General features: G+C 41.8%; 56 protein-coding genes, 1 tRNA gene and 1 riboswitch (2 of these 58 only partly in view). Of the genes, 38 read left to right on the top strand and 19 right to left on the bottom strand.

Annotated elements, in window-relative coordinates; genetic code table 11:
* Together ACNURT_RS19680 and ACNURT_RS19685 are read right to left on the bottom strand one after the other, a co-directional pair.
* A protein-coding gene (locus ACNURT_RS19680; RefSeq protein ID WP_419699175.1) for an efflux RND transporter periplasmic adaptor subunit crosses the window boundary here: on the bottom strand, nt 1–844 show its 5' portion. Its footprint begins 341 nt before the window's first position; the window shows 844 of its 1,185 coding nt (coding positions 1–844); it begins with the start codon at nt 842–844; its stop codon lies off the left edge, out of view.
* A gap of 117 nt (nt 845–961) precedes the next feature.
* On the bottom strand, nt 962–2,314 hold the full coding sequence (locus ACNURT_RS19685; RefSeq protein ID WP_419699176.1) for a TolC family protein: 1,353 nt from the start codon (nt 2,312–2,314) through the stop codon (nt 962–964).
* A gap of 367 nt (nt 2,315–2,681) precedes the next feature.
* Between ACNURT_RS19685 and spt the strand changes: the two genes are divergently transcribed.
* From spt to ACNURT_RS19750, 13 genes are all read left to right on the top strand, one after another.
* Complete coding sequence (gene spt, locus ACNURT_RS19690; RefSeq protein WP_419699177.1) at nt 2,682–3,893, top strand: serine palmitoyltransferase; 1,212 nt, start codon at nt 2,682–2,684, stop codon at nt 3,891–3,893.
* A 105-nt stretch (nt 3,894–3,998) separates the two neighbouring features.
* Entirely contained in the window at nt 3,999–5,117 is a 1,119-nt protein-coding gene (locus ACNURT_RS19695; protein WP_419699178.1) for a hypothetical protein, read from the top strand.
* A complete protein-coding gene (locus ACNURT_RS19700; protein WP_419699179.1) occupies nt 5,114–6,100 on the top strand; it encodes an NAD-dependent epimerase/dehydratase family protein in 987 nt (328 codons plus the stop codon). The genes ACNURT_RS19695 and ACNURT_RS19700 overlap by 4 nt, the downstream gene beginning before the upstream one ends.
* A gap of 232 nt (nt 6,101–6,332) precedes the next feature.
* Nucleotides 6,333–7,649, top strand: coding sequence for an inositol-3-phosphate synthase (locus tag ACNURT_RS19705; RefSeq protein ID WP_419699180.1), 1,317 nt, complete (start codon nt 6,333–6,335; stop codon nt 7,647–7,649).
* A 651-nt stretch (nt 7,650–8,300) separates the two neighbouring features.
* On the top strand, nt 8,301–10,862 hold the full coding sequence (locus ACNURT_RS19710; protein ID WP_419699181.1) for a DUF5686 family protein: 2,562 nt from the start codon (nt 8,301–8,303) through the stop codon (nt 10,860–10,862).
* 29 nt (nt 10,863–10,891) lie between these two features.
* Nucleotides 10,892–11,608: a CDP-alcohol phosphatidyltransferase family protein gene (locus ACNURT_RS19715; RefSeq protein ID WP_370998877.1), complete on the top strand. Its 717-nt coding sequence runs from the start codon at nt 10,892–10,894 to the stop codon at nt 11,606–11,608.
* Between the two features lie 252 nt (nt 11,609–11,860).
* Complete coding sequence (locus ACNURT_RS19720; protein ID WP_419699182.1) at nt 11,861–12,487, top strand: sterol desaturase family protein; 627 nt, start codon at nt 11,861–11,863, stop codon at nt 12,485–12,487.
* A 2-nt stretch (nt 12,488–12,489) separates the two neighbouring features.
* Entirely contained in the window at nt 12,490–13,428 is a 939-nt protein-coding gene (locus ACNURT_RS19725) for a phosphatase PAP2 family protein (RefSeq protein ID WP_419699183.1), read from the top strand.
* Between the two features lie 216 nt (nt 13,429–13,644).
* Nucleotides 13,645–14,433, top strand: a complete 789-nt coding sequence (locus ACNURT_RS19730) for a hypothetical protein (RefSeq protein ID WP_419699184.1) — start codon at nt 13,645–13,647, stop codon at nt 14,431–14,433.
* Nucleotides 14,434–14,602: 169 nt separating this feature from the next.
* On the top strand, nt 14,603–15,169 hold the full coding sequence (locus ACNURT_RS19735; protein ID WP_419699185.1) for a CAP domain-containing protein: 567 nt from the start codon (nt 14,603–14,605) through the stop codon (nt 15,167–15,169).
* A 122-nt stretch (nt 15,170–15,291) separates the two neighbouring features.
* Nucleotides 15,292–15,564 carry a hypothetical protein gene (locus ACNURT_RS19740; protein ID WP_370998886.1) on the top strand — a complete coding sequence of 91 codons (273 nt, stop codon included), beginning with the start codon at nt 15,292–15,294 and terminating at the stop codon, nt 15,562–15,564.
* Complete coding sequence (locus ACNURT_RS19745) at nt 15,561–16,322, top strand: MBL fold metallo-hydrolase (protein WP_419699186.1); 762 nt, start codon at nt 15,561–15,563, stop codon at nt 16,320–16,322. Before ACNURT_RS19740 ends, ACNURT_RS19745 begins: the two co-directional genes overlap by 4 nt.
* Before the next feature lie 146 nt (nt 16,323–16,468).
* A complete protein-coding gene (locus tag ACNURT_RS19750; RefSeq protein WP_419699187.1) occupies nt 16,469–16,891 on the top strand; it encodes a BLUF domain-containing protein in 423 nt (140 codons plus the stop codon).
* Between the two features lie 175 nt (nt 16,892–17,066).
* On the opposite strand, the gene ACNURT_RS19755 is transcribed toward ACNURT_RS19750, so the two are convergent.
* Nucleotides 17,067–17,483, bottom strand: coding sequence for a hypothetical protein (locus ACNURT_RS19755; protein ID WP_419699188.1), 417 nt, complete (start codon nt 17,481–17,483; stop codon nt 17,067–17,069).
* Nucleotides 17,484–17,700: 217 nt separating this feature from the next.
* Between ACNURT_RS19755 and ACNURT_RS19760 the strand changes: the two genes are divergently transcribed.
* The 8 genes from ACNURT_RS19760 to ACNURT_RS19795 all read left to right on the top strand — a co-directional run bounded on the left by ACNURT_RS19760 (nt 17,701) and on the right by ACNURT_RS19795 (nt 26,612).
* Nucleotides 17,701–19,281, top strand: coding sequence for a GDSL-type esterase/lipase family protein (locus ACNURT_RS19760; RefSeq protein ID WP_419699189.1), 1,581 nt, complete (start codon nt 17,701–17,703; stop codon nt 19,279–19,281).
* Nucleotides 19,282–19,383: 102 nt separating this feature from the next.
* Nucleotides 19,384–20,652, top strand: a complete 1,269-nt coding sequence (locus ACNURT_RS19765) for an ectonucleotide pyrophosphatase/phosphodiesterase (protein WP_419699190.1) — start codon at nt 19,384–19,386, stop codon at nt 20,650–20,652.
* Nucleotides 20,653–20,669: 17 nt separating this feature from the next.
* Nucleotides 20,670–21,515: a helix-turn-helix domain-containing protein gene (locus ACNURT_RS19770; RefSeq protein WP_419699191.1), complete on the top strand. Its 846-nt coding sequence runs from the start codon at nt 20,670–20,672 to the stop codon at nt 21,513–21,515.
* A 181-nt stretch (nt 21,516–21,696) separates the two neighbouring features.
* Entirely contained in the window at nt 21,697–22,239 is a 543-nt protein-coding gene (locus ACNURT_RS19775) for a YbhB/YbcL family Raf kinase inhibitor-like protein (RefSeq protein ID WP_419699192.1), read from the top strand.
* A gap of 303 nt (nt 22,240–22,542) precedes the next feature.
* Nucleotides 22,543–24,168 carry an amidase gene (locus tag ACNURT_RS19780; protein ID WP_419699193.1) on the top strand — a complete coding sequence of 542 codons (1,626 nt, stop codon included), beginning with the start codon at nt 22,543–22,545 and terminating at the stop codon, nt 24,166–24,168.
* A gap of 10 nt (nt 24,169–24,178) precedes the next feature.
* A complete protein-coding gene (locus ACNURT_RS19785; RefSeq protein WP_419699194.1) occupies nt 24,179–24,583 on the top strand; it encodes a helix-turn-helix domain-containing protein in 405 nt (134 codons plus the stop codon).
* A 186-nt stretch (nt 24,584–24,769) separates the two neighbouring features.
* A complete protein-coding gene (locus ACNURT_RS19790) occupies nt 24,770–25,528 on the top strand; it encodes an SDR family NAD(P)-dependent oxidoreductase (RefSeq protein WP_419699195.1) in 759 nt (252 codons plus the stop codon).
* A gap of 157 nt (nt 25,529–25,685) precedes the next feature.
* Nucleotides 25,686–26,612: a DUF72 domain-containing protein gene (locus tag ACNURT_RS19795; protein WP_419699196.1), complete on the top strand. Its 927-nt coding sequence runs from the start codon at nt 25,686–25,688 to the stop codon at nt 26,610–26,612.
* Here the strand turns inward: ACNURT_RS19795 and ACNURT_RS19800 are convergent.
* The 6 genes from ACNURT_RS19800 to ACNURT_RS19825 form a co-directional block, all read right to left on the bottom strand.
* Nucleotides 26,609–27,247 carry a DUF1345 domain-containing protein gene (locus ACNURT_RS19800; protein WP_419699197.1) on the bottom strand — a complete coding sequence of 213 codons (639 nt, stop codon included), beginning with the start codon at nt 27,245–27,247 and terminating at the stop codon, nt 26,609–26,611. The two genes, ACNURT_RS19795 and ACNURT_RS19800, sit on opposite strands and share 4 nt — an antisense overlap.
* Before the next feature lie 173 nt (nt 27,248–27,420).
* Nucleotides 27,421–27,624 carry a YwbE family protein gene (locus ACNURT_RS19805; protein WP_370998901.1) on the bottom strand — a complete coding sequence of 68 codons (204 nt, stop codon included), beginning with the start codon at nt 27,622–27,624 and terminating at the stop codon, nt 27,421–27,423.
* A 46-nt stretch (nt 27,625–27,670) separates the two neighbouring features.
* Nucleotides 27,671–29,005: an argininosuccinate lyase gene (argH, locus tag ACNURT_RS19810; protein ID WP_419699198.1), complete on the bottom strand. Its 1,335-nt coding sequence runs from the start codon at nt 29,003–29,005 to the stop codon at nt 27,671–27,673.
* Between the two features lie 264 nt (nt 29,006–29,269).
* A riboswitch (SAM riboswitch) is annotated at nt 29,270–29,378 on the top strand.
* 142 nt (nt 29,379–29,520) lie between these two features.
* On the bottom strand, nt 29,521–30,873 hold the full coding sequence (locus tag ACNURT_RS19815) for a DUF3943 domain-containing protein (RefSeq protein WP_419699199.1): 1,353 nt from the start codon (nt 30,871–30,873) through the stop codon (nt 29,521–29,523).
* 309 nt (nt 30,874–31,182) lie between these two features.
* Nucleotides 31,183–32,031 (bottom strand): transglutaminase-like domain-containing protein, encoded by an 849-nt coding sequence (locus ACNURT_RS19820; protein ID WP_419699200.1) that lies wholly within the window; start codon nt 32,029–32,031, stop codon nt 31,183–31,185.
* A 98-nt stretch (nt 32,032–32,129) separates the two neighbouring features.
* On the bottom strand, nt 32,130–32,870 hold the full coding sequence (locus tag ACNURT_RS19825) for a peptidase (protein WP_370998905.1): 741 nt from the start codon (nt 32,868–32,870) through the stop codon (nt 32,130–32,132).
* A 394-nt stretch (nt 32,871–33,264) separates the two neighbouring features.
* Between ACNURT_RS19825 and ACNURT_RS19830 the strand changes: the two genes are divergently transcribed.
* Nucleotides 33,265–34,356 carry an acyltransferase family protein gene (locus tag ACNURT_RS19830; protein WP_419699201.1) on the top strand — a complete coding sequence of 364 codons (1,092 nt, stop codon included), beginning with the start codon at nt 33,265–33,267 and terminating at the stop codon, nt 34,354–34,356.
* Between the two features lie 19 nt (nt 34,357–34,375).
* Here ACNURT_RS19830 and ACNURT_RS19835 read toward each other — a convergent pair whose 3' ends face one another.
* From ACNURT_RS19835 to ACNURT_RS19860, 6 genes are all read right to left on the bottom strand, one after another.
* Nucleotides 34,376–35,665 (bottom strand): ArnT family glycosyltransferase, encoded by a 1,290-nt coding sequence (locus tag ACNURT_RS19835; protein ID WP_419699202.1) that lies wholly within the window; start codon nt 35,663–35,665, stop codon nt 34,376–34,378.
* 449 nt (nt 35,666–36,114) lie between these two features.
* A complete protein-coding gene (locus ACNURT_RS19840; protein ID WP_370998908.1) occupies nt 36,115–37,047 on the bottom strand; it encodes a bestrophin family protein in 933 nt (310 codons plus the stop codon).
* Nucleotides 37,048–37,071: 24 nt separating this feature from the next.
* Nucleotides 37,072–37,551, bottom strand: a complete 480-nt coding sequence (locus tag ACNURT_RS19845; protein ID WP_419699203.1) for a hypothetical protein — start codon at nt 37,549–37,551, stop codon at nt 37,072–37,074.
* 104 nt (nt 37,552–37,655) lie between these two features.
* Entirely contained in the window at nt 37,656–39,023 is a 1,368-nt protein-coding gene (locus ACNURT_RS19850; protein ID WP_419699204.1) for an ATP-binding protein, read from the bottom strand.
* Nucleotides 39,007–39,708 (bottom strand): response regulator transcription factor, encoded by a 702-nt coding sequence (locus tag ACNURT_RS19855; protein WP_370998911.1) that lies wholly within the window; start codon nt 39,706–39,708, stop codon nt 39,007–39,009. The genes ACNURT_RS19850 and ACNURT_RS19855 overlap by 17 nt, the downstream gene beginning before the upstream one ends.
* Before the next feature lie 43 nt (nt 39,709–39,751).
* On the bottom strand, nt 39,752–40,435 hold the full coding sequence (locus tag ACNURT_RS19860; protein WP_419699205.1) for a YdcF family protein: 684 nt from the start codon (nt 40,433–40,435) through the stop codon (nt 39,752–39,754).
* A 331-nt stretch (nt 40,436–40,766) separates the two neighbouring features.
* Here ACNURT_RS19860 and ACNURT_RS19865 point away from each other — a divergent pair, with 331 nt between their 5' ends.
* The 9 genes from ACNURT_RS19865 to ACNURT_RS19905 all read left to right on the top strand — a co-directional run bounded on the left by ACNURT_RS19865 (nt 40,767) and on the right by ACNURT_RS19905 (nt 50,132).
* Nucleotides 40,767–40,988: a YtxH domain-containing protein gene (locus ACNURT_RS19865; protein ID WP_419699206.1), complete on the top strand. Its 222-nt coding sequence runs from the start codon at nt 40,767–40,769 to the stop codon at nt 40,986–40,988.
* A gap of 455 nt (nt 40,989–41,443) precedes the next feature.
* Nucleotides 41,444–44,122: a family 78 glycoside hydrolase catalytic domain gene (locus ACNURT_RS19870; protein WP_419699207.1), complete on the top strand. Its 2,679-nt coding sequence runs from the start codon at nt 41,444–41,446 to the stop codon at nt 44,120–44,122.
* A 131-nt stretch (nt 44,123–44,253) separates the two neighbouring features.
* On the top strand, nt 44,254–44,904 hold the full coding sequence (locus ACNURT_RS19875) for an START domain-containing protein (RefSeq protein ID WP_419699208.1): 651 nt from the start codon (nt 44,254–44,256) through the stop codon (nt 44,902–44,904).
* Between the two features lie 363 nt (nt 44,905–45,267).
* The gene (locus ACNURT_RS19880) at nt 45,268–46,011 is read left to right on the top strand and encodes a (Fe-S)-binding protein (RefSeq protein WP_419699209.1); all 744 of its coding nucleotides are present in this window, start codon (nt 45,268–45,270) and stop codon (nt 46,009–46,011) included.
* Complete coding sequence (locus tag ACNURT_RS19885; RefSeq protein WP_419699210.1) at nt 46,004–47,389, top strand: lactate utilization protein B; 1,386 nt, start codon at nt 46,004–46,006, stop codon at nt 47,387–47,389. The genes ACNURT_RS19880 and ACNURT_RS19885 overlap by 8 nt, the downstream gene beginning before the upstream one ends.
* Nucleotides 47,386–47,979, top strand: a complete 594-nt coding sequence (locus tag ACNURT_RS19890; protein WP_419699211.1) for a LutC/YkgG family protein — start codon at nt 47,386–47,388, stop codon at nt 47,977–47,979. The genes ACNURT_RS19885 and ACNURT_RS19890 overlap by 4 nt, the downstream gene beginning before the upstream one ends.
* A 173-nt stretch (nt 47,980–48,152) precedes the next feature.
* Nucleotides 48,153–48,899: an SDR family oxidoreductase gene (locus ACNURT_RS19895; protein ID WP_419699212.1), complete on the top strand. Its 747-nt coding sequence runs from the start codon at nt 48,153–48,155 to the stop codon at nt 48,897–48,899.
* 145 nt (nt 48,900–49,044) lie between these two features.
* On the top strand, nt 49,045–49,653 hold the full coding sequence (locus tag ACNURT_RS19900; RefSeq protein WP_419699213.1) for a TetR/AcrR family transcriptional regulator: 609 nt from the start codon (nt 49,045–49,047) through the stop codon (nt 49,651–49,653).
* A gap of 80 nt (nt 49,654–49,733) precedes the next feature.
* Nucleotides 49,734–50,132, top strand: coding sequence for a response regulator (locus ACNURT_RS19905; RefSeq protein WP_419699214.1), 399 nt, complete (start codon nt 49,734–49,736; stop codon nt 50,130–50,132).
* Nucleotides 50,133–50,147: 15 nt separating this feature from the next.
* Here the strand turns inward: ACNURT_RS19905 and ACNURT_RS19910 are convergent, their stop codons facing one another.
* Nucleotides 50,148–50,903, bottom strand: coding sequence for a hypothetical protein (locus tag ACNURT_RS19910; protein ID WP_419699215.1), 756 nt, complete (start codon nt 50,901–50,903; stop codon nt 50,148–50,150).
* 186 nt (nt 50,904–51,089) lie between these two features.
* Here ACNURT_RS19910 and ACNURT_RS19915 point away from each other — a divergent pair, with 186 nt between their 5' ends.
* The 6 genes from ACNURT_RS19915 to ACNURT_RS19940 all read left to right on the top strand — a co-directional run bounded on the left by ACNURT_RS19915 (nt 51,090) and on the right by ACNURT_RS19940 (nt 54,130).
* Complete coding sequence (locus ACNURT_RS19915; RefSeq protein ID WP_419699216.1) at nt 51,090–51,902, top strand: oxidoreductase; 813 nt, start codon at nt 51,090–51,092, stop codon at nt 51,900–51,902.
* A 19-nt stretch (nt 51,903–51,921) separates the two neighbouring features.
* A complete protein-coding gene (locus ACNURT_RS19920) occupies nt 51,922–52,725 on the top strand; it encodes a helix-turn-helix domain-containing protein (RefSeq protein WP_419699217.1) in 804 nt (267 codons plus the stop codon).
* Nucleotides 52,726–52,806: 81 nt separating this feature from the next.
* Nucleotides 52,807–53,016: a hypothetical protein gene (locus ACNURT_RS19925; RefSeq protein WP_419699218.1), complete on the top strand. Its 210-nt coding sequence runs from the start codon at nt 52,807–52,809 to the stop codon at nt 53,014–53,016.
* The gene (locus ACNURT_RS19930) at nt 53,016–53,456 is read left to right on the top strand and encodes a hypothetical protein (protein ID WP_419699219.1); all 441 of its coding nucleotides are present in this window, start codon (nt 53,016–53,018) and stop codon (nt 53,454–53,456) included. The genes ACNURT_RS19925 and ACNURT_RS19930 overlap by 1 nt, the downstream gene beginning before the upstream one ends.
* A 62-nt stretch (nt 53,457–53,518) precedes the next feature.
* Nucleotides 53,519–53,914 (top strand): hypothetical protein, encoded by a 396-nt coding sequence (locus ACNURT_RS19935; protein ID WP_419699220.1) that lies wholly within the window; start codon nt 53,519–53,521, stop codon nt 53,912–53,914.
* Between the two features lie 144 nt (nt 53,915–54,058).
* Nucleotides 54,059–54,130 (top strand) — tRNA-Arg (locus ACNURT_RS19940).
* Nucleotides 54,131–54,176: 46 nt separating this feature from the next.
* On the opposite strand, the gene ACNURT_RS19945 is transcribed toward ACNURT_RS19940, so the two are convergent.
* Entirely contained in the window at nt 54,177–54,395 is a 219-nt protein-coding gene (locus ACNURT_RS19945; RefSeq protein ID WP_419699221.1) for a hypothetical protein, read from the bottom strand.
* Between the two features lie 355 nt (nt 54,396–54,750).
* On the opposite strand from ACNURT_RS19945, the gene ACNURT_RS19950 reads away from it, so the two are divergent.
* Nucleotides 54,751–56,181 (top strand): MATE family efflux transporter, encoded by a 1,431-nt coding sequence (locus ACNURT_RS19950; RefSeq protein WP_419699222.1) that lies wholly within the window; start codon nt 54,751–54,753, stop codon nt 56,179–56,181.
* A 190-nt stretch (nt 56,182–56,371) separates the two neighbouring features.
* On the opposite strand, the gene ACNURT_RS19955 is transcribed toward ACNURT_RS19950, so the two are convergent.
* Both ACNURT_RS19955 and ychF read right to left on the bottom strand, forming a co-directional pair.
* Nucleotides 56,372–56,827: a nuclear transport factor 2 family protein gene (locus ACNURT_RS19955; RefSeq protein ID WP_419699223.1), complete on the bottom strand. Its 456-nt coding sequence runs from the start codon at nt 56,825–56,827 to the stop codon at nt 56,372–56,374.
* Nucleotides 56,828–56,863: 36 nt separating this feature from the next.
* On the bottom strand, nt 56,864–57,671 hold the 3' portion of the coding sequence (ychF, locus tag ACNURT_RS19960; protein WP_370998929.1) for a redox-regulated ATPase YchF. 296 nt of this gene lie beyond the right edge of the window; only the last 808 of its 1,104 coding nucleotides appear in the window; its start codon lies beyond the right edge, outside the window; it ends in the stop codon at nt 56,864–56,866.

The raw sequence follows: 57,671 nt of genomic DNA on the forward strand, positions 1-57,671 counted from the left end.
AGCTCATCCCATCTTTCAATACACCATCCTCATTCGGGAACTGAACCCTTACTTTAATAGTACCTGTTTGGTTATTTACCCCCCGGTCAATAGCTAAAACTTTACCTGGTTTATTGTAGGTGGTTACCCCGTCTGACAGTTGGAGCTTAAAAGTAGTGTCATTGCTTGCCTGTTGCAATTTATAAAAACGTTGAATGTCCTGCTCATTCACCACCACGTCAACCCCCATCGGATGTTCGGCCGATATGGTATTCAATAAAGTAGTGCCTGCTGTTACCTGCGTACCCAGCCTTACTTGTGATATACCGATACGACCGGTAAATGGCGCAGTAATAGTAGCATAAGAGAGATCGGTACGTGCCGATGCCAATGCCGCCTTAGCTACCGCTACGTTGGCTTTGCCGGTTTCATAAGCAGCCGCGGCCTGGTCAACAGTCTGACGCGCGATCGCGTCATTCTTCAACAGCATATTATAACGGTCGATATCTTTTTGAGCTTTAACCAGGTTGGCCTGCGCGCTCAATACGTTGGCTTCAGCCTGTTGATAAGCGGCCACATATTTACGTTTATCAATTTCATATAATACCTTTCCCTTTTGCACCACATCGCCTTCCTTAAAAAATATGCCGGTTACAAAACCGGGTACCTGGCTCCTGAGCTCAGTAGTATTGATAGAAACAACCGTACCCTGGTACTGATCGTAATAAATGGCCTCGGCTTTTTTAGCTTCGACTAAGTTTACAGGAGTTGGCGGCAGCGGCGCATTTTGTGCACTTTTACCTTTGCAAGAAGCTAATGCCAATAAGGCCGCAGGGGCTAACCAGTATATATATCTGTTTTTCATCGTAGTGATTATTCGATCGTAGTGATTATTCGTTGGTTGTTTGTTTCTTTAGCGGTACTCATGAGTGCCGCGCAGTTATTCGTTTATTTAAGCAAGTCAGGTGCTTTGCTGTTTAAATTATTGATTAGTATCTACGCCAAGCGTTCCCAAAGCCTTTTGAAGATCTATTTTGCTTGATAACAATTGGAACAGCGCGTTATAATAGTTTAACTCGGCTGTACGCAGATCTGACTGGGAAACTATAACATCTAAATAAGTTTTAACACCTTCCCTGTATTGCAGGCTTACCACTTTATATACATCCTTAGCCAGGTCAACGTTTTGCCTGATCAACTGGTAACTGGTGTAATTACTCTTGTAACTGGCCAATGCCTGTACATATTCGGTATTGATGGTATTTTTGCTGTTTTCCAGATCCAGATCAACACGCTCAACCTGCAGCTTGGCCTTACTCAAATTTTGTAAACGCCTGGTTCCCTGAAAAATGGGAATACTTAGCGTAAGCCCTGCATAACCTGTTGGATATGCCTTATCATACAGATCCGAAAAATCATGACTAAAATAAGCCCTGTTATAACTGCCTACTGCGGATAAGGAGGGTAAAAACCCATACCTGTAATAATTCACATTAATATTTTGCAATACTTTGCTGGTTTGCAACAAACGGTATTCGATACGGTTATTGAAATCAAGTTGCTGGTTGGTATCAATAACGGCGGCCTGCTCATACCGTGACGAATCATAGGCCAGATCCAGATTTTTTGATCCGTCTATCCCCATGATCTGTTTTAAATAAGCCGTTTTACTTTTAATAGCTTCTTCGGTTTGTTTGCGTGTAGCCAGTGAATTGTTTAGCGATATGGAAGCTTGCTTATAATCTGTTTTGTCAGACACGCCTGCCTGATACCTGTTATAGGCATCTTTCAGGCTTCTTTGCAAACGGGTGATGTCCTCGTTGGTGATATTCAGCTGTTTTTGAGAAAGCAGCACATCAAAAAATGCTTTGCTCACATCAGATACTACGTTGATCTGACTGCTGAGTGTGTTCTGTTTATAGTACTGACGGGAATATTTGGCTGTTTTAGCGGCCAGTAACACATCGTTATTATAAATAACCTGGCTTGCCTGCAACCCCAGTGTAGACAAATTACGGATGCCCGAGCTTGATGGGAAGTTAGCCCCTGATGCCCCGGCCTGCGGAGTTCCTTTAAAATAGTAGTTATATATACCTGATCCTGTGATCTGCGGCAGCCAGGCAGAAAGCCCTATCCTGATATCTTTTTCATTGATCTGCTCATCAATAGAAGCCTGGCGTACGGCGGGTTGGTTCCGGAGCGCGAACTCAACACACTGCTTTAATGAAACAGGACCGTTAATACTATCGGCAACAGTTTGTGACCAGGTTGGTGAATGTAAAATTAATGTTAAGACAATTGTAATGAAAAATACTAAATACTTATTTTTTTTCATAAGGTGGCTATGGGTGACGTTAATTATCAGCCAAAATAACAAAAAATCAATCTCATAGTTTTTGCCGATATATACAGGGGAAGTGCGAATATGTGATTAATATTACTAAATTAAAATCAGGAACAAAAATTTTACGTAAAATTTATAAAAACATGCCAAAATCATACGTTTTTGAGCTTTTTACAAAAAAATGAAAAATTGTGGTGCGAAATAAATAAAAAAATTAATTAATTTGCCGTGATATAATTTGGAATGCTTCTTGTTATTTTAATATCAGAATAAGCATTTTTTTAAAAAATTACATTTACCATATAGGTTATATGCTTATTCATGGTATTTTTACACAAAATTTAAGCAGGGTTAATACATGGTTAAAAAACTACATGGGAAAATCGCCGAGTTCCAGGTTGCAAATATGCTCCGGGAGAAGGGATTGTATCCTTATTTCAGGCCTATTGAGTCTGCTCAGGACACTGAAGTAATAATAGATAACAAAAGGGTGTTAATGTTTGGTTCCAACTCCTACTTAGGGCTAACCAATCACCCAAAGATTAAAGAAGCTTCAAAGAAGGCAATTGACAAATACGGTACAGGCTGTGCCGGTTCACGGTTTTTGAATGGTACACTTGATATTCATATTGAGTTAGAGAACAGGCTTGCCAGCTATGTTGGCAAAGAAGCTACCGTTTTGCTCAGCACCGGTTACCAGGTTAACCTGGGTGTGCTTTCATGCATTACAGGCCGTAATGATTATCTTATATTAGATGAATATGATCATGCTTCTATCATTGACGGCAGCAGGCTATCATTTTCAAAAGTGATCAAATACGCCCATAATGATATGGACGATCTTCAGCGTAAACTGAGCATTCTTCCAGAAGAGGCTGTAAAAGTTATTGCTGTTGATGGTATATTCAGCATGGAGGGCGATATTGTTAAATTGCCGGAGATAGTTAAACTGGCCGACGAATTTGGTGCCAACATTATGGTTGACGACGCGCACAGTTTGGGTGTTATCGGCCATAAAGGTGCAGGTACCGCGTCGCACTTTAACCTTACCGATGATGTTGACCTGATCATGGGTACATTCAGCAAATCGCTGGCATCATTAGGTGGTTTTATTGCTGCTGATAAGGATACGATTGATTATATCAAGCACCGCGCCCGTTCATTAATGTTCAGCGCAAGTATGCCTCCTGGCTCAGTAGCCAGCGTAATTGCAGCTTTGGATATTATCGAATCTGAACCGGAAAGAATCCAGAAACTTTGGGATAATACCAACTACGCGCAAAAACTGCTGTTGGAAGAAGGTTTTGACCTCGGTCCTACCGAAAGCCCGATATTACCTATCTATGTACGTGATAACGAAAAAACCTTCCTCGTAACCAAATATCTGCAAGCTGCAGGCGTATTTGTTAACCCGGTGGTTTCGCCAGCCGTACCTTCAGATTCATCATTACTGCGTTTTTCATTGATGGCTACCCATACCTTTGCTCAAATTGACGAAGCGGTTGAAAAACTTTCAAAAGCGTTTAAAGAAGTTGGTGTATCTGCAGCTTCTGTTAAAGAAAATATCTAAATAAGCTTAAAAGCAGAAAGCCAAAAGCGGAAAGTTAAAAAGAGCAGCCAGATTTCAGGCTTTCTGCTTTAAACTTTCCGCTTTTTGGTTTAAACAGCACCACTCATGATAAAAATTGTAACTGTTAGTTCTAAAAAAGAATTAGCTTCATTTATTGATTTTCCGCATGATTTGTATCAGGACGACCCTAATTACGTTCCGGAATTGTTCATAGCTCAGCGTGATCTGTTAACTATACACCCCTTTCATAAGCACAACACCGTACAAACCTTTTTGGCTTATGATGGCGACAAAATTGTTGGTCGTATTGCAGCTATACTCAATAATGCACATAACAAGTTCAATAGCACCAATGATGGTTTTTTTGGCTTTTTTGATTGCATTAATGATAAAGAGGTAGCAACAACACTTTTTAATACGGTTACCGATTGGCTTAAACAAAAAGGTGTAACCGAAAAATTGATAGGCCCTGTTAATTTTTCAACCAACGAACCATGCGGCTTATTAATAGAAGGTTTTGACAGTCCTCCGTTTTTAATGCAAACCTATAATGCCCCCTATTATGCCGATCTGATAGACGGCTTTGGCTTTATAAAGAATGTTGACCTTATTGCCTGGCATTGGGACGATAAAAGTTACGACGATAAATCAGTTCGCTTATTAACAGCATTGGAAGAGCGGTTAAAGCGCAACAATATCGTTATCCGTACCATCAACCTCAAAAAATTTAAAGAGGAATCTATCAAACTACGCGAAGTTTATAACTCCGCCTGGGATCATAACGAAGGGTTTGTTCCCTTAACCGATGACGAGTTTGACTACCTGGCCAAAGATCTGAAGTTAATACTTGATAAAGATTTTGTACTGGTTGCAGAACAGGAAGGCAAAATTGTTGCCTTTGGTTTGGCCCTGCCCAATTACAATGAAATATTTAAGAAAATTAAACGGGGCAAATTATTGCCAACGGGCATTTTCAAATTACTTTTTGGCCGGAAAAAAATACAAAGTTTGCGTATATACGCATTAGGAGTTATTGATGGATACCGCAAAATGGGTATTGAAGCCTGCTTGTACGGCACTATAATAAAAGAATACAAACGTAAAGGCATGAAACAGGCAGAAGCCGGCTGGACCCTGGAACATAACGATATGGTGAACCGCGCCATAGAAGCCATAAACGGCAACCCATATAAAAAATACAGGCTCTACGAAAAGGCCATATGAAACAACGGGTTTTAATAACCGGCGCCAGCGGCTTTGTTGGGTATCATTTAATTGAAGAGGCTTTAGGTCAGGGTCTGGAAGTTTTTGCGGCAGTACGCAAAAGCAGTAACATCGATCATCTAAAGCAATTTGATATCAATTATGTGCAACTTGATTATAAAGATCTGCCAACATTAAAACAACAGCTTACAGATATTAAGCCGGACTACATCATTCATGCGGCAGGTGTGACTTCTGCCCGCTCGCAGGCCGAATATGATACCATAAACGCCACTTATACCTACAACCTGGCAACAGCGGCGGCTAACGCCTGTCCAAATTTACAAAAGTTTGTGTTGATAGGTAGTTTAGCTGCAATAGGCCCGCTTAAAACTTTAACTGGTGTCATAACCGAAGCAACCCCTCCTGCTCCGGTAACCGCATATGGTCGCAGTAAACTGCTGGCCGAACAGCGGTTAAGAACAGTTGAAAATTTAAATTATACTATACTGCGCCCCACCGCCGTTTACGGTCCAAGGGATACCGGCATATTTATTTTTTTTAAACAGGTAGTAAAAGGCATTGAGCCTTACATTGGCAGTGCCCAACAAAAATTGAGCTTTATATATGTAAAAGATGTGGCCAAAGCGGCCCTGAAGGCATTATACGGCGGCAACCATCAAACCTATAACCTGAGCGACGGAAACTTTTACAGTAAGTACGAGTTAGGCAATCTGACCAAAGAAATATTGGGTATAACTACCTTTAAATTTCATTTGCCTGTAAATTTTGTAAAAATAATAGCCGCTGTATCAGAAAAAGTAAGTTCTTTGAGAAATAAAGCCGCCGTTGTGAATATTGAAAAGATAGATGAGCTTATGGCGGTAAACTGGTATTGCGACAACGAAAGTGCAAAAGCAGACCTGGGTTTTTATCCGGTATATAACCTAAAAACGGGTTTAGTCGAAACACTAACCTGGTATAAGGCCAATAAATGGCTCTGATCCAAAATTAAATAATGGTAATAAAAATGAAAAATTCGTTTCCCTTCTTTTATAACTTAAACGTTTAAGTTATTTTTGGACGCGGAATAAGCAAATGAGGAATTTATGCTTTTCGGCATTACTTAAACGTTTAAGCAATGCCGAAAAGCGCAAAAACCAAGAAAATAAAGAAAAAAAGGGCATAAGGCCCATAACGTGCTAACCCAATAATTAACAATAAAAGTAAATAAAAATGAAAATTTCACCCGCCGAAGGCAAACTGGGTATCCTTATCCCAGGTTTAGGAGCTGTGGCAACTACACTGATTGCCGGTGTTGAGGCCGTAAAAAAAGGTATCTCACAACCCATAGGCTCGCTTACCCAGATGGGGCATATCCGCTTAGGTAAAAGAACGGAGAACCGTAACCCTAAAATTAAAGATTTTGTACCATTGGCCAATTTGGGAGATGTTGTTTTTGGCGGATGGGACGTTTATGAAGATAACGTATACGAGGCGGCCGCCAATGCAAAAGTGCTGGAAACGGGATTGTTAAACTCAGTAAAAGCGGAGCTGGAATCCATTAAACCGATGAAAGCCGCGTTTGATAAAAACTACGCTAAAAACCTGAACGGTACACACGTAAAACAAGGTACCCGTTACGAGCTTGCCCAGCAGGTTATGGAAGATATTAAAAACTTTAAAGAGCAAAACGGATTGGACAGGGTTGTTTTGGTTTGGTGCGGATCAACCGAGATCTACTATGAAGCATCGGCCATTCACCAAACATTGGCTGCTTTTGAGCAGGCTTTGCTTGATGATGATAAATTAATAGCGCCAAGTATGATATACGCTTACGCGGCTTTAAAATTAGGTGTACCGTTTGCCAATGGCGCCCCCAACCTAACTGTTGATATCCCTGCACTGATCGAGCTTTCAAAAGAAACCCAAACCCCAATTGCCGGTAAAGATTTCAAAACAGGTCAAACCTTGATGAAAACCATCCTGGCTCCAGGCCTGGCCGCGCGTTCATTAGGTGTACACGGCTGGTTCTCTACCAATATATTAGGTAACCGTGACGGCCTGGTTCTTGACGATCCGGACAATTTTAAAACCAAGGAAGTATCAAAGTTAGGTGTACTGGAAGATATTTTTAAGCCCGAAGAAAACAAGGAGCTTTATGGGGAGATCTATCACAAGATCCGGATCAACTATTATCCACCTCACGGTGATAACAAAGAAAGCTGGGATAACATTGATATTTTTGGCTGGCTGGGTTACAAAATGCAGATCAAGATCAACTTTCTTTGCCGCGATTCTATTCTGGCTGCCCCTATCGCGCTTGACCTCGCTTTATTCTGTGATCTGGCCAAACGTGCTAATATGAGCGGGATCCAGGAATGGCTGTCATTTTACCTGAAATCGCCACAAACAGCCGAAGGCCTGCGTCCAGAGAATGATATATTTAAACAGCTCATTAAGTTAGAAAATACCTTACGTTACATGATGGGCGAAGATCTGATCACTCATCTTGGTTTAGATTATTATGAAGAGGCTTACGCCGAGGCATAATAACAGCTAACAAATCTTTTAAAACCAGTTGTTTTACAGACTAACCTGTATACAACTGGTTATTTTTTTGCTTATAATTGTTCCTGATTAGCTAATCCTTCACCTATTAAGGTTTAAAGCCTCATTATTGATTGTGTAAAATCTTTGTTATCATCTGGTTAAACATTATTGCATTTGATAACACCCGATGCCTACCAGTTCCAAAAGCAATCTAAGATTCAATACTTTACGTAAAAAATAAAACAAACAACCTATAAAAGGCCTATAATATATAAGACAGAGTGCCGTTCTCAGTGTAATATAATTTAACGGTAATATTTAACAGATAAACGTGGTTTAAACGCTTTCTATGGGGAATATTTGACTTTTTGACCACATTAGTCTGTAATAAATTTTTCTACCTTTGAAGCGCAATTACAAGCTAACGGGATAGCTATGCCAATGCAAATAAGCGTTGGATTAACTATTCTGCCGTGCCGATAGATAAGGGAGATAAGAAATATCAGTTTAATTGATATGATGATAAGGATTTGTGCTTTATTATAATAATAATTGACTATCCTTATTCAAAATAGTTTGGATAGTTAAAACGGATAATAAAGGATAAAGGATTAAACAAAGAGTTTGTATTTGCATAATTGCATAAAGTACATGGATTTTAAAAATTTTTATAAAAGTTTATTTTTTTTAATACTCTTTTTTTCTGCTTCCTCATTATTTGCGCAAACCACCGTTATAACGGGTACGGTTACTGATGCCAGCAACAGACAAACCCTTCCTTATGTTGTTGTATCATTCCCGGGTACTTCTACTGGCGTTGCTACCGATAATAATGGTAAATACCGACTTTCGACCACAAACGCTACACTCAAACAAATAAAAATTTCTTTTTTGGGTTATAAAGACGCTTTTTTACCTGTTGAACCAGGTAAAGAGCAGGTAATTAACGTAAAGCTTTTCCCTTCGGCCAAGCAATTGAATGAAGTGGTTGTAAAATCCGGAAAGAAACCTAAATATCGTAATAAAGACAATCCCGCGGTTGAACTGATACGCCAGGTTATCGAAAACAAACCTAAAAACCGCCCCGAAGCTTATGATTATGTAGAATACCGCGAATATGATAAAATGATGTTCGGGTTTATCAACGTATCGGCAGCGTTTTCAGACAGGAAATTTTTTAGAAAATATAAGTTCATCATCGATAACCGCGACAGTACCATTTTACCTGGAAAATCGATATTGCCGGTTTATCTGGACGAAAAACTATCACAAAACTACTATCGCAAAAACCCCGAAAAGAAACGCGAAGTTGTGTTAGGGCAGCGCGGTGTAAACTTTGGCCCTGCAGTTGATAATGAAGGTGTTAAACAATATTTTAAACACCTTTATAATAACGTGGATATTTATGACAATGATATATTTTTGATCACCAGTCAATTTTTAAGCCCGATATCCAACAATTCTCCCAACTATTACAAATTCTTTATTACCGATACCATTACCGACGCCAAGAATCAAAAATTGGTTGAACTGAGCTTTACACCTCGTAATAGTAACGACGTGCTTTTTGAAGGCATGATATACATTACCCTTGATGGTAACTATGCTGTTCAAAAAGCGGTATTGAAGATCAACAAACACATCAATATCAACTTTATACGCTCTATGGAGGTTGATCTTGACTTTGAACAGAACCCCGATAACCGTTATCACCTGAGCCGCAGTAATACCATAGCCGAGTTTGGGGCCACCAAAAAGGAGGGTAAAAGTGGGCTGTTGGGTATGCGTACCATCACCTACAAAAACTATATAGTTAACCATCCCCGACCGGATACCGCCTATACCAAGCAATCGGAAGAATCGCAAGACGAGGCTAAAACCCGGCCTGCATCATTCTGGGAGAAGAATCGCCTGGATACTCTTACCACTGCTGAATCAAAAGTATACAAGAATGTAGATAGTTTAAGGAATATGCCATCGTACAAGCGCACAGTGGATATCGCGACACTATTGCTTGCCGGTTATAAAGGGTTTGGCAAATTTGAAATTGGCCCGGCTAACACATTCTATAGCTTTAACCCGGTGGAAGGTCTGCGCTTGAGACTTGGCGGTCGTACCACACCAGAGCTAAGCAAACGCTATTATTTTGAAACGTATGCCGCGTATGGTTTTAAAGACGAGAAATGGAAATACTTTTTAAGTGCTACTTACTCACTTAATAATAAATCCATTTATAAATTCCCTCAAAACTATATCAGGGCCAGTTATCAAAAAGACACTAAAATACCGGGTGCAAATCTTCAATTTGTGCAGGAGGATAACTTCTTGCTATCATTTAAACGTGGCACAAATGACAAGTACCTGTATAATGATTATTACAGGTTAGATTACGTACATGAGCTGGAGAATCACTTATCGTTCGCCGCTGGATTTAAAAACTGGAAACAGGCACCTGCCGGATCGCTATATTTTAATAATGTGGTAAACGGGCAGCCGAATGTGATAAACGCTTTAACCACCACCGAGCTTACAGGAACTATCCGCTGGGCGCCGCATGAGGAATTTTACCAGGGTAAAATTTACCGTATACCTATTCCTAACCCGTACCCTACCCTTGAATTGGATTATACCACTGGCGTTAAAGGTTTATTTAATGGCGAGTATAACTATCAAAAACTTGATTTCAGGGTCGACAAACGTTTATACCTGTCGCAATTAGGATATTCGGACCTAAGTATTTCTGCTGGCAAAATATTTGGTCAGGTACCATTTCCATTGTTAACTATTCACCAGGCCAACCAAACGTATGCCTATGACATCGACTCCTATAACCTGATGAACTTTTTGGAGTTTGCCAGTGATAAGTACGCGAGTTTCAGGATAGACCATCACTTTGGCGGTTTCTTTTTCAATAAAATACCTTTGTTAAAGAGATTAAAATGGCGCGAAACATTTTCGGCAAAAATATTATACGGTGGTTTAAGTGATAAAAACAATCCATCCATTCATCCGTCATTATATCAATTGCCTGTTGATGCCAATGGTTTACCGATTACCTATGCACTGGGTAAAACACCTTATGTGGAGGGTAGTGTTGGTGTTGAAAATATATTTAAATTTATACGGGTTGATTACGTGAGGCGATTTAATTATTTAGACCATCCGGATGTACCGCGTGATGGTATCCGTGTACGTGTTAAATTTGATTTTTAATTTTGTATAGCAAAATAATTACAAAGAAAATGGAACAGCAAACATCCATAAGAACAAACCTACAGTTAGGTATTTACAAGGTTATTGATCCCTTTGTAAAAATTCTTATCAAGGTTGGGTTAACCCCCAACGCGGTTACTTCAATTGGTTTTGTGTTAAATGTAGGTGTGGCTGCCATATTTATATTAGGCGCCGAAGAAGGTAACCGGGGCGACCTGAGTTATGTAGGCTGGGCCGGTGGTTTAATATTGTTTGCTGGCCTGTTTGATATGCTCGATGGACAAGTAGCCCGTTTAGGCAACATGAAATCAACCTTTGGCGCTTTGTATGACTCTGTACTTGACCGTTACAGCGAGCTGATCATGTTCCTTGGCATCTGTTATTACCTGGTTGCCCATCATTATTTTGTAAGCTCGATAGCTGCCTTCATTGCGCTGATAGGTTCCATGATGGTTAGTTATGTAAGGGCTCGTGCCGAAGGTTTAGGCGTAGAAGTAAAAGGTGGGTTAATGCAAAGACCCGAGCGTGTAGTAACCATTGGTTTATGTGCCGCTTTAAGTGGTATAGTGGCGCAGTATATTGGCGGTAACTATAAATTGTTTATACCCGGCATTAAGTTTCACGTGTTTGAAACCATATCCATATTCACCATTCCATTGGTAATATTGGCGGTGCTTACTAATATTACCGCGTTTAACAGACTAAGAGAAGCTAAAAGAGCTTTAATTGAAGCAGAAAGGAAGTAACCAATTATTGAGTTACTGAATTATCGAATTACTGAATTAAAACTAAGTTGGCAATTAGGTTAGTTGAAATCAAAAGAGATCACTAATTCAATAATTAAAATATCATATCTTCGTAACCTTTAAATAAAGGTGTTTACATAATAGTAAATCTTTATTAAAATTGAACAGGGTTAAGTTGTGCTAACTTATATATTATTATTAAAAGACAATAACAGGCAGAGAAATCGTTAAAATTTTAAAACCTGATATGCTATGAAGAAAAATTATGTCTCCAATTCTCAGGAGTCTGTGAGAATGTTTAAAAGCGACTTTTTAGAAGGTTTATCAAAGGTACACTACACCGTACCCCTGTATATTTTTGTACCCGTTATTCTGGCATGTACCTACGAAGCTTTTTTTGAGGCTGGCATAAACTTTTTACTGTACACCGGCTTGTTTTTAGCAGGCTTATTTATCTGGACCATTGTTGAATACATTATGCACCGTTTTGTTTTCCATTATCAGCCAAACGAAAACTGGAAGTGGGCACAACGGTTACATTTTATTATGCATGGCGTACACCATGATTACCCCAGCGATGCCAAACGTTTGGTATTGCCGCCATCATTAAGCATTCCACTGGCTACCGGGTTTTACTTTTTGTTTAAAGCTTTGTTGCCGGTAAATTACATATTTGGCTTTTTCCCGGGTTTTATATTAGGCTACCTGTTTTATGATATATCGCATTATGCTATGCATCATTTTAACTTCAAAAGCGGTCTTTTCAAAAAAATAAAACAACACCACATGCTGCATCATTACCAGGATCCAGAAAAGGGTTATGGTGTGAGCTCACCGCTTTGGGATAAAATATTCCGTTCAGGTTTTTTAAAGAAATAGGTGTGGATAGTACCGGGCAAAACAGTGTAGCCGTAAATGGTAAATCAGTACTGGTTGTTACACTTCTTTCAATAGCATATCTTATTATCTCCTACTTCCTTATTGGCTATAACTCATCAGAGCTGGTACTCGTAGCCATATTTAATTCACTATTTTACCTGTCAGGAGTTACCCGTAAGTTCATATTAGGCTTCAGTATATTCATTGTATACTGGATCATATTTGATTACATGAAGGCTTTTCCAAACTACCATTATACATCCGTTCATATTGCCGATCTGTATAATTTTGAAAAGCACATTTTCGGGATACATGACCATGGCAAACTGTTAACCCCCAATGAATATTTGCGCATTCACGGCACTACGTTTATAGACGTGGTAGCCGGTTTATTTTATCTCTGCTGGATACCCGTGCCATTGGGTTTTGCCGCATTTTTATTCTTCAAAAATAAACGGCAGTTTTTGTATTTCTCCCTCACCTTTGTATTGGTGAATCTGCTTGGATTCGTTATCTATTACACTTATCCTGCTGCACCGCCATGGTATGTTCAATATTACGGTTTTCATTTTACACCGCTAACTGCGGGTAATGTTGCCGGTTTGGCTAAGTTCGATGCTTATTTTCATGCGGGTATCTTCAAATCTATCTATACCAAAGGTTCCAATGTTTTCGCGGCTATGCCATCGCTTCACTCCTCCTACCCGGTTATTGTATTGTACTATGGTATAAAAAACCGGTACAAAGTGGCCAGCATCTTTTTTGCCATTGTAATGCTGGGTATTTGGTTTACCGCTGTGTATGCAAGTCATCATTATGTATTGGATGTATTGGCGGGTATTACTACAGCTGTATTGGGCATATCCCTGTTTAACCTGTTGATGGCCAAAGTAAAATGGATGCAAACCTCCATTGATAAATACGAGCAGGTTATTCTGTAAATCATTGTACTATTTACTATACCATCTCTGATTTGCCATAAGACAATCCTTGTTGCCTGGTGATATCCAGGTTTAAACTGTATTACAAAAATATCTTTTGGGTATAAAAAATTGCAAATCGCTTAATATCATCAGTATTTAGATTAACAAACAGTAAACAGGCACACTATTTGACAGGTTATTATTCAAATAAACTGTTGATACGATAATCCTTACATGAAGAAACTGATTACCTGCCTTTTTATACTCCTCGCCGGATTAGAATTATCAGCGCAAGCGCATGACCTGGATAGCCTGAAACAAAAATTACAGGTTACCAAAGATTCGCTAAAAGGTCCTATATATGTGGAGATCGCGAACCAGTATTTGTTAAAAAACGATACGATCACCAGCAGGCGGTTCAGGTATTATAACCAGCTAGAAGCGTTAAACTATACCATGCTGGCCCTCCACAATTTCTCAAACATTTCAGACACGCTGGGTTTACGCACCTGCTATAATAATCTGGCAAAAATTTATCGTCAGCAATACAGGTATATTCAGGCCAAGTGGTTCATTTTGCAGTCAAACGCCATATCCCGTCAGAAAAAAGATGTACCCAATATTATTACTTCGTTAATTGAACTTTCGGCGATAAAGGCCGATATGAAAGATTATAAATGGGCCATGCGCGATCTGAATGAGGCCCTGACATTATCGGTTAAAAACAAAGATCCCCAGAAAGAATCGGCGGTACAGGTTGGTTATGCCGGGCTATTTCGCCAGATGAAAGATTTTGATAAGGCAGCTTTGGCTATTAAGCGGCATGAGGAGATTGATGACAGTATACACCAGGCTGAAATTGACCGCTTGGCACGCGTCAATACCCAGGACTCCCTCCGGATCAAAAAACAAGACTCTATCATCGTCAAAAAAAAAGTACTCGCCTCCAGCAAGAAAGCGCCTACCTCAAGCAAAAAGAAGCCCTCCAAAACAGGCTCCGTCAAACGCATAGCCTCATTATAGTATTGGTAATAGCGCTTGCTCTGATCGCTATTGCCGTTATCGTTTATTCAATACGCAGCAAACGCGTTAAATGGCAATTGCGCATAAGAAAACCACGATCATAACGTTGCATATATCGCCGGGATATTTTAATTAAACCCGCTGCCGGGAAAATTGTCATACAGATGATATGAGGAAACTGATCATTAAAACTATTTTTACTTTTGCAGCCTTGCTTACATTTTATACCGCTTATGGCCAAAGCAGGCAATTTAAAAATGAGTTTTTATACCGTATAAACTTAACCAGGCAAAAAGGCTGTAACTGCGGCGTGAAATATTACCCTCCTGCCCCGCCGCTAACCTGGAATGATGACTTACAGGATGCTGCTGAGGGCCACGCTAAAGATATGGCCAGGCAAAATTATTTTGATCATAACAGCAGGGATGGCCGCAGCATGGAGGATCGCATAGTTGCCGCCGGCTACAAATTCAAGGGATACAAAAGTTTTGCTATTGGCGAAAATATAGCTGCCGGGCAACAAAGCATTGCCGAAGTGATGGACGGTTGGTTTAAGAGTGAAGGTCATTGCAAAAACCTGATGAATCCCGATTTTAAAGAAGTAGGTGTTGCCATGTACCGGAATTACTGGGTACAGGATTTTGGCGGCCGCGAATCCTTTTCGCCCGAACAGCAGAAGCTCATTAAATCGGGCAAATACCGCATGGTGCGGCAGCCCTCAACCGGTCATGATTAGGTCGATACGTGAATATGTAAGTTACAGATACCGGCTTTTAGCCTGGCAATCCCAAAGTCAGTTTTTCAAAATTCCCAGGATTCAAAGCGCATTTACACTTAGTTTTGTTAATTTTGGAATTAATGCTACCCGCTACCAACCATACGCTTGAAAAACTGGAAATGCTGCTCAAATCGGCTGGGTACAAGGTGCGGTATGAAAAAGGCAATTTTAAAACAGGCTCCTGCTTGTTACTCAACAGCCGTATGGTAATTGTTAACCGTTTCTCGAACCTGGAAAGTAAAATATTAGCCATTGTTGAATTGCTTCGGGAACTTGAGGTAGATTACAAACTGCTTGATGAAAAACAGGTTGCATTTTTGCAGGAGATCAAACAAACTAAATTGCAGCTGTGACCATAACATTTTTAGGAACCGGAACTTCACAGGGTGTCCCTGTTATTGCCTGCGGCTGTGAGGTATGTACATCAACCGATGCTCGTGATAACAGGTTAAGGACTTCCATTTTAATAGAAACTGAAGATAAAACTATCGTAGTTGATTCGGGCCCCGATTTCAGATACCAAATGTTGCGGGCAGGAGTAAAACATCTGGATGCCATTGTGTTTACTCACGAACATAAAGATCATATTGCCGGCATGGATGATATCAGGGCATTTAACTACAAGCAAAACAGCCCGATTGATATTTACGCAGATCAAAGAGTACAAAAAGCCCTGGTACGTGAGTTTCCGTATGTTTTTGACGGAACGGGATACCCCGGTATTCCACAGGTAGTAGTGCACCCTATCAACCTGCTTCCATTTTCAATTGGTAACAATATTTTTACACCTATTGAGGTGCTCCACTATAAGCTGCCTATACTGGGTTTTAGGGTAAATGATTTCACTTATATTACGGATGCCAAAACCGTACCGGAAAGTGAAAAAGAAAAAATAAAAGGAACAAAAACACTGGTGATCAATGCGCTGCAAAAACAAAGCCATATATCACATTTTACGCTTGAAGAAGCTATAAATTTTGCCAATGAGGTTGGTGCCGACATGACTTATCTTACGCATATCAGCCATCGTTTAGGTACTCATTTCGACGTATCCAAAGAATTACCAGGGAATATTGAGCTGGCTTACGATGGTCTGAAACTCATTATTTAACTCCTCAGGGTAACACCGCTGGTGTTTAAGAATTTACAATAAATAAACAGGAAATAAGACAATTTTCGCACAAAAAAAAACAATATTTGTAAGCATCCGTTTGGGTACATAATGTGTACTTGATACGGATAGCAAGCCCCTATTAAATGGAATATATTGTTTACGTAAGCACAGCCCAAAGGCTGATGAGCGAAGAAGAACTTTTAGATTTGTTGAGAGTTGCTCGTGCTAAAAATAAAAAAAATAAGATCACGGGTATGCTGCTCTATTGTCAGGGTACATTCATGCAGGTTCTGGAAGGTGAAAAAAGTTCTGTTGAGCTCATTTACCAAACCATTGAACTGGATGCAAGGCACAAAAACATCATTAAACTTGCTTCCGGAACTACTAAAAAAAGAAACTTTCCAGACTGGTCAATGGCTTTTGCCTCTGTAAATTCAGAAACCCTGCAGGAAATTGAAGGCTTTCTTAGCTTACCCGATCTAAACTTACCCAATAACGCTGAGCATATCACCATTAATATGCTTAAAACCTTTGTTGATAGTAACAGATTATATATTTCTTTTTAACCTCCAGTTTTATAATAATTACTGTTTTTGCGATACTTAGTAACGATAGAACAATAGTTATTAACTAATGTTTTAAACAGACAGTATTTTTTTAATTATAATTTAACAAAAACTACCTGCAAATTTATAATTAGTTATTTAATTTATCAAAACTTAATAAAATTTACAAATAAGATTATAGCTTAATAAAGCTCACCCTCTCTATTGCACCTTTATATTTGTTTAAGTACCCTGTATTATGCGTATTAATTTTACCCTTTATGGTAATAAACCTTTTATTGATCCGGGTAAATGTGCCATTGTTATATTGAAATAATCCCTCTCGTGTTCCGGTTAGGTACAATGGGCACTCCTGGCTAAAATCAACCCATAACGCTTTATTTAAGGAATGATCTGCAAAAAGACTATCATTTAATAATGCCGATTGCTCAACACCCTCCACATATTTCCCGGTAACTTCTACATACTGACCGTTATAACTTTTAAGATGATTTACCAATTCAGTAAACTCAATTTTTTTAAAAGTTATCCCATCGTTACAATTACTCTCAAAAATCTTGGGCTGTTTGCTGCATGACAGCAGCAATAACATAATTATGGCAGGAAAGAACAGCTTGCTTATTTTACCGGGTACCATAACATCAAAAAAATCAGTTTTATGAATATAACGAAAACATTTTCAGTATAGTAGTCATATCCGTTAAGTATCCTGATTATTACACAATAAACAGGAGAATTATTCATCTGTGCTAAATGCTTTTATAATATTGTAATTAGCGTTACATTTAGCTATCAATTATACCAATTATATGAAGCTGAAATTAATGATTATAGGGCTGTTTATTTTTATAACAACAGCACAAGCACAGCAAAAAATTATCCAGTTGTACCAAGGCGCGGCTCCAGGTTCCGAAAACTGGAATTGGACTGAAGGCGAAAGTGAAAATAAGTTATTTAATGTAAAGTTGGTTTACAATGTGGTGCATCCTTCTCTGGAGGCATTTTTACCCGATCCGGCGATTGCCACAGGCACGGCTGTTATTATTTGTCCCGGCGGTGGTTTCGAGGTATTATCTATCAACAGTGAAGGTAACGATGTTGCCAAATGGCTTAATCAGCATGGTGTAGCCGCCTTTGTATTAAAATACCGGTTAACGCAAAGTTTTACAGACGACCCAATGAAAGAGCTCGCCACAAACATGGCTAAAAAAGGTTTTGAACAAAAAATAAGTAAAATAATCCCTTTATGTATTGCTGATGCCAGACAAGCCATTACTTATGTGCGGGAGCATGCTGTGGAATATGGCTTGTCACCATCGCGTATAGGTATTATGGGTTTCTCGGCAGGAGGAACTTTAGCCGCGGCATCTGCTTATAAATATACGCCTGCCAATAAACCCGATTTTGTAGCGCCAATTTACCCTTATTTTCCACCGGCATTGCAATCCCCCATCCCGGATGATGCACCACCCTTGTTCCTGACCGCGGCTACAGACGATAACCTGAACCTCGCTCCGCATAGTGTCGACTTATATTCCAAATGGCTTGCTTCAAAACATAGCGCCGAATTGCATTTGTATGCCAAAGGGAGCCATGGTTTTGGTATGCGAAAACAAAACATTCCCACAGATACCTGGATTGAACGTTTTAACGACTGGCTGGGTCTTAAAGGCTTTTTAAAACCGATAGATCCAAAAGCCAAATCACCACAGGAAAAACAAGAACAAGCAGAAGCCAATCGCAAAAAATATGATGAACAGTTTCATAAAGACTGGGCCAACATTAAACGCTATGCGGCCGATAACGCAAAAGTAATTGCACAGGGGACTAACCCTAAAAGTGTTGTTTACATGGGCGACTCAATCACTGATTTCTGGATCAGGAGTGACTCTGCATTTTTTGCCGGTAAGCCATATTATGACCGGGGCATCAGCGGGCAAACCACTACCCAGATGCTGGTGCGTTTTCGTGATGATGTAATCAACCTAAAACCCGGTGTGGTAGTGATACTGGCAGGCATCAATGATATTGCAGAAAATAATGGCCCTATAAAGCTGGAAGATGTTTTTGGCAATATACAATCCATGGCGCTGTTGGCTAAAGCGGCTGGTATTAAGGTAGTTCTATCGTCGGTATTGCCGGCATTTGACTTTCCATGGCGCCCCGGAATGGAACCTGCCGAAAAAGCAGTGCGCCTGAATGCCATGATCAAAGACTTTGCCGACAAAAATCACATGGTATATCTTGATTACTTTTCGGCAATGGCCGATGAACGCAAGGGTTTGCCTAAATCATTATCAGGCGATGGCGTACACCCCAATCTGGCTGGTTACAAAGTAATGGAACCGCTGGCCGAGAAAGCGATAGCTGAGGCTTTAAAACGTAAATAAGAGGGATTAATCTACCTCCCTCCTGACTGTGAGGGAGGTAATTTAACCCAATCATATCAAAACGATAATGCTATTTGCATAAATTTGCGCATATCGTTATCTATGAAAAAACTCATCCTCTTTATTACAGTCTTTTTGCAAGCGATAATAGCATTTGGCCAGGCAGATACGGTTCAGAAAATCATTCCTGGTCGTAAAAATAGCGTTAAACAGCAAAGTAAACCATACGTAATCCTTATTTCGGCGGATGGTTTTAGATATGATTACGCCAAAAAGTACCAGGCTACCCATTTGCTTGCTTTAAGTAAGGAGGGTGTTAGTGCATCATCTATGATCCCTTCCTATCCTTCAGTTACTTTTCCTAACCATTATGCTTTGGTTAGCGGTTTATATCCTTCGCATTCAGGCCTGGTCAATAATGCTTTTTATGATCGTGACCGGCATGATTCCTATTATATGGGCGCGAAAGCCAAAGTAGCTGATGGTTCCTGGTATTATGGCTCGCCACTATGGGTATTGGCCGAGCAGCAGCGTATGCTTTCGGCCAGTTTTTACTGGGTAGCTTCGGAGGCAGCTATACAGAACGTTCGTCCTACCTATTATTATACCTATAACGAAAAGATAACTATCCATGACCGTATAGATGCTGTGGTAAAGTGGTTAAAACTACCGCCGGCCGAACGCCCGCACCTGATCACCTTCTACTTTCCGCAGGTTGATCATGCGGGGCACATGTATGGCCCTGACGCGCCGGAAACAGCCCATGAAGTACACTTTGTTGATTCCGCGGTTAATGAGCTGAATAAAGCTGTAAAAGCCACCGGTATTAAAGCAAACTTTATTTTTGTATCAGACCACGGCATGACCTATGTAGATAAGGAACACCCCATCGGTATTCCCGCGGCTATTGATACCTCAAAATTTGTAGTTTCAGGCGATGGTATCCTGGTAGAATTGTATGCCAAAAACAAAACCGATATCGACAGCACCTACAAACAGTTAAAACAACAAGCAGTTGATTACGACGTGTATCTTAAAACCTACGTACCGGCCAGATTACATTATGGCCAAACCGATGACTGGCATAACCGCATTGGTGATATATTGCTGATACCCCATTACCCCAAAGTATTTAACTTATCTAAAAGAAAAATAAACCTGGGCTGGCACGGATATGATCCAACTCTGGTTAAAGATATGCACGCCACCTTCCTGGCCTGGGGACCTGCCTTTAAAAAGAATACAACCATTCCATCGTTTGAGAACGTAGCGGTTTTTAACCTGGTAAAAAGTATATTAGGGCTTCGATATACCGGTAAGGTAGATGGCACCGATAAGCTGGCGCGTACCATCCTGGTTAAAAAGAAATAAAAATATCCCTGTTAGGCATGACCAACATTTATATACCCGAGGCTACCGAAAACCAGAGCAAGATCACTGCGGGTAATATTTCGTTTGTACATTATCAGGAACAGGACAGCTTTAAAAATGTTCGGGTGGTATTTAACTGTTATGCCATTAGCTTTGTGATCAATGGCGAAAAGGCAGTCTATCGTCCGGCTGATAATACGGTAGTACATACTGGCGAAGGCATTGTTTTACCTCAAGGTAATTCCATTATGGCCGAGCATACACTCAATGAACATCAGTATAGCAGCATCCTGGTGTTTTTTCCGACAAGCGTGGCTATTAATTTCTTAAATAAATATCAGCTAAATACCAAGACTTCGGCCGCTCCTGATTATATTAAGTTCAGACAAACCAATTATCTGGCCGGTTATATTAAAAGTCTGCAGGCCTTGATACACGATGGGCAAAATTTACCCTATGAATTGGCCGTAAACAAGGTGGAAGAGCTGTTGCTAATTTTACTGCAAAGCCACCGGACGCAATTGATTGCTTTGTTACAAAGCAATGCCCCTTCGCCTGCCATGCAATTAAAAAATGTAGTGGAGAACAATCTCTTCAATAACCTTACCCTCGAGGAACTGGCCTTCCTGGCTCATAAAAGCCTGGCATCTTTTAAACGCGATTTTGAAAAAGCTTACCACATTGCTCCCGGCAAATACATCCGCGAACGCAAACTGGAGGTAGCCCGGCAGGAATTATCGCAAGGTAAGAACGCAACTTCGTTATACCTTGACCTGGGTTATGATAACTTGTCGAATTTTTCGTCGGCCTTTAAAAAGAAGTTCGGCGTAAGCCCTAAACAGTATCAGCTCGGCGCGCAATAAAAATATTACGGGAGACACATGTGATGTGTCTCTACAATAAAAGCAAATGTAGAGACGCATTACATGCGTCTCTTTCACGCCCTTTTTATGAGCTGTTTTCAATAGTTTTTGAGCCCATATCAATAACTTCAAAGCATCAATCACCCACAATTTTGGATAAATAAATATTATCCGAAAGATCATGAAAACATTCTTCTTATTTGTGCTGGCTATAAGCCTTGGTTTAATCGCTAATGCACAAACCTTTACCCTTAAAAGCACCGATTTAGGTGGCCAGTTCACCAATCAATTTATCGCTAATACATTTGGTTGCAGCGGCGGCAACAAATCGCCTCAACTGGAATGGCAGAATGCGCCAGCAGGTACACAAAGTTTCGCGGTAACTATTTATGACCCGCAGGCGCCTACGGGCAGCGGCTGGTGGCACTGGATTATTTTTGATATCCCGGCCAGCGTACATGAACTAAAACAGGGCGCAGGCAACCCATCGGCAGGAATAGCACCGGCCGGCACTATACAGGGAATTACTGATTTTGGTGTTACTGGTTATGGCGGCCCATGCCCGCCGGAAAATGATGCGCCTCATGGCTACGTGATCACGGTTTATGCCTTGAAATCAACGAAGCTTGGGGTGGATAATAAAGCTTCGGCTGCCTTAGCCGGCTTTATGCTTAATCAAAATGTGATAGCCAAAGCATCGTTGGTGGTATATTATAAAAGATAAGAGTTTGGTGTATAGACGGGCTAACGTAGTATCGACTCCCCACCTACGCTTCGCTGGGTGACCCTCTCTTCGCCTACGGGCGGAAAGAGGGTTGGGAAAATACCCATAAAAAAAATTTGGATCCCTCTTTACGCCACAGGCGAAGAGAGGGATGTTGGGCATAGCGATGACAGGGTGAGTTGACACCACCCGGAAAATTGGGATGGATGTAACGTTGTACATACAAATGGGTAATAACCAAGCTTGCTATTTTTAATTAGCCAAATATTTTGTTATTTGTAATAGCTTAAAATCTCACCGGTTATGCACAGAAGAAACTTCCTGAAAACAGGCTCATTAGCAGGTTTAACTTTATCAACTTTAGTAGCCGCGTCATGCAGTCAGCCAGCGGAAGAAAAAAAGGCCGATGATACTGCCGATAACAAAGACGATCTGTTTGAACTCTCAGAAGTTACCATTTCCTATCTGCAGCAAAAAATGCAGGCCAAGGAATATACCTCGCGCCTTATTACCGAACTCTACCTGAAACGTATTGACAAAATAGATAAGAACGGGCCAAAGCTCAACTCGGTCATCGAGCTCAACAAAGATGCGTTGAATATGGCCGATGCCATGGATAAAGAACGTGCACAGGGCAAAGTGCGTGGCCCATTGCATGGCATACCGGTACTCATTAAAGACAATATCAATACCGGCGATAATATGCACACCACAGCCGGTGCGCTGGCATTGGCTGATAACTTTGCCAAACAGGACGCCTTCATTGTGCACAAATTGCGCGAAGCGGGCGCGGTTATACTGGGCAAAACCAATTTAAGCGAATGGGCCAATTTCCGATCCACACACTCCACCAGTGCCTGGAGCAGTCGCGGTGGGCAAACCAAATGTCCTTATATATTGGATCGTAATCCCAGTGGCTCAAGCGCTGGTTCCGGATCGGCGGCGGCAGCTAATTTATGTACTGTTGCTATCGGTACCGAAACTGATGGCTCTATTGTATCACCCTCATCGGTCAATGGCCTGGTGGGCATTAAACCTACCGTAGGCCTGTGGAGCCGATCGGGCATCATCCCCATATCCAAAACACAAGATACTGCCGGACCAATGGCGCGCACCGTTAAGGATGCCGCTATTGTTTTAGGTGTACTGGCCGGTATCGACGCACAGGACAGTTACACCCTTGCCAGTAAGGGAAAAGCAGCGGCAGATTACACTAAATTTCTGGACGCAAACGGGCTGAAAGGTAAACGTCTTGGAGTAGAGAAATCGGCACTGGAAGGCAACCCTGCAATGGTTGCTTTGTTGAAAGATGCCATCAATACGCTGAGAGCCAAAGGTGCCACTATTGTTGAAGTGGAACTAAACAAAGCGCTGAAAGACATTAGCCGAGGTGAATTTACCGTACTACTATATGAGTTTAAAGATGGCGTTAATAAGTATCTGAGTACCGCCAACAGTAAAATGAAAACACTGGCCGATGTGATTGCTTTTAACAAACAGAACGAAGCCAAAACCATGCCCTTTTTTAAACAAGAAACGCTGGAACTGGCCCAAAGCAAAGGCGATCTGAACAGCAAAGAGTACCTTGACGCCCTGAAACAAACCAGCGATGGCACACGCAAAGCCATTGATAAAATACTGACAGATAATAAACTGGATGCCATCATCGGTCCAACCAACGGACCTGCAATTTGCATCGACCTGGTTAACGGCGATTATGACAATGGCTTTTCATTCTCGGGACCTGCCGCTAAAGCCGGCTATCCGCATATAACCGTACCCATGGGTAAAGTACATGAATTGCCGGTGGGCCTTTCGTTTTTCAGTACGGCTTATAAAGAAGCGGACATCATTGCCCTGGCCTATGCCTACGAACAGGCATCCAAAAAAAGAGCCGAGCCTGTTTTTAAGCCAGACCTGTTTGCTTAACTTTGTTATCATGGCAACAACACATATTCCTAAAAAGATACTGGCCAGGCAGCACGAAATAACCGCCGAATTTTTGAAAGCGATTGATCAGCACCTGGACGACTTGTTGCAACACAAGTTAATGGATATGATGGAGATCCGCGACTTTGCCGATCAGCTGCACATCCACCCTACCCATTTAAGCAATACCATTAAGTTAACAACCGGTCGGGCGCCTTGTGATTTTTTCGAGGAAAAGATCATGCAGATAGCTAAAGATATGCTCCGGAATAGTACTGTATCCATTGCTGAAATTGCAACTCAGCTTACTTTTGACCCTTCTAACTTTACTAAGTTTTTTAAGCGTTTTGAGGGTGTTACACCAAAACAATACCGTGAAGGGATATTGATTAGGCAATATGAGCAGGCGAATTGAAAGAGACGCATGTGATGCGTCTGTACGTTTAGGTTGTTTTGTAGAGACACATCACATGTGTCTTTTTACCACGAAATAAGTACCAATTAATCTGAAACAGTTACCATTTAAACTGAAATAGTCACCATAATTACAACACTATTTAGCTGCAACTTTGTATCATTATAAACAATAAACAAAAACAAAATGAGTACAAATAAAATAGCTCTTATTACGGGCGGCAGCCGTGGCTTAGGCAAAAACGCGGCCCAGCACCTGGCCAAAAAAGGTATTGATGTAATACTTACCTATCGCAGTAAAAAAGAGGAAGCTGAAGAAGTTGTCGCCTCCATCGAAAAATTGGGTCAAAAAGCAGCGGCATTACAATTGGATACCAGCATTATTAAATCATTTGATGGTTTTATCACTCAGCTTAGCGCGCTGCTGCAGGAAAAATGGGGTCGCAATACCTTTGATTTCCTGATCAACAACGCGGGTATTGATGCAGCCTCGAAATTTGCCGAAACTACCGAAGAGGATTTTGACAACCTCATGAACATACATTTTAAGGGCGTTTACTTTTTAACCCAAAAAAGTTTGCCGGTTATAGCCGATGGTGGTCGTATTATCAATTTTTCAACCGGCCTTGCCCGTTTTTCTACTCCCGGCTATGCGGCTTATGCTTCTATGAAAGGCGCCATTGAGGTATTGACCAAATACCTGGCCAAAGAGTTGGGACCACGCGGCATCGCGGCAAATGTGGTTGCACCCGGGATTATTGAAACCGACTTTACCAAAGAAGCTTTCTCCCATGAAGGTATGCATGACCGGATAGCCGGCATTACCGCTTTAGGCCGCCCGGGTATGCCGGATGATATTGGCGGCATCGTAGCCTTTTTATGTACCGAAGAAGCCCGCTGGATCAACGCGCAGCGTATCGAAGCGTCAGGTGGTATGTTTTTGTAATTGATTGGGTTGATTGGGTTGATTGGGTTGATTGGGTTGATTGGGTTGATTGGGTTGATTGGGTTGCAACACAAATAAGTAATTAGCTGTTTTAATAATTAATACTTTTACTAACTTAATCACCAATCCAACTTAATCAACCCAATCAACTAATTATATGGAATTTGGCCGTGTTACCCCGCAAGAATTAGCTGCTATAGATTTTACCCTTCCTCTTGATACAGCGCTTACATTAAGCACTTTGGCGGCGGCAAAAAGCAAGGAGCCATTACAGGTTCGTGTAGGTTGCGCTAAATGGGGCCGCAAGGAATGGGTTGGCCAGATCTATCCCCTTAAAACCAAGGAAGCCAACTTTCTGGATGAGTATGTAAAGCATTTTGACTGCATTGAGCTCAACGCTACATTCTACAATGTTTACGGACCCGATACCATTACCAAATGGAAAGCCAAAGCTGATAGCAATCCAGATTTTAAATTTTGCCCAAAATTTTCGCAAAGCATCAGTCACATCCGCAGGTTAAAAAATGCCGAGGATATTACCACCAGTTATTACGAAGGCGTGATGGCCTTTGGCGATAAATTGGGCCCCATGTTTTTACAGCTGAGTGATAACTACACCCCAAAAAGCTTTCCGGAGTTAAAAGCATACCTGGAACAATTACCCAAAGATGTTCCTGTTTTTGTTGAGCTGCGGCATAAAGAATGGTTTGCTGTGCCCGAGAACAGCGAAAAAGTTTTTAAGCTATTGCATGACCTCAACATCGGCGCGGTAATTACCGATGCTACCGGCAGGCGCGATGTGGTACACATGAACCTGCCTACACCGCATGCTTTTATCCGTTTTGTGGGGAATGGATTGGTGGATGGTAATTTTGATTCGGATAAGGCCCGTTTGGACGAATGGGTTGCCCGCATTAAACAATGGCAGCAACAGGGTTTAAGATCGGTATGGTTTTTTATGCACCAGCACGATGAACGCTATTCGCCCATCCTGGCCGATTACGTAACCGACGAATTGAACAAAGCATTAGGTACTCAATTACTTCGCCCTAAATTTATTGAAGCACAAAGCAGTTTGTTTTAGTTAGCTACCAACCCGGATATTACATTGATGCTCAGGGCCACTATCGCCGTATTAAAAGCGAAGGCTATCATACCGTGCATCCAGGCCAGGCGGCGAATCTGGCGGGAAGAGATCTCCACATCAGATACCTGGAAGGTCATGCCGATAACAAAGGAAAAATAAACAAAGTCAAGATAATCAGGCTCCTTTTCATCGCCCGGAAATTCAAGGCCTCCTAATGGCTTTTTCTTGTTATCGCCATCAGTATCGATAGAATAATACATATGCGCATAACGCAGGGTAAATATGGTATGCACCAATATCCAGGAAATAATAACCGATGTCATCCCCAGTAAAACATGACCGGTTACAGCCTCTGGCGACAAATGTTTGGATGATTTAAGCAGGAAAAATATAGCCAGCATGCTCACCAGCGAGGATACAATGACGAACAAAAATATCAGCGTGCGACTGGAGTCTTCAATGCGCGCTATTTTGCGTACTTCCATGGGGTGGGATGACAGGATGATCACCCAATCCATAATGATGATAGCCAATGCAAAAGCTATCCAGGTGATCAATATTACTGAGGGTGCGCTGAAATGTCCAAAACAAAAAAACAATACGATTCCGCTTATCCCTAAGGAAATAAGCATCCGATAATTGGAATCCAGTCGAAACCAAACCTTTGATTTTATTTTATTAGCAGGCATAAGACGAGTTTATACCGTAAATATGGTGATGAATTGTGTAGAATTAATGAACTAATTGGATTAAAGATCAAAGATTTAGGGATCAAAGACAAAAGTAGCCTTTAGCTTCCTGCACACTAATCTTCTTCATCTACTATCCAGGCTACACGGCCCACCTGCCCGTCATCTAACTGAACCTTAATACCGCGAGAGTGATAAGCGGCGCTGGTCAGCAATCGTTTTACAAAACCGCGGGTAAGAGTACCCGTACGCTGATCTTTTTTCAGGATAATGTCAACCTCCAGACCTGGGTATATATCGCTTCTGTTTTGTCCGTTCATGACCGTTGATCTATATTGATTTTTATGATTCCGTTGATTTTGACGCCTATTTCACCAGTTCTTTTATCGCCCTGTCAACCTTTTCAAAATCAAAATTGGTGAGCAGTTTATCAAAGGCAGCGGTAATTTGTTCATTACCAAGGTTGCCTATACTACCTTCGTGGGTATGATTTACCGTTTTGTCGGGATTAAAATCGCCTTGTTCAATGGCCAGGCCTATTTGTTTGTAGGCATCGCGGAAAGGGGTACCGTTCAATACCATGCGGTTCACTTCTTCCACGCTGAAGAGGTAAGCATATTTTGGATCTTTCAGTATATCAGTGTTTACGCTGATGTTCTGCAGCATAAAGGTGGCCATGTGCAGGCAATTTTTCAGATCGGCAAAAGCCGGGAACAACAATTCTTTAAGCAATTGCAACTCACGGTGATAGCCCGATGGCAGGTTGGTGGTCATCATGGCTACATCGGTTGGCAGGGCCTGCAAGCGGTTACATTTGCCGCGCATAATTTCCCATACATCGGGATTCTTTTTATGCGGCATAATGCTGCTGCCGGTAGTTAAAGTATCCGGGTAGCTTACAAAAGCAAAGTTCTGGCTTAGGTATAAAGCCTGATCCATCGCCATTTTTGCAAGCGTAGCAGCAATAGACGACAAAGCCTGCGCAATGATCCGCTCGGTTTTGCCACGCCCCATCTGGGCGTATACCACGTTATAATTTAAACTATCAAAACCCAGTAATTGGGTAGTTAAAGTACGGTTTAACGGAAAGGATGAGCCATAACCCGCCGCCGAGCCTAATGGATTTTTATTGGTGATGCGATATGCCGCCAAAACAAGCTCCAGGTCGTCGGCCAGGCTTTCGGCATAAGCGCCAAACCACAAACCAAATGACGATGGCATGGCTACCTGCAAATGCGTATAGCCGGGCAGTAAAACATCCTTATATTTTTCGCTCAAAGAGATCAATTGACGAAACAGTGCTTCTGTTTCGTCAACCACCTGCTGCAGCTGATTGCGGAAAAATAGTTTCAGGTCAACCAGTACCTGGTCGTTACGGGATCGGCCGCTGTGAATTTTTTTACCGGCATCGCCTATGCGCTGGGTAAGCAGCAGCTCTACCTGCGAGTGTACATCCTCTACCCCATCATCAATGGTAAAACCACCTTTTTCAATATCGGCGTATATGGCTTTTAACTCGCGCTGTACCAGGTCAAGATCGGCAGTATCCATCAATCCGATGCTTTGCAGCATACGGGTGTGTGCCAATGATCCTAACACGTCAAAGGCTGCCATTTGCTCATCAAATTCCCTGTCGCGGCCAACAGTAAAGCTCTCTACCAGTTCATTTACATTGGTAGTTTTTTGCCATAACTTACTCATGGTGCAAATATGTGCATTAATGAGAAATAATGGTTAAAAAATATCAAGACGAGTGGACTAACCCGAAAAGAACAAGGATTCTTGGATCAAAGAGCATGGATAAAGCCAACAAAAGTCTTTGCTCCTTTATCCAAAAATCTTTGCTCCTTACCGCCTCTCCAATACCAGAAATAATTTATTTTAAAATATTCTACTAAATCTATAGGATTTATATAAATACTTTTTATATTTGCACTGTCAACAACGACAAATAGTTCTTTATTACGCTTATCAAGAAAGACTGAGGGAAAGGCCCAAAGACGTCTTAGCAACCTGTACATCCGCATAATGTAAAAGGTGCTAATTCCTGCTCCGTATAGGAGAAAGATAAACAAAGATCTTACCCTTCCAATCTTCCATAAGTGATTTATAGTTTTTTTTAAAGTCGCGTGACCGAGAGGATAGGTTAAGGTCTGCAAAACCTTCTACGGCAGTTCGAATCTGCCCGCGACGTCAAATTTTCTTCTTTTATTTTCTTAAAAATTCACGCTATACCTGGTCGAAAACCGGAGGTAAGGATAAGTTTTGTCCACATCCGGGTGATTTTTGTAGTTTCCCTCCAGTCGGAAGTAGCCAGGCTCGGCACAAATAGAAAAACCTTTGATAAACATATAACTCAACTCGCTCGAAAACGTGTGTAGAAAGTAGTGTGAATTATTGCCGTTAACCGTTATAACCCAGCCGCCCCTGTAATTAATACCATAAAATATCTTATCAAAAATACTGATAGTACCTCCCCCATTAATAGCAAAACCAGGCCCATAGTCATAATTACGCCCTTTAAAAAGATAAGGATCGGGTATAGCGGCCAGCAATATCGGCCCCGCGCCAAACGAGGTGTTGATCTTTAGCCTTTTGCTTAGCCTGTATTCCGATAGCATGTTGAACTTAACACTTTGCCCGCCATAAAAAAATGCCTGGTTGTGGATATAATCGTAATTGGCCGATAGGATAAGCAGGTTTCTAATATTATCCTTTAACGAGATATCCCAGCCGGCAAGTGATCCGTACACGCTGATCACGTTTACATTGGTACTGTCGTCCTGCCCAAACTCGGCCGTAACTGCTATGTTGCTGAAGGGACTTTTCAGATCTTCGGCAGGATCGCCGTATAGCAACCTGGCCCGGCCATACCAGCCAAAACGCCCGCTGGTGGGTAAACTTTTGCTGCCGCTGGTATTTACATTACGCAGTCCTATATCGAGCTCGGCGCTGATATGGGTGGAGTCGCGGTCCTTAGGGTTTCCATAAACCTTACCCCATTTACCATCCAGCAGGCGGTTAAGTCCGTTCATGGGGTTAACTAAAAACCCAAGCACTTCCTGTGCCTGCCGTTTAAAACCACGCTGCCGGTTATTCACGATTTTGTTGGAGAAGCGGTAAGTCATTTCGCCCAGTACAATGCCACCGAAACTGGTATTGATAAAATCATTGGGTGCCGGAGCCTGGTTTTCGGCAAAGGTTTCCCAAAGGTAACTGCCGGCTGCTGTTGCCGGGACCGATTGCCAGAAACTGTAGCCGTTGCTCCGGAACGCGCTGTAAAACATACCGCCGTGATAAGGATGCCCAAACTGATTGGTTTGAAAAGGATCGTTATCCCAGGTCCAGCTGCCGGGATTCAGGTTATGGCCAACAGTTTTCCAGGAGATGCGCGCGTAATCTTTATTGGCAACATAACGATCAAAAGTCCAGGGGATCAATTCGGCAAGCATTAACTCACCGGCCGCACGTCCAAACTTCTTTTTGATCAATGTATCGCGGAAATTATCCTGAGCTTTACTGCCGACAACCGGAAGCTTACGAAACGGCACTTGCCCATAAAGATGCATTGCGCTTATAACAAAAATTAAAAGCAATATGAGCCACCTTGATCTTGTAAAACGGGTATGGGTAAGATCCATTTAAAACAAATTGCGACGATGATGTATCTTCTACCCGCACCCACCAATCGTTATCAGTACCGATATACCAGCATCATAATATCAAAGAGTTGTATAAACTATAACTCAAAAGATAATAACCGGGAAAATTGTTTTTGATCGCGCCCAATTAAATTTAGCTGAATTTAACTTTAGATTAATAATCAGGCAACGCCTGTTCAACCCCGACTTAAAAAACCGGGAAAGAAATGGTCAGGCTTATAAGTATATCAGCCCTTTAAATTCATCCGCTTTATAATAAAACGGCTCAAAATTTTCGGCTTCCACCAGCTCACAGCTAACCTCCATGGTGGTAAAATTAATATCGCCAAAAATATTGGCTATGGCGGTATCGGCTGCATCCCGGCCAGTAGCTATCTTGATCAAACCATTGAGCGGCACCAGCCTGGTAGCATCAAAAAGCACCCAACTACTACCCAGGTAAGCTTCAAAGCAGGCGTGAAAGTCGGCAGGTTTCAGGTGATAAGCATAGCCTGTAAAATAACGTGCCGGTATGGTGAGCGCCCGGCATAAGGCAATCCCCAAATGGGCAAAATCACGACAGACCCCTACTTGCTCGGTTACGGTGTCAAAGGCAGATGTTTGCGCGTTACTATAGCCACTCAGGTATTGCACATTTTGATGTATCCAGTTGGTAAGGGTGGCCACCTGCTCAAACGGATTAGTAATATGCCCAAACAGATTATGTGCCAAACGGTATAATTTATCCGACTGGCAATAGCGGCTCGGGTTCAAATAATGCAACACATGAGCAGGCAGTTGCGAAACCAATGCTTCAGGTAAATCGCTAAAGTCATACAACTCATAACAATTATCAACCAGTGCCCGGTAAGTAATTTTTAATGCGCAAGGTTCGGTCAGTTCAACCCGCATCAGCCGGCTTTCGCCCTGTATGGCCGTTAATTCTTCGGCTTTGTGGTACGGATCTATGGTGAGTTCTTCGCTCAGTACCAATTGATTTGGTGTACGCAAAGCATGAATATTTAATACCAATGTGCCTTCCGACTGTGCCTCATACTGCATTTGGGTAAACACATTGAACTTCATAATTAATTACTGAGTTAGTGATTTAATGAATTTGTGAATTTTTATGATCCTGGCTCCAAAAATTCTTGCTCTTTATTCCAAAAATCTTGCTCCAAAAATCATTCCGTCTTAATTTTAATTTCGTTTAGCTTTTCAAATGCAGGATCCATCCAGGCTTCCGAAACATGGTTAAGCGCGTTCTTCAGTTCTTCGGCCCATTGCGCCGATATAAACTCCAGGTCTTTTTTCTCATAGCGTTGCTCCACCAGCTCAAAACTATCTTTTTTATAAAGCACCACATCAATCGGAAAATCCACGTTATTGGCGCTTACCCTTGTCGAATCAAACGACAGAAAACCTGTTTTAAGCGCCAGTTTCAGGCTCGAATTTTCGGTAAGCGTACGGTTTAAAATGGCCTTGCCATGCGCCGCGTTCCCGATAACCACATAAGGTGAACCCTCGCCCAGCTCCACCCAATTACCCTCCGGATAAAGCAAAAACAACTTGTGTTCATCATCATCTTGCAACTGTCCGCCAATAATGGTATTCAGATCAAACTTAAAACCCGCCTGCTCCAGCGCAACCTTGTCTTCCACAGCCGCCAATTTTACCTTTTCGCCAAAGGCATTTACGGCTTTGTACAACTTGTTAAACTCCCGGGTTTCCAGCTGTTCGGTAAAGTAAGTAATGGCCTTATCCCTTACCGAGCGTAAACCACTGGTCATGATAAAAAGTGAAAAATGATCTTTTTGTGCTATGGTGATCTTCTTTTTTACAGTAGTATCAGTTCCCGTAGTAATGCGGGTATCGGCAATAGCCAGCAACCCCTCTTTAACTTTAATTCCCAGACAATAGGTCATCTTAAAAAAACGTAACGCGTTAAAATTCCGAAACCACCAAAGTAATTAAATAAAGGGAGATTATAGGATTAATGAGCAAATTGGTTTTGGAAAGGGATTTTAAAGCTTATCATTGATTCGGCTAAAGCCGCCTTTAAATTTTAACCCCCGTCCCATAAATGGGGACGGCAATGAATTTTGAAATTATTTCAACATGAGCCTTTATTCATTGCCGTTTGGCTTCAGCCAACGGTTAAATTCAAGTATATAAAATGGCTTTTAGCCGAAAATCTAAATTCTGCATGCGATCCTATTCAATTTAAATTTTTGTTGGCTAAATCGTTATTATTCGGTATTCTTGAACTTTTGCGCATAACCCCGGCGCACCTGCTTTACCTGAATAAAACAAACATCAATGACCGAACACAAACTTAATCCTGAAGTACTAAAAACCAAACAACACTTTGAAATTCTGGACGGACTGCGCGGAGTAGCAGCTTTCGCCGTGGTGACCTTCCATTTTATGGAGATAGCTTACTCCGATTACAGCCAAAACTTTATTGGCCATGGCTTTCTGGCGGTCGATTTTTTCTTTTGCCTGTCGGGCTTTGTGATCGGGTATGCTTATGACGACCGCATCGGAAAAATGGGTGTCATGGAGTTTTTTAAATCAAGGATCATCAGGCTGCATCCCCTGGTTATTTTCGGTTCGGTATTGGGTTTGTTAGCTTTTTTGTTTGATCCCTTTGGCGGTCATCCTGAGCTGTACAACGCCGGCAGGCTGATACTGCTATTTTTACTGTCTGTACTGCTTATCCCTTTCCCGGTAATGAGTGACCGCTATTTTAACCAGTTTGGTTTTAACGCACCTGCATGGTCGCTATTTTGGGAGTATATAGCCAATATTGTTTATGCCTTTGTGCTTTGCCGCGTTCATAAGCGTGTGCTGCTTGTACTTGCTATATTGGCGGCACTGGGTATTTGTTTTGTGGCGCGGCACTCCGGGAACCTGATGGGTGGCTGGGGTAAGGGTAACTTTTGGGACGGCGGCGCCCGCATAAGCTATTCGTTTTTAGCCGGTTTGCTGATATACCGCTTCAATTGGATCATCAAAAACAAACTGGGATTTTTAGGCCTGGCAGTGCTGCTGGCCTTCGCTTTTCTGATGCCTTTCTCTGCTCAATGGAACTGGCTTACCGAATCGTTGGTAGTAATCTTTTACTTCCCGCTACTGATTGCCCTGGGCGCGGGAGCCGTATTAACACAAGGCATAAAAAAACTATGTGTATTCGCCGGGAATATATCCTACCCGCTATATATGACCCATTACGCGGTAATGTGGATGTTTGGCAACTATTACGCCGCACATAAGCCGGGCCCCGACCAATTGGCATTGATTATTTCGATATCGGCGATCCTGCTGGTAGGTATAGCCTATTTGGTGATGGTAATATATGATATCCCGGTACGGAGGTATTTGACTAATAAAAGGAAACAGGGCGTTTAGGTTTTGAATTTAAACTCATTTATTCTCTTACGGGTTCTGTTGTAAACCGCAGATTGGCCTTTGGAAGTTTATCTGCCATATAGGCTATCCAAAAGAGTACTACCGGTATCATCACATCAAACTGCCGTGCGTAAGCGCTAACCAATCCGCTGATGAAAAAATACAGCATGAAAATGAGCATGACGAATTTCAGCGCATAATTGATTCTTCGCCAATTGCTCACACTTACTATTAAAGCCATTATACCAGCCCAAAACACTAAGGATCCGGTAATAATATTGGTAATGGTTTGCGGGATCTGGTATGAGTAGGAATACGGAAAATCAAACAGCATGCGTGAAAGGTTATAAAAATAGTTTTTAATAAACTTTTTAGGCGCCGAACGGATGTTTCTGATCGCCGCCTCTTTAAACAGGTCATCCTGCTCAACGCCCTGGTGTTTTAAGATCGAAGCGATCTCCGCCGAATGATTGGCCTTCAGCAATGAATCGCCTTCGGTAGTATTAAAAGGCTGCGGCGACATCAGGTTGGTTAAGCCGGGCAGTTTCCAATCGCCGTACTCCAGGTTATCGGGAGTACTCATCCAATACAAGCTCATACCACCGGAGTTTCCCCAATAAAAAAACCTGCCAGTTAGGCTATAAGTGTACATAAGATAAGGTGTTGTGGTTATAAAGGCTATCAGAATGATATACAGGGAGCTTTGATAATTCCTTTTTGCTTTACCGAAAATTAAAAGGACCAGGCATACCAATAATCCGCCCAGCAATACATAGCCAAAAATAATTTTAGTTAAGGCTAAAAAGCCCAGCAAAAACCCCGATAGTATAAGGTGCTTAATCTTGCCACCCTTATAAAATAATACCACACCATAAACAAACGCCGAGATGAGAAAAGCCGAAAATATTTCGGTAAGAACAGCCGGCAAATACGTGTAAATATTAAAATAAAACGCCCATATGATAGCAAAAAACAGGGCTATCCGTTCGTGGGCTACACAGGTTAAAGCTTTATAAAGAAAAATAATGGATAAATAATAAAACAGGGCGTTAAACAAGGCGTAAAATATAACAGGCAGATGCAGTGCCGCACAGGGCATCAGTGCTATAGGATACCCGGGGCCATTCCACAAGTTAATACCGGGAGCCTGCGGCGAATAAAAGCCGTGCAGCAGGTTTTCCGCGAAACCAATATACCGGGGCTCATCGCCGTATAAAACAGGCCATTTGTGTTTCAGGATATAATAAACGTAATACAGCAGGAATGGTAAAAAAAGAAGAAAGGGATTACGCTTAAATTTAATAGTCATACCAGGTTAGCAGGTGCCGTCAAGCCATGAAGGTAGGGCAATTTAATGCTTTTTCTGAAGATAAAGAACAAGAGATTTGCTTTGGTCTGAGTCCGTGCCGGTGATAGTATCGACGATAGGCCATTTTTTACTTACTCAGAACTAAAGACTTCTGACTTCAGACTATTTTTCGTATATTTATACCAAACGGCAGCCCGGCACCTTTCTCAAGGGTGCCGGGCTGTTTGGTTAAGGCAACAGGAGAACCAAAAACCAACCGTTTAATATACAATCAACTATATACAACTCCTTAATACTTTTTAAACTTTTCAAAGCGTATCAAAAGCGTCTTAAAATTTGTTAAAAAGTGTTAAAATCGATTTTTTTTCAACAGTTTTTGAACCATTTTCGTCTCATTTCAGGACCGAAAAGTGTTAAAATTCAAGGTTTAAAAAGTTTTCAAGCTCTGGTTACAAAATATAGAACACCGCCTGTTTTTGTTGCTGATGGTTGGTCACCATATCGGTCACCTGGGGCATTTCGTCTTTCAGCATTTGCTTCAGGTCCTGCTCAATTTTCCTGCTGATGGTGGTGGTTGGGGTATCGGTCGGCATGTTCTCAAATGGATCCTGCAAATGAATAGCCATTTTCTCGATCAGAAAAAATGCCGACGAAATAGCGATCACCAGGGGTACCTGCAATATGCCAAAAAACTCCATCAGGCTAAAAGGCAGCAGCAATACAAAAAACAGCACCAGCCAGTGTATATACACACTGTATGTAGCCGGGAACACGGTATTTTTGATCCGCTCGCAGCCGCCCATCGTATTCATAAAACCGGTTAGGGTACCGTCCATCGCTACTTGCTGGTATTCGTTGATCCAGCCTAATTTGTACAGGGTACGCAAATCATGCCCTTGTAACTCATTCAGGGCCAGCGGCACATGCTCCACATTGCGAATATTTTTGATGTCGTCATCGCTCAAAAAAGCCTCCAGGTTTTGTTTAGCATCCTGTTTACGCAAATGGCGGCTCAGGCTGTAGCACCAGGCTATTTGCCGTTTTACTATCCGCTCTTTGAGGGCCCATTTTTCTTCGCCATCGTAACTACTATCAACAAAAGTGAGTACCTGGCGGGTAAAGGTGCGGCAATCATTCACGATGCCGCCCCATAAAATGCGGGCTTCCCACCAACGGTCATACGCCTGGTTTGACCGAAAGGCCAGCAGCAGGGATATAATAGTACCCAATATAGTAGGCACCGTTAAGGGGATAGATACCTCTTTTAAATTATAGTATTGGTGCACTAAATAAATAGCCGACGAATAAATGGCCACCAGGATGAGTTCTTTTTTTATTTTTCCGAATACATAAGTAACCGGGATGTTTTCTTTCAGTAGCATAATGTTTAATAATTAAGGGGTTAATTACTGTTGTTCTATCAATTCTGGTTCTTCGGCAATAAGGTTTGCCATTACACCGGCTGTTTCTGTGTTGGCAAGTACGCGCGTTCCGCATTTTTCTATCAGTACTTCGGGATTGATGCTGTTTTTAAAAAGTAATTTGTAATTATCATGCGGCGGCACTATGGCATCCACTTCATGGGCATCCAGGTAGTTATTAAAAACGGCTACCGTACTTCCATAAAAAATATCAATATGGATGCGGTTGATCAGGTGGCTGAAATCTTTCTCCATTTCGCGGCAGCGGATATAAAAATTATCGGGGATATGTTTATACTCGGCCGAGCGGCGCGACAGCATGAGCAGTTCGCCTATGTTATCGGTAATTTTCAGCATGTGTACCAGTCTGATGTCTACTTTTTGCGGATAATATTGCTGGGCTATGTTCGGGATACTTTGAAGCGATTGGTACGTAAAATCGGTGGGGATGAACAGCGTTTTCATATCGTAATTATTTAATGGTTTAACTTGTACAACTTTGTTTGATACAAGTGTAGCCCCCAATAATTAGGATGATCTAAGAAAGTTATTAGAATTTGATTAGAGTTTTACACCGATGCATCCACCGGCAAAAAAATCTTGATCTCGGTGCCCTTGCCAACATCAGAGCGAATACCTATGCTGCCCCTGTGCAGGCGTATAATATTGAGTGTTAAAGGCAGGCCTACTCCGTGCCCCTCGTAGCTATGCGTATTGGAGGCCCTGAAAAAGGGCTCAAAAATATGCTGTAGTTCGCTTTCGGGAATGCCGATACCCTGATCGGTGACAGAGATAATTACTTTATTATTTTCGGCCAGCAACCTTATTTTCACCATACGGTTGTCTGAATATTTGCAGGCATTACTGATGATATTGGTAACGGCCAAACGCAGTAAATTGCTGTTACCACTTACATAAAGCAGACGTTCATCGGTCGGCATATCTTCCAGATCGATCTGTATATTACTATCGGTATTGATCTTTTTAATAGATTCTGAAGCGGTCATCAGGAGTTCATCTATCCGGATGCTTTCCCAGCGCTGTTTTTTACCGTCGAAACCCGATTGGGCAAGAGCCAATAAGCTATTCAGTATCTGGCGCAGCTTTTCAGCTTCTGAATAAATGGTACCAAACACCTCACGCTGTTCCGGGCTGGCATCGGTTTTACTCAAGGCCAGTTCAGCTTCGGTACTGATGATGGTTAAGGGTGTACGCAGCTCATGCGAGGCATTGCTTACAAAGTTATTCTGTGTTTCAAAGGCTGTTTCCAGGCGGTTAAGCATGTCATTGAAGGTATAGGAAAGTTCGGCTACCTCATCCTTACCACTGAGCTCATCCAGCCTGAAGTGCAGATTGTTGGCCGTTATATTTTTAACATTGTTAATGATACGTCGTATGGGCTGAAAGGTATAAAAGGAGAATATCTTACCTATAAAATAAACCAGTATCATGGCAACAAGAAACCCGTAGATCAATATTTTTTGCAGATCTTTTAACTCCTGAAAACCCGATGGATCTGTAGCCGAAACGATAACGATGTATCTGTTATTGTCTTTTTTAAATACTTTACCAGCATAAAAAATATTGTCAGCCTTATAGCGCGCTGCATTATCCTTCAAGATGTTTTTAATCAGTTCACTATTTTTATCGATCCCCCCGTTAATATGAACCCTGCTTAGTGTATCGATATTAAAAAAATACATCTTTTCAGCTTCCAGCCGCTCCAGATATTTATTGCGCACTTCCTGGTAGGCTCTGCTTCTGGCACTCGGAAAAATGTTTACCTCGGCCGAGATATTAACGCGGGCTTCCAACCGTTTAAAAAAATCGTCGAAACCAAACCGGTATACCAGGTAAAAAACGGTGATATTGAGCAATAACAATATTGCACCAGACAGCAACAGGAACAATAGGGTTATTTTACTTTGTATTTTCATCGGGTTCTCCCTCTTTCATGATATATCCCATACCAAAAACCGTATGTATGAGTTTGGAACCACCACCTTTTTCCAGTTTCTTGCGCAGATAATTTACATATACATCAACCACATTAGTACCCATATTAAAATCAATATCCCACACGCTTTCCAATATTTGGATCCGCGACAATACCTTTTTCTGATTCTTTACAAAATACTCCAGTAGCCTGTACTCCGTAGCTGTGAGCTTTAATGGTTCCTGGTTACGGTAAGCTATTTTTGATTCGGCGTTAAGTTCCAGGTCGCTGATTGTAAATAGGTTATTTTTAGACTGCTGCTCGCCGCTTTTACGACGCAGCAAAGTACGTAGGCGCGCAGCCAGTTCGGCAATTTTGAAGGGTTTTACCAGGTAATCATCGGCGCCGCTATCTAAACCGTTCACAATATTTTCGGTGGAGTCAAGCGCGGTAAGCATTATAACAGGCATGGCTTGTTTTTGCTGTCTGATGAGCTTACATACTTGTATGCCATCCATTACGGGTAGCATCACATCCAATATCACCAGATCAAAATCATGGTCAAGCGCCATTTGCAAACCTGTTGCGCCATTACCTGCCACACTTACTTCGTAACCAAATTCTGCAAGTCCTCGTTTTATTACCGATACCACGTTAGGTTCATCCTCAACCAGTAATATCCCCATATATTAATTTGTATAAATGATTATCTCCAGGCGCCATAGCGTACTAACCGCGTCCTGAGATATAGTTAACTGCAAGGCCAATTATTTCTTTGATATAGGTATTCCATTTATTTAGTGCATCAGCACTCGGCACAAACTCGCTTAAGCTAAAGTCGCCGGTTCCGGCAATATAATTACAAGGGTATGGTATTACATCAACGCCCATTTTTTTAAAGATCCGTGCCGATCGCCGCATATGAAAAGCGGAGGTTACCAGTAAATACGGCCCCCGCTGCCCATGCTTTTGAAGTAAAGTTTTGGTCAACGATGCATTTTCCAGGGTATTGCGCGACTGATCTTCTATCAGGATGCAGCTATCCGGTATTTGCGCAGCTTGCAATTGATATCTGGCCCAGGCTCCTTCCCGGAAAGCTGATGGGTTTAAATTACCATTACCTCCTGAAATTAAAATATATTTTACCTTGCCTGTCTTTTGTAAAAGGACGCCTTGTATAAATCTGTCGGACGCAGAGCTAAACATACCCCTCCCCTCCTTATCATCCGATGCGAAACCACCCAGTACAATAGCCGCGCTGTATGTTTTATTTTTTTCAAGTTCGGCAGGCGCTATATCCCAGGCCCGGGCAAGCCGGTTGATCAGAAACGGGTTAGAAAAAAAATAAAGCAGCCCAATACCCCAAAGCAGGTATTTACGTTTACGTTTTATATTCTTTGCTAAAACCGCCATTAGCAGTAAAACAAATATATACAACAGGGGAAAAAGCAAGAATGCTAATATTTTCGACAGGATAAAAAACATATACCGGTATACTTTAGCCGTAAAAGTAATTAAAATTTAGAGTCAGGATATCAGAATCAGATATCACAAAAAAAACAAGAAATCATTTATTCACTGTTAATACCTATACATAATTCATGATTAACATGCATTTAAGTTATTTAAATCAATAATATTAAATACAAATCATTGATATAATGTGTAAACCTTGATTTTCGCTTAACTTATGTATGTAACAAACTGGCATCATCATTGTCATAAAAACAATAAAATTTAGATTATGGGCTTACTAAAATTTCTTGTCGTTGGCGCAGCAGTTGCTTACGGCATAAACTATGTTACCAAAAAGGGGCCGGATGGTAAATCGATCATTGACGATCTTACAGAGAACGGGCCTGAATGGATGGATCGTGCAAAAAAATACGGCGAACTTACGTTGGAGCAAATAGCCGTACGCACTCAAAATTTCAGAGATAACTTCCGAGACAACAACAGGTTCTAAAACAGCTATTGCATTATTATGCATCATATTCTTTTTAGGTGATAGCCTTACGGCTGGCTATGGCCTAAAAATACCAAAACGGAATCGCTCCCGGCACTGATACAACACAAGACAGACGCAGCTAAATTGCCTTATCATGTAATTAATGGCGGATAGGTGGTAATACTTCGGCCGGGGGCCTTTGGAAAGTTTTTCCCCATGCGTCATTGCGAGGTACGAAGCAAAAGCCTCACCCAACCCTCTCCAAAGGAGAGGGCTTTAAAATATTCTTTTGAGGTCTCCCCCTTTGGGGGAGATTTAGAGGGGGCTTTTGCAGACGGGCTGAGGCATCTTCGCCATACCTTCACCAACACCTCAGGACAGTTAGGGTTGCGTAAATAAAAATATCAGCTTAACATTGCTGCAAGCCCCTTGAATTATCTTGCTTACCTTTATAAACCGCTTTATTGCATTATATGAAATCATTTTTATGTAAGCCCGCGCTTTACATTGCTTTACTGTTTAATTTTCTCATCGCTAACCCAAGCTTAGCCGGTACACCCGGTAAAGCAGCAGGTTTACAATGTGAACATCTCATCAATCCTATTGGTATCGATTCCCGGCATCCACGTTTAAGTTGGTTAATGACTGATGACAGGCAAGGCGCAGCCCAAACCGCTTATCAACTTACCGTTGGCACCGATTCTACAGGCGTAAGCAATGGTAAAGGCGATAGCTGGCAAACCAGCAAGGTGGTGTCCTCAGCAAACCTGGTCAATTACCAGGGTAAGCCATTACAGCCATTTACCAAATATTACTGGCGCGTGCAGCTATGGGATCAGACCGGTAAAAAACTCCTGCCATCGGCCGTAGCCAGTTTTGAAACCGGGATGATGGATATGCGCAACTGGAAAGGCTCCTGGATAAGCGATAATAAAGGTATAGCGGTAAACCCTGCCCCTTACTTTCGGCATACATTTAAAGTAGCTAAACAAATTCGCTCGGCAAGGGCCTATATCGCCGTAGCTGGCCTTTATGAATTATATATCAACGGGCAAAAGATCGGCAACCACCGTCTCGACCCGATGTACACCCGGTTTGACAGGCGCACCCTGTATGTAGCCTATGATGTTACCGCGCAGTTGCAAAATGGTAAGAACGCCATTGGAGTATTACTCGGCAATGGTTGGTATAACCACCAGAGCACAGCGGTATGGTATTTTCACCAGGCGCCATGGCGCGGCCGCCCAACGTTTTGTATGGATCTGCGCATTACTTATACCGATGGTTCTGTCGAAACCGTGTCGTCCAACACACAATGGAAAACGTCACTAAGTCCTATCGTTTTTAACAGCATTTACACTGCCGAACACTACGATGCCCGCAAAGAACAACCCGGTTGGAATACACCCAACTTTATAGACAGTGCCTGGAAACAGGTTATTAACCGCTCGGCTCCGTCACAAAATATTGTGGCGCAAAGTCTGCAGCCTATCCGCAATGTGGAAGAAATAGCTGCCAAAAGCATCACCAAAATTGACGATAACCTGTGGGTATTTGATATCGGCCGCAACATATCAGGCGTGAGTAAGATTACCGTTAAAGGCGATTCGGGTACCGTGATCCGCCTGAAACATGCTGAGCGATTGAATAAAAATGGTCATGTGGATCAATCCAACATCGACCTGCATTATCGTCCTACGGATGATAAAGACCCTTTTCAAACCGACATCTTTATTTTGAGTGGTAAAGGCGAAGAAACCTTTATGCCTAAGTTTAACTATAAGGGTTTTCAATACATAGAGGTAAGCAGCAGCAAACCTGTTGAACTGAGCAAAGAAAGCCTGAAAGCTTATTTTATGCATAGCGATGTGGCCCCCATAGGCACAGTAACATCGTCAAACAAAACTATCAACCAGATCTGGAGCGCTACCAATAACTCCTACCTCAGTAACCTGTTTGGCTATCCTACCGATTGCCCGCAGCGCGAAAAGAATGGTTGGACCGGCGACGCACATATTGCCAGCGAAACCGGGTTGTATAATTTTGACGCCATTACCATTTACGAAAAATGGCTGGCCGACCATCGCGATGAACAGCAGCCCAATGGTGTGCTGCCATCTATTATCCCAACCGGCGGCTGGGGCTATGAATGGGGCAACGGCCCCGATTGGACAAGCACAATCGCTATTATCCCCTGGAATATTTATTTGTTTTATGGCGATAGCAAACTACTGGCTGATAGTTATACCAGCATTGAGAAATATGTAAATCATATTGACGAGCTTTACCCAAGCGGATTAACCACCTGGGGTCTGGGAGACTGGGTGCCGGTAAAGTCTGTATCGCCGGTTGAGTTGACTTCTTCTGTGTATTATTATGCAGATGCCAGCATCCTGGCTAAAGCTGCCAAAATATTAGGTAAACAAGCTGATTTTATAAAGTATTCGGCACTGGCCAATAAGATCAAGAATGCTATCAACGCCAAATATCTGAATACCGAAACCGGGATGTATGGCAAAGGTCTGCAAACCGAATTAAGCGTACCGCTATATTGGGGTGTGGTGCCGCAAAACCTGAAAAGCAAAGTGGCCGCTAACCTGACGCAGCGTGTAGCTGCCGATAATTATCATCTGGATGTGGGGATCCTGGGCGCAAAAGCCATTTTAAGTGCTTTGAGCGATAATGGCTACCCGGATGCAGCTTACAAAATAGCATCGCAGGAAACTTTCCCTTCCTGGGGATGGTGGATGGTGAATGGGGCCACTACGCTGTATGAGAACTGGAAGATTGATGCTAAGTCTGATATCTCGCTAAATCATATCATGTTTGGGGAAATAGGCGCCTGGCTATATAAAGGTATAGCGGGGATCCATACAGATCAGGATCATCCAGGTTTTAAAAACATCCTGCTACAGCCGCACTTTGTAGCCGGACTTAATGAATTCACAGCCACTCATGATGGCCCTTACGGCAAAATAATATCCTCATGGCAACGTACCGATCATGGTATAACCTACAAGGTTACCGTACCGGCCAATTCAACCGCTACCATAACCCTACCCGCAGGTAAAACTTACCTGGGCGGCAAGCTGCTTAATAGTTCAAGACCTTACCAGGCCATTGCAGGGAGTTATGTTTTTGAGGTGAAATAATCATTACTTCAATTGCCATAGATATTTCATATTTACATTCGCTTAACACCAAATGACCTTTTACTGACAAGCCGGTTCATCAACCGGCTTGTTTTGTATATACTTTTGTTACATTATATCGGCTCTATATCATGTACAAAAAAGTCACTTTATTAGTCCTGCTGCTTACATTTTCGTTGATCAACATAACCCATGCCGAAGAGCCCTGGGCCTTAAGTACTAACAAAGAAGGTGTTAAGGTTTATACCAGGCATGTGCCCGATTCAAAAGTAAAAGCCATTAAAGTAGAATGTGAGTTTAATGCCTCAGCCGCTCAATTGGTTGCTGTATTGTTGGACATCAAAGGCAGTATAGATTGGGTATATCATACCAAATCTGTTAACCTGATCAAACAGGTATCACCTTCAGAGCTATATTATTATTCCGAAGTATCCATACCCTGGCCCCTGCATAACCGCGATTTTATTGCCCACATCAAAGTTACCCAGGACCCTAAAACTAAAGTGGTTACGGTTGATGCCCCCTGTTTGGCTGATATGGTAGCACGTAAGGACGGTATTGTACGTATTGAACATTCGGTAGGTAAATGGATCATTACACCTATCGACAGCAGCCATGTAAAAATCGAATATACCCTGCACCTGGATGCCGGCGGCAATGTCCCCGCCTGGTTACTTAACATGTTTATTACCCAGGGACCTACAGAAAGCTTCAAAAAGCTAAAAGTACAACTGCAGAAACCGACCTATAAGAATATTAAACTGCCCTATATTACGGATTAGTTGGTTCATTTGTTTATTGGTTCATTAGTTCATTAGTGTTGAAATGGCAGTAATGGAGGATAAGTTTAAATAATTTCAAGACCAATAAACTAATGAACCAGTGAACTAATGAACATTCACGCTAATTACCGTCAATCATTTGCAAAAAAAGCTGATAACAGTTGCCTCCTATAACTGTAATTTCGTTGTTTAGCATGTAATTGTTAAAGCTACGTTTATAGCAAGTAAATCATCTTCACCAATAGCAAGTAATTCCTGCCGGATAAGCTATTTTGTGGTGGTTATGCTTGCAGACGCCTAATGATAGTTTTACAATTTATAACCGCTAATATTGCTTTAACCAATTAAAGTAAACACTATAAAATGAAGGTAGCTTTATTTGTACCCTGTTATATTGACCAGTTTTACCCCAAGGCAGCTATTGCCACGTTGGAATTACTGGAGAAACTTGGCGTTGATGTGCACTATCCTAAAAATCAAACCTGTTGCGGGCAGCCCATGGCCAATTCCGGCTATGAACACCTAACTACCGGCTGTAATAGTTTGTTTATTGATAATTTTTCGGGGTATGATTATATCGTATGCCCATCGGGCAGTTGTACCCTGCACATTAAAGAACATTTACACTCACCCGAAAAAGAAGAGCAGGCTGTTGAAATCCGTAAGCGGGTGTATGAGCTTACCGAGTTTTTGGTAGATATATTAAAAGTAACACAATTAAAAGCCCGTTTCCCTTATAAGGTAGGTTTACACCAAAGCTGTCACGGTTTGCGCGGATTGCGGATATCACAAATGAGCGAGCTGGTTGCCCCTGCTTTTAGCAAACCCGCCCAATTATTGGATATGGTTCAGGGACTGGAACTGGTACCTTTAACCCGGCAGGATGACTGCTGTGGTTTTGGAGGAACGTTTTGCGTGGCAGAAGAAGCTGTATCTTCGAAAATGGGTAAAGACCGTGTGGACGACCATATCGAACACGGCGCCCAATATATTACCTCGGCCGACCTTTCCTGCCTTATGCACATGGAAGGCATTTTACGCAGGCAAAAAAGCGATGTTAAAGTAATTCACGTGGCCGAAATTTTAAATCACTACAGCCATGAGTAATGTTACAGCAAAAAGTCACGCCGAGTTAGCCAGCATTTTTAACCAGGATGAACCACGGGTTGACTGGCACGACGAAACCTTATGGTGGGTGCGCCAGAAGCGCGACATACAGGCTCATAAGCTGCCGGAGTGGGAACTGTTAAGAGAAACCGCATCGCAGATCAAGAACAACGTGTTATCAAATTTGAGTGCCTACCTGGAGCAATTTGAGGTTAATGCGATCAGCAACGGTATTATAGTACATTGGGCGGCCGATGCCGAAGAACATAACAAAATCGTACACCGCCTATTACAGGAGCGTGGTATTAACCGCATGGTCAAAAGCAAATCCATGCTGACCGAAGAGTGCCACCTGAATGAATATCTCAAAGAACAAGGTATTGATGTAATTGACTCCGATTTGGGCGAACGTATTGTACAGCTGGCTAATGAGCCGCCAAGTCACATTGTACTCCCTTGTATCCATAAAAAGAAGGAAGAGATAGGTGATATTTTTCACGAACATTTAGGCTCGGCCAAAGGCGAATCAGATCCTAAGATCCTGACTGAAACCGCCCGCCAGCATTTACGCGAAGTGTTTTTGACACGTCGCGCGGCACTTACCGGCGTTAACTTTGCCGTTGCCGAAACCGGGGAATTTGTGATATGCACCAACGAAGGCAATGCCGATATGGGCGCGCACCTGGCCGAGATCCATATTGCTTCGATGGGGATAGAAAAGATCATTCCCGAAAGGAAACATTTGGGCGTTTTTTTAAGGTTGCTCACCCGCAGCGCTACCGGACAGCCTATTACCACCTACTCCAGTCACTTCAAAAGACCGCAGTCGGGAACCGAAATTCATATTGTTATAGTAGATAATGGTCGGAGCGTACAACTGGGGCGCGAGGATTTTCGCAACTCCTTAAAATGCATCCGTTGCGGGGCTTGTATGAACACTTGCCCGGTATATCGCAAAAGCGGTGGTCATAGTTATCATACCGCAGTTGCAGGTCCTATTGGTTCCATACTGGCGCCCAATCTCGACATGAAAAAATATGCCGACCTGCCTTTTGCCTCTACACTTTGCGGCTCATGCAGCAACGTATGCCCCGTTAAAATCGACATTCATGACCAGCTTTATAAATGGCGACAGGTAATCGTAAAAGAAGGCTATAGTCCTACTGCAAAAACCATAGCTATGAAAGCTATGGCCTTTACCCTATCCTCACCCGTGTTGTATAGGTCGGGAGGAAAAGTTGGCCGCCTGGTATTTAAATACGCTCCGTTCGCGGTTAATAATGGATTAAATCCCTGGTACAAACACCGCGAAATGCCCAAAGCACCGGAAGAATCATTTGGCGAATGGTACAGCAAAAGAAAGGAAGGAAAACAATGAGCAGGGAAAAAATATTAGCCGCGGTTAAAAAAAATCAGTTCGCCCACTCCCCACTGCCTGATCTGGAAATATTAAGCGCCCTAACCGCAAATACCGATAACCTGGTGCAGCAATACAGCAGTGTAGCCAGTGCCGGGGGCAGCTTTGTTTATGAGGTAAAAGATCTGGAGGCCATAAAAGCTATACTGCAAAAGGAATTTAAACACGGTGTAAAGATCATATCGGGCATTCCGGAACTGGATGAATACACCTACGCGGGCAATGTACTGGAGGAATCATCACACAGCTTTGCCGATGCCGAGTTGACCATATTAGCATCAAAGCTTGGCGTTACCGAAAATGGCGCCTTATGGCTTACAGAAAGCCAGATGAATATACGGGTGCTGCCCTTTATTAGTCAGCACCTGGCTGTTGTGATCAGTAAAGATGCCCTCGTACCTACAATGGCGCAAGCTTATGCCCAAATAGGTTATGCCGATTATGGTTATGGCGTATTCATCTCCGGGCCATCCAAAACCGCCGACATTGAACAATCATTGGTAATTGGCGCGCATGGGCCCAGAAGCCTTTCCGTGTTCATCCTTACATAGCCCCTTCTTAATACATTATATACCGGCCTGTTATAAGTAAATAACAGGCCTTATTTTTCCAGGTAAATTCCATTACTAAAATGATGACACAAGGATGAGTTTTGACTATTGCAAAAATATACCAATTGGTATATTTTTGTCTTGTTGAAATTAATCATCAACATAAAAACAAAATGAAAACCTCACAGAACACAGTACTCATAACCGGCGGAAGCGCTGGTATAGGATTTGAAATAGCCAAACAACTATCTGCCAAAAACAATCACGTTATTATTGTTGGCCGTAACCCCGAGCGTTTGCAAAAAGCTGCCGCTCAATTACAAAATGTTACTGCTATTAGCGCTGATATATCAAACGCTGCCGATGTGGAAAATCTGGTAACCAAATTACTCAGCGACTTTCCAAAGCTTAATATCGTGATCAATAATGCTGGCGCCGCGGCAGGTTTAAGTGATCTGCTTAACAATACAGATACTTTTGAAAGAGCAAGTATTGAAATGCACACCAACTACCTGTCTATTATCAGGCTTAACGAAAAATTATTGCCATTACTTAAAAAACAAACAGAGGCAGCTATCGTAAACGTATCATCAATAGTAGCTTTTTTACCAGGTAAGGTAACTGCTACTTATTCTGCCAGTAAAGCCGCGCTGCACTCTTATACCCAGGCATTAAGGGTTGCTTTGGAGGACACAAACGTTAAGGTGTTTGAATTGATGCCCCCCTTAGTTGATACGGAATTCTCTACCGAAATTAACGGTCATCTGGGCATCAAACCATCGCAGGTTGCCGATGAGTTTTTAGCCGCGCTGGAAACCGACAACTATGAGATCAGGGTAGCCGGCACCGAGCAATTTTACCAACTTTACCTGTCATCACCTGCCGAAGCGTTAAAAGTATTACATGGCCGTGCCAGTTAATTCATAAATTAAAAACGCGTGCCATTTTTACAAGGAACGAGGTGAATCTTGCTTCGTTCCTTTTTACAAAACTTAATAAACCCCCTTTACCTGATCATCATTCATCAAATTATAATATTAAAATACCAATTGGTACATTTGTGTAATGGAAACGGAATTATCAAAAGCTGCGAGAACACGCCAGTTCATTGTAGAAAAAACCGCCGGTATCTTTAATAAAAAAGGATATGCCGGTACTTCGTTATCGGACCTTACCGAGGCTACAGGGCTTACCAAGGGTAGTATATATGGTAATTTTAAAAATAAGGAGGAAGTTGCTGTAGCTGCGTTTGAGTACAACACTGCAAAAGTGCGCAGGCAAACCAGGCATCTCATTGATCAGGCCTCTACCTATCATGATAAGCTGATGGTTTACGCCCAGGTTTACCATAGATTTAACGCCGCAAGTTTTCCGGAGGGTGGTTGCCCTATATTAAATACGGCAGTTGATGCCGATGATACTAACCCCGTATTAAAAGAAAAAGCAGCCCAGGTAGTTATTAACTGGAAAAAAAGAATTGAGGAACTGATAGAGGGCGGCATAGCTGCCGGTGAATTTAAAACAGGTATCGACGTGGCCCAAACAGCGCTTTCTATAATCGCCCTTATTGAAGGAGGCATTATGATAGCCAAGGTAACCAACACCCCGACCAGTCTGGACAAGGTATTAAAAACAGTGGATGCTATTATCACGCGGCTTAAAACAAACCTGTAACCTAATTATTACAGCAATAATTTAAGAGCAAAAAACAAAAGTTGTTAACTCAACGTTATAAAGAGTACCAATTTAATAATATGCCTAAAAAAATCTTAATCCTTGATGATAGCGAGGATGTACTTGATGTGATGAAAGAAGCGCTCGAGATGGAGGGCTACGAAGTCCGCGTAATTAATTTTACTGATGACATATGCAAGGCAGCTATCAGTTTCAATGCCGATATGGTCATTCTGGATTACATATTATTCGGGATAAACGGCGGCGAACTTTGCCACATACTTAAAACCACACCCGAAACATGCCATATCCCCGTGATCATGGTATCGGCCTATCCCCGGGTACTGGAATCCTTAGGTAATTATGGCTCCGATGCCTTTATTGCCAAACCTTTTAATCTTTCCGACATAACGGATACCATCAAAGCTTGTTTCCTCAAAGCCGGCAATGATGTGGAACATGCCGATTGTGATTTTTAGCCGATCCTGCTTATACTATTTATTAATCATCAAAAAATCTTCTGACTGTCGTTGTTCAGCCGGGATTTTGAGAAAGTCCTTATAACTGGAGGTTAAATAATCTAACAGATTAAATCCGTGGCTATTATAGGTCTTAATATCGGGAATATAAAGGGTGATGAAGTTTTTTAGCTCCTGATTTCTGATGGGCAAATAGTTTTGAATGTTTTCAGGACTGAAAACTTTTGCAATTTGCACCTTTTTCTCTTCATCAAGAAGAAATTGCTGCTCTCTTCTTCTTCTATTTTCATTTTTATTCCAGTCGTGCACCATAATTTTGATCCCCCCTATGGGACGACCGGCAGCATCTGTTTGATACAATACTGTTTCACTATTAAATGGCCCTTTAGATGGAGCCGCCTTCAACGATCCGGCTTTTATTTCTGAAGAGGTTACTTTAACTTCATTGAGCACTTTAGCCTTTAAATTAAGGTAGATCTTCAGATAATTTAAATTTATAATATAAATAGTATCCGGCTGATAATAAGGCGACGAAAAAGATAGCAGATCACCAATCTTCGCGTTAATGGCAAAGCTTCCGTCAGAGGCTGAAATTTGCTTCAAGTGAGTATTTAAGTTTTCTACGCTAATTCCCGAAAGCGGTATTTTGGTGTTATTCTCAAATATTTGTCCGCCAAATTTCACCTGAGCATAGCTTGTTTCACTGAAAAAACTTAGTAGCATTACGATCAGCGAACTTTTCCATATCAATTGATAAATGCTTTTGCACATCACTTAACTCGTGGTTTTGCTTAATTTAAATATAAACCTCTTTTCTATAATTTCTGCATTCTGTTTTACGATAAAACGAGCTCTTGCTTTTGAGCTTCACACCAAAGCAAACTTGAGCTACTCAACAAACCTACGCCCCTGCTTTTACAACCATCTTTGTTTTGTAATTAACAGAGCAAAGAAAAAATGAAAAAGATCATATTAATAACCGGCGCGTCTGCCGGTATGGGTAAAGAAATGGCCAGGCACCTGGCGCAGGATGGTCATATAGTTTATGGTGCGGCTCGTCGTACCGAGAAAATGAACGACCTTAAACCATTAGGTGTAAAGATATTAGCCATGGATGTAACTGACGAGGCTTCCATGGTTGCCGGGATTGAAACCATAGTAAAAGCCGAAGGTGGTATTGATGTACTGATCAATAATGCCGGGTTCGGGTCATACGGAGCTGTTGAGGATGTACCCATTGACAATGCACGTTACCAGATGGAAGTAAATGTTTTTGGCGCGGCACATTTAACGCAATTGGTATTACCACACATGCGCAAACAGGGTTCTGGCACAATCATTAATATATCATCCATTGGCGGTAAGTTTGCCGCGGCTCTGGGGGGTTGGTACCACGCCAGCAAGTTTGCTCTGGAAGCTCTGAGTGATAGCCTGCGAAATGAAGTAAAGCAATTTGGTATTAACGTGGTAGTGATTGAACCCGGTGGCGTAAAATCTGAATGGAGCAGCATAGCGATGGATAACCTGCTCAAAATTTCGGGTGATACCGCTTATAGTAATTTGGCCAGACAATTTTCCGCTATCGCCAAAAAAGCGAATGAAAAAAATGCTGATCCGATAGTTATTGTCGACCTGGTAAGGAAAGCCATAGCCGCCAAACAACCTAAAACACGCTACCATGGTGGTTATATGGCTGGCCCGGCATTATTCATGCGAAAAATACTGTCTGACCGTACATTTGATAAAATGTTGCTGAGCCAGCTGAAGTAATTGTATCTTTAAATTGACAATGGAAGACAAAAGCCACATATTGTTCAACAATCTGCTCTACTCCTGCATTGATAAAAAACAACGCGCTAACGAGTCATTTGTACCCGAACATGCTTTCGGGTACATTATATCAGGCGAAACACATCAGAAAACCAGCGAAGGCACGCGGATATTTAGCGCTGGTACCATTGGGCTTTTACGCAGAAACCAGTTGGTGAAGTCGGAAAAGGTACCGGGACTGACGGGCGAATTTAAATCGATCAATATATTTTTAGACCAGCGGTTTCTGCGCAGATATAGCACGGAGCATAAACTTGCGCCAGCCAAACCATACACCGGAAGTCACATTCACATACTAAAGCCGGATCCCTTCATCAAAGGTTATTTCGACTCTTTAATACCTTATTTTGATCATCCGGAAAGAGCCACTGATAACATGGCCGAGCTAAAAACCAAAGAAGCGGTTGAGCTGCTCCTGAATTTTAATCCGGATTTTTATGATTTTCTTTTTGATTTCACCGAGCCTTACAAGATAGACCTGGAAGCTTTCATGAACCAAAATTACATGTTCAATGTACCTGCAGCCCAGTTTGCCAAACTCACAGGCCGTAGCCTGGCCAGCTTTAAACGTGATTTTGAAAAAGTATTTCGCATGCCGCCAGGACAATGGCTGCAACAAAAACGATTGAATGAAGCCTATTACCTCATCAGGGAAAAAGGCCAGAAACCATCAGCAGTATATCTTGATGTAGGTTTCGAGAACCTCTCACACTTTTCATACACTTTCAAAAAGGCATTTGGAATAGTACCTTCACGAGTGTAAGCCAGGTTTAAAATTATCTTGCAAATTGTGCTTTTTACTGATTTGTTTTGATAGTTTTATCCTGCTTATCATAGTTATTAAATGACCTTAACCGAATTTGAACTCACAGGTGGCGCCACGTATGGCCTCATGAGTGCCACATGGCCGTTTGCTACCCTCCGGGTTAGCAAAAATGAACTCGAACTTAATATTTCCTTATTTGGAAATTTACGTTTCCGGTCAGCCGATGTGGTATCCATAACCGTTACTGGGGGGGCTTTTTTTCAAGCGGTATCCGTATTCATCATATAGTGAAGGGATACTCTTCAACCGTCATTTTTAACTCGTCTGGCAGTGCAGATTCTGTATTGCAACAAATACAGCAAACGGGCTTTTTAGACAATAAGGAACGCTTACCTGTTTATGAGGATACCGTCATTACCGCGATGCAGGAAAAAGGTGGTTTCGCCATGAAAATTCCGGCAATCATCGCTATTGTAGTGATCTGGAATCTCTTGTTTCTACCCAATTTCGTTCATTCATTTCAGAATAATAAAGTTCCATTCATCGGTATGCACCTGGGATTATGTTTTATGCTGTTGGTATCCCTTACGCTTTTGATATCCGAGCCATTCCGGAATTTACTATTGAAAGAAGGCCGTACTTTAAAGCATATTAAGACATTTGTATTATTTATGATCCTTCTATCAACGTTAATGCTGGGCATATCATTCATGCTTCCACAATTTTAGGCCTTATTTGTTTTTCTGTTTGTTTTGGATAGCTTTATAAAAGCAATCCTAAAAACCTTTATATGAACTGGAGCCTGATCTTTAAACTTTCGATGTTTGGCCTCGTGATGGGCATTGCTACAGCTTTTTTTATTCCGAGTAATATTGAGGGAGCTATATGGCCGGTTATTTTTATTATCTGCGCCTATCTTATCGCCAAAAACTGTACACAAATGTATTTTACCAATGGCTTTTGCCTTAGCCTGATGAACTGTGTATGGATCATCAGCGCACATGCCATTTTTTATAAAAGCTATGCAGCAGGTCACGCGCCGGAAGCTGCCATGTATAACGGTAACCCATATCATATTCCACCGCAGGTGGCCCTGGCTGTTATAGGTGTTGTAATTGGCATAGCCTCGGGCCTGGTGCAGGGCTTGTTTGCTTTTATCGCGTCAAAACTGGTTAAGAAAAGGTAAGCCCTTGATTTGCATGGAACAGAATAATAAAAATCATGTGATCGTTTAATAAACAACACAGGCACACGTTTGATAAAGGCATAATCCAATTTTTACATAATCCATCGTGAATAAAACAATTGAATGTATATCTTTGCAGCAAATGCTCCCGTAGTTCAACGGATAGAATTATGGTTTCCGGTACCATCGATATGAGTTCGAATCTCGTCGGGAGCACAAAAGCCTCTTAAATAAATTTAAGAGGCTTTTATCTTTGTAAAGCTCATTCTTCGCAATGCGAAATGTGATTCATGTTTAAAATGGCATCTACCTCCTGGAGAAAATGCTGATGCTCCATTTCTTCTATTTCAAGCGGTGTTAAGCTGCTATACTTTGCTTTGTTTTTGGGCCTGGTTTTTATGATGATTGCAATAGGAATACATACCTGTATGATCATAAAGGCTACTGTGATCTGGAACATATAAGTAACTAATGTATCCATAATAGTATTACAAATAAGGTATCAATTGGTGTTGTTAATTTAACGATTTTTACCCGGTTTTTGATGCGTATTTGCTATTTTTTCTACTTTCTTAACCAATTAAAGCGTTTTTAACATTTTCCGTAATAAAACATCTATACAGCCTTAAAGCTTATATTTTTTGTGCTATTTATTACTTATTTGCTTACCTGATTCTATTCGTTTGGTAACGTTTTGGATATTCCTGACGTAAGGGCTGTTATAATTTTTTAATAATACTTGACTAACCAAAAGCCTTCCCTATATTTGTAACCAAAAGGTTTCATATTGATGGTTAAACATCTATTCCCTTTTATCCTTATAATCCTGTATAATTATGTTAGAGACAATTCAACCCAAACCTAAAAGTAAAGTATCTTCTTTTTTCTCTATTTTAAAACAATCTCTTAAAGGCGCCGAAGTTGACCTGACCTCTATCAGCATTAAAAGAGCCATTATTTTGTTAGCCATTCCCATGATGCTGGAAATGGCTATGGAATCTGTATTTGCCCTGGTCGATCTGTATTTTGTGGGGCATTTGAAAAACAGCAGCCTTGCCATTCAAACGGTTGGCTTAACCGAGTCGGTATTAACCGTGATATATTCATTGGCTATTGGCCTGAGTATGGCGGCTACAGCGGTAGTGGCTCGTCGCATAGGCGAAAAAGATCCCGAGGCGGCATCCAAAGCTGGCATGCAAACCATTATCATTGCGGTAGTAATAAACCTTACCATCAGTATTATAGGGTTAACACACGCCCGGGACATCCTGCTGCTGATGGGCGCTTCTGCCGAAACCGCCGACCATGGAACCAACTTTGTTCGCATTATGATGGGCGGTAGTATCATTATCGTGATGCTGTTTCTCATCAATGGTATTTTCAGAGGGGCCGGTAATGCCGCCATCGCTATGCGCAGCTTGTGGATAGCCAATATAGCCAACATCATCCTCTGCCCTCTTTTTATCAGAGGTTTAGGCCCTATTCCGGCATTTGGCTTAACCGGTGCTGCTATTGCTACTACTATAGGCAGAGGCTTAGGTGTTAGCTACCAGGTATATAATTTATTTAACGGGAAAAATATCCTAAAAATAAGGTTAAGCTATTTTGTACCCGACTGGCAGCAGATCAAAGCCATTATTAAAATTGCAGCGCCGGGTATTTTACAGTTTGTAATAGCCAGTTGCAGCTGGATATTCCTGGCCGAACTGGTAGCCACTACCGGCGGTGAAGCTGGTTCTGCAGGATATCAAACCTCTTTAAGATTAATGATGTTCTTCCTGTTGCCGGCCTGGGGATTAAGCAACGCGGCCGCCACGCTGGTAGGACAAAACCTGGGCGCAGGCCATGTAGACAGGGCCGAAAAATCGGTATTTCAAACCATTAGATACACCATGGTATTCCTGGGCGTTGTAAGCATCTTGTTTTTAACCTGCGGGCATTTATTCGCTTCCTTTTTTACCGAAGACAAGGCCGTTATAAAGATAGCAACCCGCTCTTTACAAATTTTAAGCGGGGGCTTTATTATTTATGGAATGGGTATGATTTTAACCAGCGCTTTCAATGGTGCCGGCGATACCTGGACACCTACCAAGATCAACTTATTTACTTTTTGGGTATTCCAGATCCCCTTTGCTTATTTACTGGCCAAATATTTTGAAATGGGGCCAACAGGTGTTTTTATTTCCATCCCCGTTGCCGAAGTGGGGCTTACCCTGGGGGCCTATATTTTATTTAAACGCGGCAGATGGAAAAAGATCAAGGTTTAAGATAGAAAGTCCGGAAGTCGGGAAGTCCGGAAAGTCCGAAAGATAGAGGCATAAAATAAAGCCGGGAAGTCCGAAAGACAGTAAAGTTCAGAGGATATAAGTAAAAAAGTAAAGTCCGAAAGTTTGAGGTGTTACATCTCCAAACTTTCGGACTTTACTGACTTTCGGACTTGCCGGACTTCCCGACTTCTTATGGCACCTTTACTGCCTGACGGGCCAGCAATTGCCATTGCCCTTTATTTTTAATCCATACCAGTAATATACCCAGCTTTACCGTACCCGGACCCTTTCCTTTATCATTGGTAGCCGCAGTAAGTATATGACGCACAGTAGCGGTATTTCCTACCACTTTAACGTTTTGGTCAGTCAGGTCTATAGACACAAAATCGGAGGCTCCGGTAGCAAGATCACTTATAAATTCTTTTTTAGTTTGAAGCTTGCCGCTTGAATGGCCATAGGTTACTTCGTCCGATACTAAATTTTTAAGCGTAACGGTATCGGCATCAACCATGGCTTTGCGCAATTGCTCGGTAGCTTGTGTTACCTCTGTAATCAGTTTGGCGTTTTGAGCAAAGGGCTTATCCATGTGTAGCAGGAAGACTGCCCCGAAACAAAGCAGGGCTTTTAATAAAAAAGATCTTTTCATAAGGGTTTTCAAATTTGGTGTTTAACAAATATAATGTTAAACGTTAAATCTGAAATGCATAATATCACCGTCCTGTACAATATAGGTTTTTCCTTCAATGGCCAGCTTGCCGTTTTCTTTGATAACCGCTTCGGAGCCGTTAAACTTTACAAAATCATCATACTTGATCACCTCGGCGCGGATAAATCCTTTCTCAAAATCGGTATGGATCACTCCTGCGGCCTGTGGTGCTGTAAAGCCCTGCGTAATTGTCCAGGCACGTACTTCCTGTACACCGGCGGTAAAGTAAGTAGCCAGGTTAAGCAGTTTATAGGCGGCTTTGATCAGTTTGTTTACACCCGATTCTGTCAACCCCAGATCATCCAGAAACATCTGGCGTTCCTCATAAGTTTCCAGTTGTGCTATCTCCGATTCTATCTGGGCCGATATCACCAATACCTCGGCGTTCTCTTCTTTAACGGCAGCTTTTACTTTCTCCACATAAGCATTGCCTGTATTTACCGAACCTTCATCAACATTACAAACATACATTACAGGCTTGGCGGTAAGCAGCCACAGGTCGGCAACATATTCTTTATCCTCTTCGGCAACAGGAGCGGTACGGGCTGATTTACCTGCCAGCATATGCTCTTTGTAAACGGTTAAAACATCAAAGGTTTTTTTTGCTTCCTTGTCGCCTCCGGTTTTAGCCATTTTTTCAACTTTCTGGATCTTTTTCTCTATCGATTCCAGATCTTTCAGTTGCAATTCGGTATCAATGATCTCTTTGTCGCGTATCGGGTCAACGGAACCATCAACGTGTATTACATTATCGTTATCAAAGCAGCGCAGTACATGGATAATA

Origin of the sequence: Mucilaginibacter sp. NFX135 (assembly GCF_048565145.1) — a bacterium.
Taxonomy (GTDB): domain Bacteria; phylum Bacteroidota; class Bacteroidia; order Sphingobacteriales; family Sphingobacteriaceae; genus Mucilaginibacter.

What these genes read in the sequence shown, in the direction of transcription:
- ACNURT_RS19895 (WP_419699212.1), top strand. Translation starts at nt 48,153, where the DNA reads ATGAAAACCTCACAGAACACAGTACTCATAACCGGCGGAAGCGCTGGT.
- ACNURT_RS19955 (WP_419699223.1), bottom strand. Translation starts at nt 56,827, where the DNA reads ATGAAAAGATCTTTTTTATTAAAAGCCCTGCTTTGTTTCGGGGCAGTC.
- ACNURT_RS19735 (WP_419699185.1), top strand. Translation starts at nt 14,603, where the DNA reads ATGAGGAAACTGATCATTAAAACTATTTTTACTTTTGCAGCCTTGCTT.
- ACNURT_RS19755 (WP_419699188.1), bottom strand. Translation starts at nt 17,483, where the DNA reads ATGTTATTGCTGCTGTCATGCAGCAAACAGCCCAAGATTTTTGAGAGT.
- ACNURT_RS19825 (WP_370998905.1), bottom strand. Translation starts at nt 32,870, where the DNA reads ATGACCTATTGTCTGGGAATTAAAGTTAAAGAGGGGTTGCTGGCTATT.
- ACNURT_RS19925 (WP_419699218.1), top strand. Translation starts at nt 52,807, where the DNA reads ATGACCTTAACCGAATTTGAACTCACAGGTGGCGCCACGTATGGCCTC.
- argH (WP_419699198.1), bottom strand. Translation starts at nt 29,005, where the DNA reads ATGAGTAAGTTATGGCAAAAAACTACCAATGTAAATGAACTGGTAGAG.
- ACNURT_RS19815 (WP_419699199.1), bottom strand. Translation starts at nt 30,873, where the DNA reads ATGCATCTTTATGGGCAAGTGCCGTTTCGTAAGCTTCCGGTTGTCGGC.
- ACNURT_RS19695 (WP_419699178.1), top strand. Translation starts at nt 3,999, where the DNA reads ATGATAAAAATTGTAACTGTTAGTTCTAAAAAAGAATTAGCTTCATTT.
- ACNURT_RS19775 (WP_419699192.1), top strand. Translation starts at nt 21,697, where the DNA reads ATGAAAACATTCTTCTTATTTGTGCTGGCTATAAGCCTTGGTTTAATC.
- ACNURT_RS19845 (WP_419699203.1), bottom strand. Translation starts at nt 37,551, where the DNA reads ATGAAAACGCTGTTCATCCCCACCGATTTTACGTACCAATCGCTTCAA.
- ACNURT_RS19770 (WP_419699191.1), top strand. Translation starts at nt 20,670, where the DNA reads ATGACCAACATTTATATACCCGAGGCTACCGAAAACCAGAGCAAGATC.
- ACNURT_RS19855 (WP_370998911.1), bottom strand. Translation starts at nt 39,708, where the DNA reads ATGGGGATATTACTGGTTGAGGATGAACCTAACGTGGTATCGGTAATA.
- ACNURT_RS19860 (WP_419699205.1), bottom strand. Translation starts at nt 40,435, where the DNA reads ATGGCGGTTTTAGCAAAGAATATAAAACGTAAACGTAAATACCTGCTT.
- ACNURT_RS19850 (WP_419699204.1), bottom strand. Translation starts at nt 39,023, where the DNA reads ATGAAAATACAAAGTAAAATAACCCTATTGTTCCTGTTGCTGTCTGGT.
- ACNURT_RS19905 (WP_419699214.1), top strand. Translation starts at nt 49,734, where the DNA reads ATGCCTAAAAAAATCTTAATCCTTGATGATAGCGAGGATGTACTTGAT.
- ACNURT_RS19945 (WP_419699221.1), bottom strand. Translation starts at nt 54,395, where the DNA reads ATGGATACATTAGTTACTTATATGTTCCAGATCACAGTAGCCTTTATG.
- ACNURT_RS19915 (WP_419699216.1), top strand. Translation starts at nt 51,090, where the DNA reads ATGAAAAAGATCATATTAATAACCGGCGCGTCTGCCGGTATGGGTAAA.
- ACNURT_RS19800 (WP_419699197.1), bottom strand. Translation starts at nt 27,247, where the DNA reads ATGCTTATTTCCTTAGGGATAAGCGGAATCGTATTGTTTTTTTGTTTT.
- ACNURT_RS19790 (WP_419699195.1), top strand. Translation starts at nt 24,770, where the DNA reads ATGAGTACAAATAAAATAGCTCTTATTACGGGCGGCAGCCGTGGCTTA.
- ACNURT_RS19885 (WP_419699210.1), top strand. Translation starts at nt 46,004, where the DNA reads ATGAGTAATGTTACAGCAAAAAGTCACGCCGAGTTAGCCAGCATTTTT.
- ACNURT_RS19685 (WP_419699176.1), bottom strand. Translation starts at nt 2,314, where the DNA reads ATGAAAAAAAATAAGTATTTAGTATTTTTCATTACAATTGTCTTAACA.
- ACNURT_RS19780 (WP_419699193.1), top strand. Translation starts at nt 22,543, where the DNA reads ATGCACAGAAGAAACTTCCTGAAAACAGGCTCATTAGCAGGTTTAACT.
- ACNURT_RS19870 (WP_419699207.1), top strand. Translation starts at nt 41,444, where the DNA reads ATGAAATCATTTTTATGTAAGCCCGCGCTTTACATTGCTTTACTGTTT.
- ACNURT_RS19830 (WP_419699201.1), top strand. Translation starts at nt 33,265, where the DNA reads ATGACCGAACACAAACTTAATCCTGAAGTACTAAAAACCAAACAACAC.
- ACNURT_RS19750 (WP_419699187.1), top strand. Translation starts at nt 16,469, where the DNA reads ATGGAATATATTGTTTACGTAAGCACAGCCCAAAGGCTGATGAGCGAA.
- ACNURT_RS19765 (WP_419699190.1), top strand. Translation starts at nt 19,384, where the DNA reads ATGAAAAAACTCATCCTCTTTATTACAGTCTTTTTGCAAGCGATAATA.
- spt (WP_419699177.1), top strand. Translation starts at nt 2,682, where the DNA reads ATGGTTAAAAAACTACATGGGAAAATCGCCGAGTTCCAGGTTGCAAAT.
- ACNURT_RS19950 (WP_419699222.1), top strand. Translation starts at nt 54,751, where the DNA reads ATGTTAGAGACAATTCAACCCAAACCTAAAAGTAAAGTATCTTCTTTT.
- ACNURT_RS19795 (WP_419699196.1), top strand. Translation starts at nt 25,686, where the DNA reads ATGGAATTTGGCCGTGTTACCCCGCAAGAATTAGCTGCTATAGATTTT.
- ACNURT_RS19910 (WP_419699215.1), bottom strand. Translation starts at nt 50,903, where the DNA reads ATGTGCAAAAGCATTTATCAATTGATATGGAAAAGTTCGCTGATCGTA.
- ACNURT_RS19865 (WP_419699206.1), top strand. Translation starts at nt 40,767, where the DNA reads ATGGGCTTACTAAAATTTCTTGTCGTTGGCGCAGCAGTTGCTTACGGC.
- ACNURT_RS19710 (WP_419699181.1), top strand. Translation starts at nt 8,301, where the DNA reads ATGGATTTTAAAAATTTTTATAAAAGTTTATTTTTTTTAATACTCTTT.
- ACNURT_RS19705 (WP_419699180.1), top strand. Translation starts at nt 6,333, where the DNA reads ATGAAAATTTCACCCGCCGAAGGCAAACTGGGTATCCTTATCCCAGGT.
- ACNURT_RS19760 (WP_419699189.1), top strand. Translation starts at nt 17,701, where the DNA reads ATGAAGCTGAAATTAATGATTATAGGGCTGTTTATTTTTATAACAACA.
- ACNURT_RS19730 (WP_419699184.1), top strand. Translation starts at nt 13,645, where the DNA reads ATGAAGAAACTGATTACCTGCCTTTTTATACTCCTCGCCGGATTAGAA.
- ACNURT_RS19835 (WP_419699202.1), bottom strand. Translation starts at nt 35,665, where the DNA reads ATGACTATTAAATTTAAGCGTAATCCCTTTCTTCTTTTTTTACCATTC.
- ACNURT_RS19785 (WP_419699194.1), top strand. Translation starts at nt 24,179, where the DNA reads ATGGCAACAACACATATTCCTAAAAAGATACTGGCCAGGCAGCACGAA.
- ACNURT_RS19880 (WP_419699209.1), top strand. Translation starts at nt 45,268, where the DNA reads ATGAAGGTAGCTTTATTTGTACCCTGTTATATTGACCAGTTTTACCCC.
- ACNURT_RS19820 (WP_419699200.1), bottom strand. Translation starts at nt 32,031, where the DNA reads ATGAAGTTCAATGTGTTTACCCAAATGCAGTATGAGGCACAGTCGGAA.
- ACNURT_RS19935 (WP_419699220.1), top strand. Translation starts at nt 53,519, where the DNA reads ATGAACTGGAGCCTGATCTTTAAACTTTCGATGTTTGGCCTCGTGATG.
- ACNURT_RS19840 (WP_370998908.1), bottom strand. Translation starts at nt 37,047, where the DNA reads ATGCTACTGAAAGAAAACATCCCGGTTACTTATGTATTCGGAAAAATA.
- ACNURT_RS19715 (WP_370998877.1), top strand. Translation starts at nt 10,892, where the DNA reads ATGGAACAGCAAACATCCATAAGAACAAACCTACAGTTAGGTATTTAC.
- ACNURT_RS19900 (WP_419699213.1), top strand. Translation starts at nt 49,045, where the DNA reads ATGGAAACGGAATTATCAAAAGCTGCGAGAACACGCCAGTTCATTGTA.
- ACNURT_RS19700 (WP_419699179.1), top strand. Translation starts at nt 5,114, where the DNA reads ATGAAACAACGGGTTTTAATAACCGGCGCCAGCGGCTTTGTTGGGTAT.
- ACNURT_RS19890 (WP_419699211.1), top strand. Translation starts at nt 47,386, where the DNA reads ATGAGCAGGGAAAAAATATTAGCCGCGGTTAAAAAAAATCAGTTCGCC.
- ACNURT_RS19720 (WP_419699182.1), top strand. Translation starts at nt 11,861, where the DNA reads ATGAAGAAAAATTATGTCTCCAATTCTCAGGAGTCTGTGAGAATGTTT.
- ACNURT_RS19740 (WP_370998886.1), top strand. Translation starts at nt 15,292, where the DNA reads ATGCTACCCGCTACCAACCATACGCTTGAAAAACTGGAAATGCTGCTC.
- ACNURT_RS19920 (WP_419699217.1), top strand. Translation starts at nt 51,922, where the DNA reads ATGGAAGACAAAAGCCACATATTGTTCAACAATCTGCTCTACTCCTGC.
- ACNURT_RS19875 (WP_419699208.1), top strand. Translation starts at nt 44,254, where the DNA reads ATGTACAAAAAAGTCACTTTATTAGTCCTGCTGCTTACATTTTCGTTG.
- ACNURT_RS19805 (WP_370998901.1), bottom strand. Translation starts at nt 27,624, where the DNA reads ATGAACGGACAAAACAGAAGCGATATATACCCAGGTCTGGAGGTTGAC.